The following is a 57671-nucleotide window of genomic DNA, read 5'->3' as shown; positions in this document are numbered from 1 at the left end:
AAATGACCAGTGGTCATATTTTTTAGAAAGGTGATTTTATGAATAATAAAGAGGACAAGTACAAAAAAATAATAGAGGCTGCAGAGAAGCTTTTTTTTGAAAATAATTATGAAGAAGTTTCTATGTCAAAAATTGCAAAAAATGCTGGAATTGCAAAAGGTACTTTATATCTTTATTTTTCGAGTAAAAAAGATTTATATTTTTCAGTAGTTTTAAAAGCGTTGGATATTTCAGTAGTTTTAAAAGCGTTGGATATTATTGAAGATATTATAAAAAATAATGTTTCTAAAGCCAAAAACGGGTTAGAAAAAGTAGTTTCTATGGGGAAAGCTTATATTGAATTTTCTAACAATTACCCTGATTATTATTCTCTTATTGCCAATTACGAAGGGCAAAAAGCAAAGTTAAGTACTGAAGACCCACTGGTTAAACTTTCATACAGTAAAAGCGAACAACTCTTTGATCACCTTAAAAAACTAATTCAATTGGGAATCAAAGATAAAAGCATAAGAGAAGACATTGATCCAGAAAAATTTGCTATGGTTTTGTGGAGTCAAACAACAGGATTGGTTCAACAGGTAAAATTGAGAGAAGTTCTATTTAAAAATTGGAGTGGTGCTAAACCATTAGACATTCTTAATTACTATATAGAAATAACTCAAAAAACTCTACAAAAAACAAATTAAACTTAGAGTATTTTTTATGAGATTAAATGACCAGTGGTCATTATTTAGAATTTAGGAGGTCATTAAATGAAAAAAGTAGTAGTGACAGGTATTGGTACTATCAATGCGATAGCTAAAAATAAAGATGAAATGGTAAATTCTTTAAAAGAAATGAAAATTGGCATAGACAAAATAACACAGTTTGATACTTCTGAACATAAAGTATCCATAGCTGCAGAAGTAAAAGATTTTGACCCTAAACAGTATATGGATAAAAAGAAAGCAAGAAGATATGATAGAGTTTTACAATTTGCAATGGTTTCTTCCCAACAGGCTTTAGAAGATTCAAAATTACCAGAAGAAGGAGACTGGAAAGAGAACGCTGCAGTTTTAATCGCTTCTGGAATTGGTGGTTTTAAAACGCTAAATGTTGAATTTGAAAAATTACATAGTAGAGGACCAAAATCAGTTTCTCCTTTTTTAATACCTATGATGATTGCAGATATGGCAAGTGGTGTTGTTTCAATTGAAAATGGTATTAAAGGTCCAAATTACTCTACGATGAGTGCTTGCGCTTCAGCAGTACACGCAATAATAAACGCAACTATGATGATTAAACATGGTTATATCGATGTTGCTTTAGCTGGAGGGACAGAAGCTTGTATAGATCCTATGCCAATTGCGGCATTTGCAAACATGACCGCATTATCTCAAAGGAATGACGACCCAAAAACAGCCTCACGCCCATTTGATAAAAATAGAGATGGATTTGTAATGGGAGAGGGTTCTTCAACACTGATATTAGAATCAGAAGAACATGCTTTAGCAAGAGGCGCAAAAATCTACGGTTACATTGAAGGATTTGGTATGTCAGGAGACGCTTATCATATAAGCAAATCTGATCCAGAAGGAAAAGGCGCAGCAAAAGCTATGAAGCAAGCAATAGAAATGGCAGGAATTACCCCAGAACAAATTGATTTGATAAACGCACATGCAACAAGCACTCCTGTGGGAGACCAGTCAGAAATAAAAGCATTAAGGGACGTTATGGGAGATTCTATAAACAACTCAATTATTCAATCTAACAAAACACTTTTTGGACATTCTTTGGGAGCTGCAGGAGCGAACGAATTAGTGGCTTCAATAATAGAATCAGAAAATGGGTTTGCTCATGGAATGCCTAATTTATTTGAAAGAGATGATGAGTTTATTGGGCTAAATATTCCAAATAAAACAATTAATGCAGATATAAAATATATTCTTAAAAACTCTTTTGGTTTTGGCGGTCATAATGCATGTTTAGTATATAGGAAAAAATAAATTTTTGGGGTTAACTTATAATGAGGTGATTATATGAAAATAGGAATCGTTACTGATAATACAGCAAATTTAGATAAAAAATATATTGAAGAAAATGATATAGGGTTGGTTTCACTATATGTAAATAATGGAGATAATTTTTATAAGGCTTCTGAAAAAGACGTTGAAGAATTTTATGAAGAAATAAAGAATATAGAATATATCCCAAAAACTTCTCAGCCATCTGTTAAAGATTTTGAAAAAATTTATACAGAAATGCTTGATAATTATGACAAAATAATATCTCTTCATATTTCATCCGAGTTATCTGGGACTTATAACTCGGCTAAAATAGCTTCAAACATGGTTGATGATGGTGAAGTAATAGTTGTTGAATCAAAACTAACTACCTTTGGCCTTAGATTTTTAGTTATGGATGTTAAAAAAATGATCGATGAAGGCAAGGATATCAATGAAATAGTTAAGTTTGCAGAAAATTATCATAAAAAAGTTGATACCTATTTTAGTGTTGGAGATTTAAATTATCTATATAAAGGTGGAAGAATAGGTAAAGCCAAAACTATGATGGGTAATATTTTAAATATGAGCCCACTCTTGAGATTATACGAAGGGAAATTAGAACCAGTTAAAAGTATTAGAGGGCAAAAAAAACTTTATAAAGAAATGGTTAAAATGGCTATGAGAGATAGTTTAAATAAGCTAGAACATTTAATGGTAGCTCATACAGACAGTTTAAAAATAGCAGATAAAATAAAAGAAGAATTGATTAATTATGGAGTTGATGAAAAATTAATTGAATCATCATATATTGATATTATCATTGGAAATCATTTAGGACCGAATTCTGGTGGAATAATAGCAGTTTGGAGGAATTAAAATGGTTATGAATATAGATCAAATAATGGAAATACTTCCCCATAGATCTCCTTTTTTATTAGTTGAAAGTGTGTCTGAAATGGGAGAAGATTACATAGTAGCAGAGAAAAACGTTAGCATTAACGAACCTTATTTTCAAGGACATTTTCCGATGTACCCTATCATGCCTGGAGTACTTATAGTAGAGGGTATGGCGCAAGCAGCTGGAATATTACTTATGAAAGATATGAAGGACCAAAATGTATTACCAATTTTCATGGGAATAGACCATGCGAGATTTAAAAGAGAAATTAGACCGGGAGATAGAATTATATATAAAGTTAAATTATTACAATCAAAAAAGGAAGTATATAAACTCGAAGCAAAAGTTTATGTTAGAGAAAAATTAGCTGCTAAGGCAGAAATAATGGCAGGAATTAAAAGGTAGGGAATCAAATGAATTATGAAAATAATAGAATAACAAAATTATTTGGAATTAAATATCCATTAATTGAAGGCGGAATGGCTTGGGTAGGAACTGCAAAATTAGCTGCAGCAGTTTCAAATGCTGGAGGCCTTGGTACAATTGGTTCAGGAAGCATGACTCCTGAAATATTAGAAAAAGAAATCAAAAGAATAAAAACACTTACAGACAAACCATTTGCTGTAAATGTTATAATGCTCAATCCATTTGTTGAAGAAATTATAGATCTTTTAATAAAAGAAAAAGTACCTGTGGCAATTTTAGCAGCTGGAAATCCTGGAAAATACATAGATAAATTAAAAAAAGCGGGGATAAAAGTTGCTGCAGTTGTTTCGTCAGAAAATTTGGCTTTAAGACTTGAAAAAAAAGGTATTGATGCAATAATAGGTGAAGGTATGGAATGTGGTGGACATATTGGAGATGTAACTACAATGGTACTTATACCTAAATTGACTGAAATGTTATCAGTACCCGTCATAGCAGCAGGAGGAATTGCTGATTATAGGGGAGCTTTGGCTTCTTTCATGCTTGGAGCAGAAGGAATTCAAATGGGAACAAGGTTTATTGCAACAGTAGAGAGCGAAGCAGATGAAAATTATAAAAATAAAGTTGTTAAATCAGGAATAAGAGATACTTTAATAGCAGGGGCTAAATTAGGACATCCTGCAAGAAGTCTTAAAAATAAATTTATGAAAAACGTTATAAAAGCAGAAGTTGGATCAGCTGAAGAAGCTGAAGAAATGATGCTTGGTAGTTTAAAAAGAGCTTTCCTTGAGGGCGATAATGATAATGCTGCTTTCATGGCTGGCCAATCAACAGGTCTTGTTGGTGACATAAAAACTGTTGAAGAAGTTATAACTGACATGTTTACAAAAATAGATGAAAAGTTGAAAACATTTTTGGAGGTGAACTTACAATGAAAGCATTAGTTTTTCCTGGACAAGGTTCTCAAAAATTGAACATGGGGAAAGAGCTTATTGAAGAAAATCCAGAATATGAAAAATATTTAAATATAGCTAATGAAACATTGGGATATGATTTAAAATCTATAATATTTGGTGATGACTTAGAAACTTTAACTTTATCTGAAAATGCACAGCCAGCTATATTAGCTATAAGTTATATGAAATACAAAAAATATATGGAAGAAAACGAAGAAAACATTGAAGTTCTAGCAGGTCATTCGTTAGGAGAATGGACGGCATTAGTGGTTGCTGGAGTTATTAGTTACGAGGAGGCTTTAAAAGCCGTACATATACGAGGGAAATATATGAGTGAATCTTGTAAACCTGGCGAAGGAACAATGGCCGCAGTTTTAGGTTTAGATGCTGATTCAATAAGAAGTGCTTTAGAAAATTTACCTAATGTCGTAGTTGCAAATCATAATTCTCTTAACCAAATTGTAATAAGCGGAAAAACTTCTGAAATAGAACAAAGCATTCAACTTTTAAAAGATAAAGGTGCTAAAAGAGTCATACCGCTTAATGTTAGTGGTCCTTTTCACTCTCCCCTTATTCAAAATGCAAAAATAAGAATGAGAGAATATTTGGAAAATGTTGAATTTAGTCAGCCAAAAATACCTATAATTCAAAATTATACTGCAAAAGTTGAAACAAATCCAAGAGAAATAAAAGAAAATATAATACAACAAATAACATCATCTGTTAGATGGGTTGAAACAATTGAGCTTATGGACAGAATGAATATAAAAACAATAGTAGAAATAGGACCTACAAAAGTATTGACAAAATTGAACAAAAGCATCATTAAAGATCTCGAATTATTAAGTGTTTAGGAGTGAAAAGATTGTTAAATAATAAAATAGCTTTAATAACTGGAGCTTCAAGAGGTATAGGATACATTATATCAAAAATATTTATAAAAAATGGAGCTAAAGTTGTTGGGATATCAAGAAATGAAGAAGAATTATCCAAAGCAAAAAATGAACTGGGTGAAAACTTTTTTGCATATAAATGTGATGTAGCAAACGAACAAGAAGTCGCTGAAACCATAAAATCTATAAAAAATGATATAGGAAGAATTGATGTTTTGGTTAACAATGCTGGAATCACTTCAGATAATTTTCTAATTAGGATGAAAGAAGAACAATTTATGAAAGTTATAGAAGTTAATTTAAAAGGAACATTTTTGGTTTCAAAAGAAGTCGCCAAATTAATGAGAAAGCAAAAACAGGGAAGTATTATAAATATTTCAAGTGTGGTTGGAATAGAAGGCAATATAGCTCAAGCAAATTATTCCGCTTCAAAAGCTGGAATAATTGGACTTACAAAAAGCATGGCAAAAGAGCTAACTTTAAAAGGTGAACAAATAAGAGTAAACGCTATTGCTCCTGGATTTATTAAAACAACAATGACAGAAAATTTAGATGAAAAAGTTAAAAATCATGTTGTTGAAAATTCTTGTCTCAAAAAAATGGGTGAAGCCGAAGATGTCGCGAATGTCGCTTTATTTTTAGCAAGTAATTTATCTTCTTACGTAACAGGGCAAGTAATAAGAGTAGATGGTGGATTAAAATTATAATGAGGTTGAAAATATGAAAAAATTAAAAATAGGAAACTTAATTCCAAAAATACCACTTGTTCAAGGTGGAATGGCTGTAGGGATTTCACTTGACAACCTTGCTTCATCTGTTGCCAACGAAGGTGGAATCGGAGTAATAGGAACAGCAGGTATAGGATTGGTAAAAAATGACGACAATAGTTTAAAATCAAATATTGAAGCACTAAAATATTATATTCAAAAAACTAAAGAAAAAACAAAGGGAATATTTGGAGTAAATATAATGGTTGCTCTAAATAATTATGAAAAATATGTACAAACAGCCATTGAAGAAGGGGCAAAGATAATTTTTTCAGGTGCTGGGTTACCGTTAAGCTTACCTGAATTAAACAAAGAAAAAAAAGCAAAATTAGTACCTATTGTTTCTTCTGTAAAAGCGGCACAAGTTATTTTAAAAAGATGGATGAAGAAATATAATTATATTCCAGATGCTTATGTTGTTGAAAGTTCTGAAGCAGGAGGTCATTTAGGATTTAAAAAAGATAAATTAAACGATTCAAAGAATTCAACACTAAATCTTGCAAAAGAATTAGTTGGTTTTAGAGATGAACTATACGCAGAAAAACAAATTTATATTCCTATTATTGCTGCAGGTGGTATAAACAATAAAAAAATAGCAAAACAGCTATTTGATCAAGGCGTAGATGGAATCCAAGTTGGTTCTGCTTTTATACCAACAGAAGAATGTGATGCAGATATTAAATTTAAAAATAAGTTTATCGAAGCTACAACAGATGATATAGGAATATTAAATTCTCCAGTTGGTTTACCTGGTAGGGCCATAAAAACAAAATTCTTTGATTTAATAAAATCAGGGAAAGCAAAACCTAAAACATGTAACTACCAATGTATTAAAACTTGTAATTTTAAAAATGTAGAATTTTGTATTGCTCAGGCTTTATATAATTCTGTCAGAGGAGATGTGGATAACGGTGTTGTCTTCTCAGGGAAAAAAGGTCCAGATACTAATTCAATAAAAAGTGTAAAACAAATTATAAAAAACATTATGGATTTTTAGGAGGTAGAGTAAAATGGAATTAAAAGAAATTGAAAGCAAGGTAAAAGATGTATTGGTAGAAAGTCTTGATGTCGAAGAAGAAAAAATAACTATGGATTCTAATTTAATCGATGATTTAGACATAGATTCATTAGAATTGGTAGATTTAACAATGGAATTTGAAAATGAATTTGATATCGAAATCGAAGATGATCAAGTAGAAAAAATAAAAACTGTTGGAGACATAGTAAATCTAATCAAAGAAAAATTGGGATAAAAAATAAAAATTAAGTACCTAATTCTTTATAAAATTAAATTACTTTTTATAGAAAAAAGTAAAAATTTTGAAAATCATATCACCCCCAGCATTTTAAAATGCTGGGGATTTTATTTTTACAAAAAATTAGGTTGAGAGAGTTTAATCCCCTTTATTTGAGAATATTATCGCATAATAAAACTATATACCATGAAAAATATTTCACACAAACGTGTATAATAGATGTATATAGCAAAAATTTTTTGAAAGGGGTTAGTAATATGAAAAAATTATTAACTGGTAATGAAGCTACAGCAAGAGGTGCTTGGGAAGCAGGCGTTCATTTTGCTTCTGCTTATCCAGGAACACCAAGTACAGAAATACTCGAAACGATGGCTAATTATAAAGAAGTCTATTCTGAATGGGCTCCAAACGAAAAAGTAGCAGTAGAAGCATCTGTAGGGGCTTCAATAGCAGGAGCGAGAAGTTTAGCAGCAATGAAACACGTTGGAATGAACGTAGCTGCTGACCCAATATTTACTTACGCTTATTTAGGGGTAAACGGAGGATACGTTGTTGTAACTGCTGACGACCCGGGACTTCATTCTTCACAAAATGAACAAGACAATAGATATTACGCACGACATGCAAAAATGCCTTTAATAGAACCTTCTGATTCACAAGAAGCAAAAGATTTTATCAAAGAAGCCTACGAAGTATCAGAAAGATTCGATGTGCCTGTTTTATTTAGATTGACAACAAGAATTTGTCACTCTTATTCTTTAGTAGAATTGGAAGATAGAAAAGAAGTTGAAGTTAAAAAATACAAAAGAAACATCCAAAAATTTGTTGCCACACCAGCAGCAAACAGAGTACATCATGTTGAGTTAGAAGAAAAACTCAAAAAATTAGAAGAATATGCAAACAATGAAACAAAATTAAATAGAGAGGAAATAAATTCAGATGAAATAGGGATCATCACTTCTGGTATTTCTTATCAATATGCAAAAGAAGTATTCGGTGAAGACGCTTCATATTTAAAATTAGGTTTTACATTTCCCATTCCAAAAGAAAAAATAAGAAATTTTGCAAAAAAAGTAAAAAAAATATATGTCATTGAAGAAAACGAACCCTTCTTAGAAACAGAGATCAAAGCCTTGGGAATAGAAGTCACTGGAAAAGACAAGATCCCACTTACAGGAGAGTTAAACCCAGATATCATAAGAGAAGCTTTATTGGGAGAAAAAAGAGAAACTGTTCAACCTAACCCAGAAAAAATAGTTGCAAGGCCACCTACACTTTGCTCAGGATGTCCTCATCGAGGAATGTTCTTTGAACTCTCAAAGAAAAAAGGTGCAGTTATAACTGGAGACATAGGTTGTTATACTCTTGGATCCGCAGATCCATTAAACGCCATGGACACAGTAATTTGTATGGGAGCTGGAGTTAGTGCTGCTCACGGTTTTGCAAAAGTTTTCGAAAGAACAAATCAAAAAAGAAAAGTTTTTGGTGTTGTTGGAGATTCAACTTTCTTCCATTCTGGGATTACAAGTCTTTTAGACATTGTTTACAATAAAAGCAATGCAACTATAATCATTTTAGATAACAGAATAACTGCAATGACTGGTCACCAAGAAAATCCAGGTACAGGTTATTCACTAATGCGTGAAAAAACTGATGAAGTGGATTTTGAAAAATTAGTTAGAGCTATTGGGATCAAACATGTTAGAACAATCAATCCAAATAATCTTGATGAAGTGAAAGAATCCATAGACGAAACAATGGAATTAGAAGAACCAAGTGTTATAATAACAAGATACCCTTGTGTCCTAAAAAAATTACACGAAGAAGAAAAAGAAGAATTCGCACCAGTCCAACACATTTATAAAGTAAACACCGAGAAATGTAGTAAATGTAAAATGTGTCTAAAAATTGGTTGCCCTTCAATTTCATTTGATAAAGAGACAGGTGCTTACATAGATCCAAACTCTTGTGTTGGATGTTCTGTTTGTGCTCAAGTTTGTACTTTTGATGCAATAGAAAAGGTAGGTGTGTAATATGAAAGAAACTAAAAATATATTATTGGTTGGTGTTGGTGGTCAAGGTATTATTCTTATTTCTAAAATACTAAGTGCTGCTCTCATAAAAGCTGGTTATGATATAAAAATGTCAGAAGTTCACGGAATGGCACAAAGAGGTGGAGCAGTTACCACTCAAATTAGATTTGGTGAAAAAGTTTACTCACCAATTATAGGAAAAGGTAGCGCTGACTTTGTTGTGGCTTTTGAAAAAATGGAAGCAATGAGGTGGTTAGATTATCTAAAACCTGACGGGAAATTGATATTAAACGATTTTGAATTAGGCTCAGCACCTATATTAGCTGGAAAAGCAGAGTACCCTGAAAAGATTGTTGAAGAATTAAAAGAAAGAACTAATTTGATTTCTTTAAAAGCGTCTGATTTAGCGTCTGAAATCGGAAATATAAAAACTATGAATATAATAATGCTGGCTCAATTAACAAAAGAACTGGGACTTGAAGATATAGAATGGGAGGATATTTTGAAAGAAAATATCAAGCCAAAATTCCATGAAATAAATTTAAAGGCTTTTGAAAAAAGTTTATCATTAAATTAATAAAAGCCCCTTTCGGGGCTTTTATTTTATTCTACGGCTATCTCTTTTGATGTATAAGTTATTTCTATATGGTTTAAGTTATTGTCTCTGTATAATTCAGTTTTTATAGTAGCATAATCATTTTCCCAAATAGTTTCTATTCTGGCTTGATTATTTTTGTAAGCGTATTCCAATCTACCAATCAAAAAAACATTGTCGTAATAAACATAATGTTCAACTGGGTCTCCATAAATACTGGTCAACTCTCCTTTGAGCTTTTCGTATTCGTTTAGTGCAGTTTCTGGTGACCAACCAGGATAAAAATAATTATTGACTTTGTAAAATTGGTCATTATAAAAATACATTGTCGCTTCAACATTTCTGTTCAAATACTTGTCTTGAAAAACTATTTTTGTTGCTGTTTGAGTTTCTGGAATTATGAATTTAGAAACATTCTCCATAGAAGCTCCATATTTTATTCCGCGATACGTTCCTTCTATAGATTCTCTAAAATCGTAGTATTCCCATTCATTTTTATCATTTAAAAAAACTTCATTTTTATAAACCTCTGAAAAACTAAAAATACCCACTAACAATATTAAAATAATAAATAATTTTTTAATGATAATCTCCTCCCAAAATTCTTTATATATTATTAAATCGTACCAATATAGATTATACTTGAGAAAACTTATTTTTAATAATAGTATAATCAAGTTGAAACAAAACACTACTAATTAGTTAAAAGAAAGCTTTTTGATTCTAATCGTGAATATTTTATCAAAATTAAGGCTCATCGTCCTTTATTATTATTTGTTTTTACGTTATAATATAAATGAGATTTGATTCACTTTGAAATTTTTTTAACAATTAAAAATAAAGCTTTTTAAAATATTGTATATATAGTGATATATATCACTTGTATCGAAGGAGGTATTCTCGTGGATTTCAAAGAAACAAAACAACAGGAAATGGTTAGAAAAATGGTGAGAGAGTTCACTGAAAAAGAAGTTAAACCTATCGCTGCAGAAACAGATGAAACAGAAAAATTCCCTATGGAGAATGTGAAAAAAATGGCACGTTATGGAATTTTGGGGATGACCGTACCAAAAGAGTACGGTGGAGCAGGAGCAGATGAAATAGCTTACGCAATTACCGTAGAAGAACTATCCAGATATTGTGCTACAACAGGAGTTATTGCATCAGCTCATAATTCATTAGCTTGTTGGCCAATTTTAAATTTTGGAACTGAAGAACAAAAGCAAAAATATTTAAAACCTCTTGCAAATGGTTCTAAATTGGGTGCTTTTGCATTAACTGAGCCAAATGCTGGTACAGACGCTGCAGGGCAACAAACACACGCAGTTCTTGAAAATAACGAATGGGTTATTAATGGATCAAAAGTTTTCATTACTAACGGAAAATATGCAGATACTTATGTTGTCTTTGCTATGACAGATCCTTCTCTGGGAACAAGAGGTATTTCTGCATTTATTATAGAAAAAGGTACTCCAGGTTTTTCAATAGGTAAAATTGAAGACAAAATGGGTATCCGAGGTTCAGCTACAGCAGAATTGATTTTTGAAGATGTGAGATTGCCCAAAGAAAATCTTTTGGGTAAAGAAGGAAAAGGGTTCAAGATAGCAATGCAAACTTTAGATGGTGGAAGAATCGGTATTGCTGCTCAAGCATTGGGTATTGCTCAAGGCGCTCTCGACGAAACAATTAACTACATTAAAGAAAGAGAACAATTTGGTAGACCTATAAGTAAGTTCCAGGCTTTACAATTCAATATTGCTGACATGAAAACACAAGTTGAGGCAGCCAGATTATTGGTATATAAAGCTGCAGCTGCCAAAAAAAATGGAGAACCATATTCCAATTTAGCTGCAATGGCAAAATTATTTGCATCTGAAACAGCAATGTTCGTTACTACAAAAGCTGTTCAGTTACATGGTGGATATGGTTACACAAAAGATTATCCAGTAGAAAGAATGATGAGAGACGCTAAGATCACAGAGATTTACGAAGGTACTTCAGAAGTTCAAAGAATGGTTATCGCAGCAAACACATTGAAATAATAGCTAATAAGGAGGAATTTTTATGAATATAGTTGTATGTTTAAAACAGGTTCCTGATACAACAGAGCTTAAAATAGATCCAATAAAAGGGACTCTTATAAGAAAAGGTGTGCCAAGTATTATTAATCCAGATGATAAAAATGCTTTAGAGCAAGCGTTATTGATAAAAGATCAAAATGAAAACACAAAAATAACAGTAATTTCAATGGGCCCTTCTCAAGCTAAAGAAGCATTAAACGAAGCTTTAGCTATGGGAGCAGATGAAGCTATTTTATTGAGCGATAGATTCTTCGGTGGTTCAGACACATGGGCAACATCAGAAACTTTGGCTGCTGGAATTAAAAAAATTGCAGATTATGATATTATTTTCACTGGCAGACAGGCTATAGACGGAGACACGGCTCAAGTTGGGCCACAGATAGCCGAAAGACTTAATATACCGCAAGTTACCTACGTTCAAAACTTTGAATTTGAAGATGAAAAAACAGTAATTGTTGAAAGAGCTTTGGAAGATGGATATGAAAAAATTAGAGTTAAAACCCCTGTGCTTTTAACAGCAATAAAAGAATTGAACGAACCAAGATACATGTCCATTTCAGGAATTTGGGAATCTTTTGGAGATGAAAACAAAGTTACTGTATGGGGAGTGGATGATTTAGATGTTGACAGAAAAAACATAGGTCTAAAAGGCTCTCCAACACAAGTTAGAAAATCATTCACACCAGAACAAAAAGGAAAAGGTATAATGCTCGAAGGTACATCAGATGAAGTTGCAGAAAAAATGCTCGTTGAATTAAAAAGGAAACACGTGCTTTAATCCATATTAGGAGGTTTAATATAATGGCTTATATAGATTCAAATACTAACAAATTTGAAGATTTCAAAGGTGTATGGGTATTTGCAGAACAAAGAGAAGGTAAGATCATGCCAGTAGTTTATGAATTACTGGGTGAAGCGAGAAAAATAGCTGACAAATTAAATGAAAAAGTTGCTGCAGTATTATTGGGCAACAATGTCGATAGACTAACAGAAGATTTGATAAAACATGGTGCAGACAAAGTATATATTGCGGAAGATGAAAACTTAGAAAGTTTTACAACAGATGGCTATTCAAAAGTTATTTCAAACCTGATCTCAGAATACAAACCAGAAATTGTTTTAATAGGTGCAACACATATTGGAAGAGATTTAGCACCAAGAATTGCAGCTAAATCAGGCACAGGTTTAACAGCTGATTGTACAAATTTAGAAATAGATGATGAAGACGGTAAACTCTTGATGACAAGACCTGCTTTTGGTGGAAATATTATGGCTACAATAATTTGTCCAAATCATAGACCTCAAATGTCAACAGTTAGACCAGGAGTTATGAAAAAAGCAGAAAAAGATGATACCAGAACTGGAGAGGTTATAAAATACGAACCAAATATAAAAGAAGAAGACATAAGAACACAAATCATCAATGTAATAAAAAAAGCAAAAAATGATGTGGCTATAGAAGATGCTGATATAATAGTAACCGGTGGTAGAGGTTTGGGAAATAAAGAAGGGTTTGAATTATTAGAAAAGTTTGCCAAAAAAATTGGTGGAGTAGTTGGTGCTTCTAGGGCAGCCGTAGATAATGGCTGGATAGATCATTCTCATCAAGTTGGTCAAACTGGTACAACAGTAAGGCCTAAACTCTACATCGCTTGTGGAGTTTCTGGGGCTATACAACACGTTACTGGTATGAAAGATTCGGATTTCATAGTAGCTATTAATAAAAATAAAGATGCTCCAATTTTCAAAGTAGCTGACATAGGAATTGTAGGAGATTTATACAATATAGTTCCAAAAATAATTGAAAAATTGGACAAAATGGATGAAATAGAAAAGAAAGCTATGGCGTAATTTTTAAATAAAAGAGGTGTTTTTTAATGACATATGATGAAATAAAAGTGGGTCAAGTGTATGAAAAAAAAGTATCCACAACATCTAAAGATGTTGAAACATTTGCAGAAATTACTGGGGACAAAAACCCCCTTCATTTAGACGACGAATTTGCAAAAGAGACTATTTTTGGTGGAAGAATTGTTCATGGAATGTTGGGACTTGGAAAAATTTCCGCTGTTTTAGGCATGGAATTTCCTGGCCCAGGAACAATCTATATGTCTCAAACATCAAAATTTTTAGCACCTATATATTTAGATGAAGAAGTAACTATAAAAATAACTGTAAAAGAAAAAATTGAAGAAAAGAAAAGGCTCATACTTAATACACAAATCCTAAAAGAAAACGGAAAAGCTGCAATTGATGGAGAAGCAATGGTAAAATACGACAAATAATCCATCATTACTAAAAATAGGTCTTATGAAATTTATAAGACCTATTTTTATTTATATTTTACAAAAATGATATAATCATAATAGAAAATAGTTTGTGATTTATGAATAATCTGTATTATTTTCATGGGGGTGGAAATATGGAAATCATAGATATTTACGATGGGTTTAAAATCAGATATGAAAAACTAGACAACAAAAGTATTGAAAATACTTTTAAAATCTGGAATGAATATATTTCTGAATATCCAGAAATAAAAGAAATGATTGTTGAATCATACAGAGAGGATAAAGTTTATGAGATATTTGATATTTTTGAAAAACATATTTACCCAATTTTTCAAAATAAATGGGATAAATTCGAAATAGCTCATGAAAATTTAATCCATTACCTAAAAAATTCAAAAAATAAAATAGAAGAAGTTGTTGATGAAACATTTTATGCCATTAGCTTTATCGGACTTGGAACAGGTGCAGGGCATGTAGACACTTATAAAAATAAACCAGCTGTTTTTTTTGGTTTAGAAAAAATAGTAGATCTTGGCTGGTATCAAAACTCTGAACTACAAGACCTTATATATCATGAAATTGGACATATTTTACACATGATTTTAAGGGGAAAAGACTGGTTAACAAAGAGAATGTTTAAATATCAATCTGATTATCTATACTGGATACTTTATGAGGAAGGTTTTGCCCAGAGATTTTCTCAAAAAATCATGGGTAAAGATTATTACCATCAAGGTAATCACGGGGATTGGGTAGAATGGTGTGAGATAAACCTTCCAAAACTATGCGCTGAATATATTAGATATGCTGAAGAAGGAAAAGATGAGTTCGACTTTTATGGTGATTGGTTTGATATAGATGGTTATAGTGAAACTGGATACTATATTGGCACACAGTTAATAAAAAAACTTGAAAAAAATATGGGCTTAAGAGAAATCGCAAAAATGAATTTAACAGAAATCAAAAATGAGGTTCATGATTTTCTATTCGATAACTCTTTCGGACTTAAGAATGGTTATGTAGTTGTAAGCCCATATACAGAAGTTTGGAAAAAAGCATATCAAATCGAAAAATCAAGATTAAAGGAAAATATTCCAGAAATAAATAACATTGAGCATATAGGAAGTACTGCTGTAGAAGGATTATCGGCAAAACCCATCATAGATATTATGATTGGGTATGAAGATGATTTTAATAAAAATCAAATAATTGAAAGATTAAAAAATTTAGATTACACTTTCTTTGGTGAAAACGGAATAACTGACAGATTTTTCTTTAAATATACTACAGAAGATAAAGTGACAAAATTTCACATTCATTTGGCAAAATTTGACAGTGATTTTTGGAGAAGACATATTAAATTTAGAGATCATTTGAGAAAAAATAAAAAAGATAGAGATTTTTACGCTGAAATTAAAGAAAAATTATCTAGAACAACTTTTAGCAATAGAGAAAAGTATGTTCAAGACAAAGATGAATTTATCAAAAAAATTGTTGAAAAAATAAAGTAAAAATTTTTTATAAGTTTTCTTTAAGTTATCGGGGGTAATATAATGGTGAGTGTAACTCCGCCCGTAATAATCACCCTTAGAACATCCCTCATATTTGAAATATTGAAAAAATAGCCTTCTGAAATTTCAGGAGGCTATTTTTTATATTTCTACCATTGGCATGGTAATATATTCAAAAGGGTTCCTTTCAAATATCAACCTTCTATCGTACATATCACCAATTCTATCAAAACCATCTATTATTTGTGGCGATAAAACTAACATCTTTAATGTTTGTTTGTACGATATATTCTGCTTGGATAATATATCTAAATATCTTATCCATATTGGTTCTTCTACTGGTGCATCTGATGATAGAAAGAGATCTATATTTTTGTCAAGTATATCTTTAAACCTATAAGTAATGTTAACTCTGTCACCAAGTCTACTTTTTAAAATTGGTTCGTCAGATGGGATAAAAGATGGTTGCATGTCTAAAATAAAACGGTGTTTTTTTATCAAATCAAGTTGATAATCGTGTAAGACTGCTGAATGAATAATTCTATGCTGTGATTTTGGATTAATCTTTTCTGCAATTTGAAGTATCTGGTCAACGGCTCCGTCTCCTATCGCATGCATGGCAAGATGCAAATGTTTTTTCTCACAAAATTCCATAACTTTTTTTAGTTCTTCATCTTTCCAAACCTTTTTACCCTTTGTATTTTTATCTGAATAGTTTTCTTTCATTAAAGCAGTCCATCCACCAAAAGAACCATCTGTATACACTTTTACAGAATTAAATTCTTCAAAATATTTTTTCTCATCAAATAAATACAATTCTTTTAAATTATTTACAGCTATCTTTTCGTAGACTTTTATCTTAGAATTTTCAAACGGAAGTTCATCTTTTGTTATACCGTGAATATCCTCAGAATGGATAAACCCAAAGCCTTCGTTAAGTAAACTTTCTTGTGCTTTTTCAAAAGATTTTTCTATATTCTGATAATACCCTATTTCAGCATAAACTACTTCAAGGGCTTGTTCATATATAAAACCATCTTTTTCATCAACGTATTGTTCATATCCAGAAAAATCTATTTTTTCAAGCATTTTACTATTAATAGTAGCAACATGGCCACATCGGCGAACCATCATCATGGGAATATTTTTGTTAATTGAGTCTAAAAAATCTTTTTTGGGAACTCCAGGCTCTGACCAACCTCTTAAAATTAGTTTTTCTGGGTTATCTTTCAACTTAGCTTCAATTATATTTTTAATTTCCAAAATACTTTTAAATTCCAAATCTGGATTTGATAACTTTTCACCATAGGCAATAACATGTAAATGTGAGTCGGTTAGCAAAGGGGTTACGTATTTGTTGTTATTCACTTTGGTATTTATAAAATCAAATTCACCATCTTTATTCATCCTGTACATCTAATTCATCCCCTTTAAAAATTTTTTCGAATGGAGAAATCTTTTCGTCTCTAACTCTGTACATATAGAAGAAATGAATCAAAATAGGAAAAGATATTATTAAAAGCAAAAATAAAATAACCGCTATAAATTCAGGTATCTGAAGTGAATCCATTTTCGAAGCGTCAAAAGTTTTAAAAAGAGTGAACGCAAATAAATTGTTCAAAACATGAAAGATTATAGGTATTTTTAAACTTTTAGTCTTTACGTATATAATTGAAAAAGCATACCCTTTTATAAAGCTACTTATTATATCTCCATGGCCTATTGTGAATAGGAGTGTAGAAATAAAAACTCCCCAACCAAGACCAAATTTTAAAGAAAGCCTATTTATCAAAAAACCTCTGTATAAAAATTCTTCCATAATCGGAGCAAGCACTACGATTGTTAGAAACTGAAGTGTTGATATTAAAAATGTAGCGTCTTGAGAAAACACTACGGCATTTTCATAGTTCGTCATTAGATTATTTAGATATTCTTGGATAAAATCAGGCATTAATTGCAAAATAGACGAAGATATTATCACACTGAATATCAAAGAAATGAATAGAAAAATCAAGTATATTATAGAAAACCCGTTTGATTTTTGATCATCTTGAAAAAAATGTTTGATTTTAAAATCAACTCTCTTGTTAACCTGAAGCATTTCGTAAAACATCCAAAATATAATTACCAGCTGAAATCCTATTTGAGTTAATAAAGCTTCTAAAACATTATTTTCTACATCAAACCATATATCAAAAACTATATTTACTGCCAAATAAGTTATCATCAATAAGAAAACATATCTTGTTTTTATGATTTTAAATGGATTCATTATTTTCTCCTATCTCCTTTTTAATTAAAACAAAACACCCTTTATATGGGTGCTTTGTTATTAACCTCTAAAATATCGTGGCTTTAATTTAGATCCTTTTTTTATTCTTCTATTTCTCTCTGCAAATAATTCAAAAGTATCTTTTTTTATTACGTGTTTTTTCTTATTTTTTGAAAGCTCTGTATACAAAACCTTACTATAATCTATATCATCCCTTATCAAAGTGTCTGGATAAAAAAGCATAGATTTCTTCTTTTTCTTATTTTTTCCCTTTTCCGTCATTTCTCTGTGGAGATGCTCTTGAAATTGCTTATAATTATCTTTTACTCCTTCAACTCTGTCATTTGTAACTGGCTGAGTTCTTTCAGAATATTTTCTTTCAATTTCATTTATCCTGTTTATTCTCATAACTTTCACCTCCATGTATTAATATTATCGGATGAAAGTTAAAATATAATTAATCAAAAAATCACATGTAACATTCTTTCATAGCTTCAATAATTGCACTTCTAAATCCTTTTTCTTCCAATTTTGCAACGGATTTTATCGTTGTTCCCCCTGGTGAACACACTGCATCTTTAAGCTCTCCTGGGTGTTTACCCGTTTCAATAACCATTTTTGCAGCACCCATAACAGATTGTGCTGCAAATTTATAAGCTTTATCCCTTGGAATTCCAGCTTTAACTGCTCCATCTGCCATAGCTTCTATCATAATGTAAACATATGCTGGGGATGACCCGGAAACAGCTGGAATATGATCCATTAAGCCTTCATTTATTACTTCCACCTCTCCAAAACTCTCCAATAAGGAAATCACATCAAGTTTTTCAGAATCTTCGATTAATTCATCAAAGCTCACTGCTGTCATACCCATTCTTACTAATGCTGGTGTGTTTGGCATTGTTCTAACAACCTTAGCTTTATTTTCTATTATATTTTTTACTTCTTTTATAGATATTCCAGGAGCTATAGTTATAACTATTTTTTCTTTGTTCAACTTATCTTTTATATCTTCTAAAATAGTCTTATACATATATGGTTTAACTGCGATAAAAATAATTTCACTTTTATCAACAACGTCGATGTTGCTTTTTAGAAAATTCACCTGACCATACGAATTATGGATTTTTTCTATATTATCATCATTTGGTTCATAAATAAATATGTCGTCTTCTACTACAATTTTTGATTCGATTAAACCTCCAAGTATTGCAGACCCCATGTTTCCACAACCACAAAATCCTATTTTCACGATAAAACCTCCTAATTTTAATATACACATATATTATAACAAAAAAATGAAAAACTAATAGTATTTTTTTAGAAAATAAGTCTTAATTTTTTAATTATCATTTTATATTAAATTTATTTACATTTTTTGATTTTCATGTTATCATTGTAATGATAGTGAATTTTAGGCTTCGCAAAAATGCGAAGTCTTTTTTTGTATTTTGGAGGTCGAAAATGGAATATTATAAGAATTTTGATGAACTAACAAAAAAAGAATTATACGAGATAATTAAATTAAGAATAGATATCTTTGTTGTGGAACAAAATTGCCCTTATCCAGAACTTGACAGAAAAGATTATAAAGCTATTCATCATTTTATAAAAGAAAAAGATGAAATAATTGCATATTTAAGAATATTACCAAAAGGTGTCTCTTATGACGAGGTTTCAATAGGTCGAGTCATAGTAAATAAAAATTATAGAGGTAACGGTTATGCCAAGAAGATCTTAAAAAATGCTATAAATTTTGTTGAACAAAAGTGGGGAGAAACATCAATAAGGTTATCTGGCCAAAAGTATCTGGAAAAGTTTTATAACAGTTTTGGTTTTGATACAGTTTCAGACGTTTACCTTGAGGATAACATCCCTCATGTAGAAATGTTGTATAATAAGAGAGGACGTTAATTTAATAACGCCCTCTCTTAAAAATTATGTAGCATACATAGTGGGTGAGACTATTTTCATATATATTATATTACGCTAAGCAAACTAAATGTCAAGCTGTTTTTTTATTTATTTTTGTTAAATATTTGTAAATTTAAGAGTTAACCCTTAAATTTACATTTTATTCACAAGGGGTGAAAAAATGAAAATTAGAACATGGTCTTTATTAGAACTTTTGGGAATAATATCAATTTTATATCTTTCAAACTTCAACGGGTATTACTTTTTATTGTTTTTTATTATTTTGTTTATGGAATATAAAAAATACAACAAACTTGATGATCAAGGAAAAATAGTTTTTAACAAATCTGCTATGCACTCACTCTTCATAATAATTTCCATAGCAATTGTAAGTGTATCGTTACAATTGGAAATTAAACCCATATTTTTGGAAATCTTTATATTAATCCCTTTAATATATACCAATCTTTTTAGAACACTTTTTTTAAGAGGTCGAGACATACTTATAAAAAGAGCTGGATATATTATCACTCTATTATTATTTTTATACACATTTGTTTCACATGGATTTTCTATACCTCAAGAATTTATTTTACCAGCATTTATTTTGTTGGCAACTGTTATTGCTACAAAATCTAAAATAGGTGGATTTTTTGGATATTTTATAATTTCAATGGGGTTATTTTACGTTTATCTACTCGATGGAGAATTGAATTATCAAAAGGTTTATATGTTATCATTACTCACAACACCCTTATTGTTTCTGGCTATTAGTTCCTTAAAAGACTAAATATAGTTTGTAATACAAATCATTTTAATGTATAATAACAAAGTAAATATATTATAAGAGGTGAATTATGAATTCAAGGACAAGAAAAATGATCACAGCTGCAATAATGATAGCACTTGGTGTGTTATTGCCTCAGATTTTTCATTTGATTGGGGGGCCTAATTTGGGAAGCATTTTGTTACCTATGCACATCCCAGTTCTATTAACTGGGTTCATAGCAGGCCCTTTATATGGGTTATTAGCAGGCTTTTTAACTCCAGCTTTGAGTTCTCTTTTGACTGGAATGCCTCCTATTTCTCCAGTGCCAATACTTTTTTTAATGATGTTTGAATTGCCCGTATACGGACTAATTTCAGGATATCTTTTTGAAAAGAAAAGGATGAATATGTTCCTTTCTTTGATAACCGCAATGTTATTTGGTAGATTAACTTATGGATTAGGGATTATAGTTCTTTCCAATATATTTATGATGAATATTCCTAATGGAATAACTGTTTGGGGAGCTGTTGTATCAGGATTACCGGGCATAATCCTACAGATTGTTTTAATTCCTCTAATAGTTCAAATTTTAGAAAAAAGGGGTTCACTAAATGAAGGATATAGAAAAAGCTAAAGATTTTTTAGAAAAAGGGAATTATAGTTTTGTGGCAGTTAAAGACGGTCACATCATTGCCGCTTCTCAAGAAGATGGAATAAAACCTTTGATTAAAATCATAAGAGAAAATAAATCCATGCTGAAGGAATCTTCTATAGCAGATAAAGTTATTGGTAAAGCAGCAGCTTTATTGATGTTATATGCCAAAGCAAAAGAAGTTCATGGCTATATAATGAGCGAAACTGCAATGGAAGTTTTTAATGACAAAGATTTCCCATACACTTATGATGAAGAAGTGAAATATATTTTGAACAAAACAGGTGACGATATGTGCCCAATGGAAAAGGTCACAATGAATATTTCGAAACCAAACAAAGCTTATAAAGCCCTTGAAGAAAAAATAAAAGAATCGATGTCAAAAAAATAAATCCTGCTAAGCAGGATTTATTTTTTTAATAGTTATTATCTCCACCTAAAAAACCACCAAAAATATTTCCACCTATTCCAGAAAATCCTTTTTGCTCACCTTTTGTAGTTCCGGTTTTTCTTGCACCAGCCATAATTCTATCTGCAAGTCTTGAAAAAGGTAATGATTGTAAATAAACAACTCCTGGTCCTCTTAAAGTTGCCAAAAATAAACCTTCTCCTCCAAACAATGCGTTGGTAAAACCGCCAACAAAATTAATATCATAATCAACTGTTTTTTCAAATCCAACAATACAACCAGTGTCTACTTTTAAAATTTCTCCAGGTTGTAAATGTCTTTTAATTAAAGCTCCACCAGCATGGATAAAAGCCATCCCATGACCTTCTAACCTCTGAAGAATGAATCCTTCACCACCGAATAACCCAGTTCCTAATTTTTTAGTTAATTCAATTTCAATTTCAATTCCATTAGCAGCACACAGGAAACTATCTTTTTGACAAATGAAAGTTCCATTAAAAGCAACAAGATCAATAGGTACTACTTTTCCAGGATAAGGAGCTCCAAAAGCCACATGACCTTTTCCAGAACCTCTATGTACAAAATTTGTTATAAAGAAACTTTCTCCAGTGAACATTCTTTTCAAACCTTTAAAAACTCCACCGCCAGTGTTTGTTTGCATTTCTATATCATTTTCCATATACATCATAGCTCCAGCTTCAGCCCTGACGCCTTCACCAGGGTCTAATTCAATTTCTACAAGTTGCATATCATCCCCATGAATTATGTAATCAATAAAATCAGCCATACTTTATATGCCTCCCTTTTTAGTTATTCACGTTTATTATACTTCAAAATAAAAAAATAATCACATAATAGATTTATTACGGCAATATTTGTAATATTTGTTTAAATTAAAGAACTAATAACATATAACCTTAATTACTATATTAATATTTTGTTTAATCAACTAACTAATTTCTGTTATAATAATCAGGAGGAGGTTGTTAAAAAATGAAAATAAGAGTTTACCGATTATCATCATTTACTGATAGTATAAATGGCGGAAATCCTGCTGGAGTTGTGTTAAACGCAGACAATTTAAAAGAAGGAGAAATGAAGTACATTGCAAAAGAAGTAGGCTATTCAGAAACAGCCTTTGTTTCAAAATCAGATAAAGCTGACTTTAAAGTAAGATTTTTTACACCTGTTGATGAAGTTGATCTATGCGGACATGCAACAATAGCTACTTTTTCACTATTGAATAAAAAGGGAATCATATCCCCCGGCAAATACAACCAAGAAACTAAAGCTGGTTTATTGGGTATAGATGTTAGCATAAACGAAGAAATCATGATGGACCAGAATATCCCTTATTTTGGAGAATACTTAGACAAAAAAATAATTGCAGAAGCTTTGAATATTTCTGTAGAAGATTTTTATTCCGAATACCCTGTCCAAATAGTTTCCACAGGGTTGAAAGATATAATTGTTCCAATAAAATCTTTTGACAAAATGAACTTCTTAATTCCAAATTTCGATAAAATTGCTAAAATATGTGTTGAAAACGATTCTGCGGGTTTTCATATTTTTAACTTGGAGAGAAAAAATTTTCATGCCTCTTGCAGAAATTTTGCACCCAATTTGGGGATTAAAGAAGAATCAGCCACAGGTACAGCAAGTGGTGCTCTAGCGAGTTATTTTGTTGAACAGGGGATTTACAAACCTAACAAAAAAATGGTTTTTGAACAAGGATATAAAATGAAAAAGCCATCAAAAATAAAAGCAATTGTAGAATCAAAAGAAGGAATATATGAAAAAGTCAAAGTTGGCGGAAAAGCTGTAATAATAGATGAAATAACTATAGAATTATAATTTATGAAAGAAGAATATCCTCTAAAACTTCTATATTCTTTAGTTCAATTTTACGATTATCTATTATTTTGATGATTTTATTTTTTTCGAATGATGAAAAATTTCTTGATATATTTTCTCTTGTAGAACCGAAAATTCTGGCTATTTCTGCTTTAGATTTATCTATGTATATATGTTTGCTTTTTTGAAATTCATAAAGGTTTATCAAATAATAAGCCAATTTTTTCTTCGTATTTTCAAAAGAGAGAAACTCTATTTTATCGGTTAGAACTTTTATTTTATCAGAAATAGATTTTATATATTCGGTTGTAAACTTGATATCTGATAAATGTTCCAAAATCTTTTCTTTACTTATTTCTACAATTTTTGAGTCGATATCTGCTATTATATATGCAGGATAATTGGATACAGAAAATAGCAATGTTTCAGCAAAAGTATTGTTTTTATTAATGTGTCTTATTATTAGCTCTTTTCCAGATGGGAGGTATTTTACAATTTTCAACTTCCCTGAAATCAAATAAGTTATGTTGTTGATTTCATCTGTTGGTTTCTTATATATACTTCCTTTCTTTAGAAAAATTTTGTTCATCTTTTTGATATCAAATTCTTTCTTGATTAAATCAACCAAATTCAATATAATCACCTCAATATATTATACCGTGATATAGATCACGGTATTTTTTTATTTTTTTTCTTATAATAAAATTACGGAGGTGGACAATTTGACAACTATTTTACTAATATTCGGAGCAGGCGGGTTTCTTGCATGGTCTTTCAAAAAAGATGTCCCAAAAACTAAAGATACTTTGAAAAATGCTTTGGTTATGATGAAAGAAATGTTGATAGAGATAGTAGGAATAATGGCGATAATAGGTTGGGTTTTGGCAATCATTCCAGAGAGTTATATTCGTAACCTTTTGGGAAGCGCCAACGAATTTGTAAGTACTTTATGGGGTGCTCTTATAGGTACTGTAACTATCATTCCAGCTTTTATAGCTTTCCCATTATCTAAATCTTTGTATACAAGCGGAGCTAACTTAACAGCTATAGCTGCTTTTATAACAACATTGACGATGGTAGGTTTTGCAACATTTCCAATTGAAAAAAAGTATTTCAAGAAAAAATTCAGTATAGTTAGAAATATAACCGCATTTTTCATGGCGATAATAATAGCTATTCTCATGGGGGTCATACTATGATTGAAAAAATAAAAAAATACAAATTTATAATAATAGCTGGTTTGTTGATATTTACAACCCCTATTTATAACCCAAACGCTTTTTTTGAAGCTTTGAATATTACAAAAGGGTTTTTCTTAGAAATGCTCCAAATCATGCCAGCAATAATGATAATATCCGCTTTAATTAACCAATGGGTACCAAGAGAAGTGATAATTAAACATTTTGGCGATGGCTCTGGAATAAAAGGCAAAATCTATTCTTTTATAATAGGATCCTTTTCAGCTGGTCCAATTTATGCAGCCTTTCCAGTAACTCATTCGTTATTAAAAAAGGGTGCTTCTGTTGCCAACACTGTTATCATAATAAGCTCTTGGGCTGTAATTAAAATAGTGATGTTCATGGTTGAATCTAGTTTTCTTGGAATTAGCTTCGCACTAACAAGATATCTATTGACTATCCCCGCAATATTGGTAATGTCATTTTTTGTAAGCAAGATTGTTAGCAGAGAAGAAATATTGGATGAAACAGAAGAAAATTATAACCCTGTCCTGGAAAAATTACCTGGTATGAATTGTGGAGCTTGCGGTTCTAAAAATTGCGAGGCTTTTGCAAATGATGTTCAAAAAGGTGATAAGGTCCTAACAGATTGTGTGTATATAAATGAATCATAACTTACCCATATAAGTTGTGTTGCCATCGTGAATGTTCCTCTGCACGATGGTTTTATAATATAATTTTATAAAATGGTTATTATCCCAGTCATTCTTCCCGCATTTTGACCTTCACGTCTATATGAGTAGAAAAGTTCGCTAAATTCATAGGTACAAAATCCAGAGATCGTTATATTTTCAGTAGGTATACCTTCTTTTTCAATCAACATCTTGTTCGCTTGCCATAAATCTATAAGGTATTTTTCTCCTTGCTTTATTGCTATTTTTTCTGTATCAGTCACATTTTTTATTGCTTGGAATACTTTTCCATCTACCTCGTAATTTTTCTGAGATATTGAAGGGCCTATCAAGCATTTTATATCTTCTGGCTTACATCCATAATTGGTCTTCATTTTATCTATAGTTTCTTTTGCTATGTTTTTTTCTGTTCCTTTCCAGCCTGAATGAGAACTGGCGATTACTTTTTTCGTTTTATCATAAAAAAAGAGAGGGACACAATCTGCGTAAACTGTGCAAAGAGATGTTTTAGAAAGATTTGTTACCATTCCATCTGTATCTTTGAGCTTCAATACTTCTTTTTCGATTTTTTTAATTGTTTCAACGTGGTTTTCATGAACTTGGTCTGAAAGAATCAAAACGTTATCTTCAAGATTAATTTCTTGAAGTAATTCTTTATATCCCTTTGCATCATTAGTTGAAAATGAACCAAAATCTTTTGTTGTAAATAATATTTTCATATCTTCATCTTTGTATTCCAATAGTTTTTTGTTATTTATAAAAGTTATTTTAAAATTATTCTCCATTTGATCTCACTATATTTATAAAATCATTTATATCAAAAGGTTTATTCATATAGCCAACTGCCCCAAGGTTGAAAGAATCTATCCTATTTTTGTCTTCTTCTTTTTTTGTTAAAACTATAACTTTAATCCCCTCTAAAAGTTTTTCTTTTTTAACAGCTTTTAAAAAGTCTATACCATTCATTTCTGGAAGCATTATGTCCAACAATATGATCGAAGGTTTTTCTTTTTTTTCTAATTCTTTAATAGCATCTTCTGCATTTTTGAATCTTTTGATTTCATTAATAATTCCATTTTCTTCCATTTCTTTTTTTATTATTTCGTAATCTATATCATAATCTTCTATAACAAATATTGATTTATTGTTCATAAAAATATCCCCCTTATACTTTTAATTTTAATTCAACTTGTTTTTTGAAAATTGCCCTATACACTTTGCTCAAATCTTTATCTTTCATTTCTAAATATTCAAAAAAATATATTATATTACTGGTTTCATGTATTTTGCTTTTTATTATTCCAGGAATCAGTATTCTTTCACCTTTATATTCAAAATTAATAATTCTTTTTTCACCAGTTATTATCTCCTCTTCACTTTGAAAAACTAATTCTTCCCCACCCAATTTTCTTATTAATATTTTTTGATCAAAGTTTTTTTCTAAATTGATATTTTCTAAAGATTTAAATTCAATAGGAAGTTTGTGTAAAGATGCTTCTTCGTTCCAATATATTTTTAATGTTTTATTTTTGTTTTTTTCTTTAACCCAAATCAGTAGAGTATAATCATTTTTTGTTTTTGATATAATCTTCGCGTTAAATTTTTCTATCAAACCTCCAACATCACACATAAAAATAAGATTTCTACCCAAAGAGAACTCAGGGTTTTTTTCAAAATTAATGATGATTAAATTCCCAAGGGAATTAATTATTTCCGCTTTATGCATTTCCTCTTTCTTGACTGGGTCTTGTATATGTATATTTTTTGAAACTCCTATTGATGTTGTAGGAGAAAAATGTAAAAAGCCTCCATAAAAAGAAGAAATAACTTCTTTAGAATTTTGAAAAATATCTTTATCTATTTCTCTTCTATCAGCCATTAATTCCATTTTTTCCAGTACTTGCTTTACAGTTTTTGTGTCATTTTCTTTATGAAAAAGATTGTCAAAAACATTACTAATAATGAGTATATTATCTAATATCCCTAAATCTTCCTCTCCCAGCCCATAATATCCTTTTTTATTTGGTTTTTCATGGTGTTTGTAAGATATATTTAGAACTTCTTTCATATAAGGATTGTTTTTAAAAAGTTCAAATAATTTATCTGTATGAGAATAGTATATTTGATTTTCTATAGATTTTAAATCTTGATTATAACTTTGGTCAGATTTTGATAAAAATACTTTTCCAAAATCGTGAATAATAGAAGCATTTCTCAATTTCTCAACCTCATCTGTTTTTAAATGTAGAGTTTGGGCTATTAATGTTGTAAGATCAGATGTCCTTAAAGAATGTTCATATATTTTAGGATGATCTTGTTTTAACATTTTCACCATACTATTTATAAAAACACGGATTATGTTATTTTTTTCATATTTTTTATACAAATTGTATGAAGCCTCATTTATCAACATGTATTCTCTATCCAATATATCATTAATTTCAACCGTTAAATTGTTTAATGAAATAAAAATTATAACACCTATTTCCTCTAAATTGTTAATAAGAGGCTTATAAAGAGGCTTTATAAAAAGGTTTACTTCTTTTTGTCTCAACTCTGAGAGAACCCACCAAAACTGCTCCCTAAAGTCGTCTACATTAATTTCTCTTGAAAAGAAACTATTTTGATTTATAATATCATTTAACCTGTTATTTAATAAAAAAGTGATCCCTTTTTGGTCATCTCTCAAACTATTTTTTAATCCATCATATGTGCTTATTTGAACATATTCTTCTCCATTTTTTAACGCAATTATCCCTTTTAGAAGGGATGGTTTTAATTCTTGACCAATTCCATAGAGTAGTTCGTCTAGAGTGTTGTTCACATAAATCACTCCTTATTTTCTTTTATAAAATCTTCGATTTTTTCTTTAAATTCAGGGTATAATACTTTTATTTCATTTTTATCATTGTTCTTTGCAACTTTTTCTAATTCTTTTGCTACTTCATACATTTCTTCATATTTTAAATACTTAAAAGGATTTTTAATTTGATGAAAAATTTCAGACATTTTTCCATAATTCATCTCATCATAGTAATTCTCTATTAAAGGGATTTTTTCTTCTAAATCTTTTATAAATAGATCTAATATATCTTTATTTTTAGTTATATTTTCAATTTTATTTTGATTCTGTTTTTCGTCCTTCAAAAATTTTTTCAATATTCTTAAAAGTTCATTTTCTTCAATTGGTTTTGGTATAAAATCATCAAAACCAAAATCAAAAACTTTTTTTCTATCAATGCTAGAAGTAAAAGCTGTTAAAGCTATTATTTTGAATTTATTTTCTGATACTTCGTTCCTTAAATAACTTATAGCTTCAAAACCATTCATAACAGGCATTGATATATCCATAAAAATTATTTCATATTTATTCGGGTTATTTTCTATTATTTCTACCGCTTCTTGTCCATTGTCTACTACGTCTACATTTAAATCATAATTTTGTAATATTCTTTTTTGAATTTCTTGATTTACTTTATTATCTTCTACCAACAAAACTTTGTTATTATTAAAAAGTATTTTTGCAAAACCAGTTTTTTTCTCATTATGTAATTGACCTTTTTCAACAAAAAATGAAAAATTAATTTTTGTCCCTTTATCAATTAAACTTTCTACATTAATTTCTCCATCCATCATTTCTATTAACTTTTTTGATATAGGTAACCCTAAACCAACTCCAGAATAATTTCTTTGATTTTCGCTATAAACCTGATAAAATTCTTTGAAAATTTTCTCTAAATTTTCTTCACTAATTCCCTTTCCTGTATCCTCAATTGTAAAACACAATTTATATTCATCATTTAAATGTTTTTCTGATTTGAATTTAAGTGAAATATATCCACTTTCAGTGTGATTATAAGCGTTTCCAAAAATATTATTTATTATTTGATATATCTTTACTTTATCAGCATAAAAAACATCTATTTCTGAATTATAATCAAAGTTTATATCAACGTTATTTTCGTTTTTCATCTTATAGTTTTCTATAATCTCATCCAGTAAATTTTTTAAGTTAAAGTTTGTTTTGTTTAGTTCTATTTTCCCCTGTTCTATTTTTGAAAAATCAAGGATATTTTCTATTAAATCCTGTAAATTTTTTGATGCTTCATAGGACATGTTTAAAAGTTTTTTTGAATCAGAATCTAAACCTTTTTTTTGTAATAACAAAGAATTTACCCCAAAAATTGTGTTTATAGGAGTTCTAATCTCATGATTCATATTTGCAAGAAATTTGGTTTTAGCTTCATTAGATATTTCTGCTTTTATTTTAGCTTGTTTTAACTTTTCATTACTTATTTTTCTTTCGAGTTCGTGACTTATAAGAGTTGAAATTATTCTCAACAACTCAATTTTGTCTTTCCCCCAATTTTTATAGGATTCACAATCATCAAATCCAATAAATCCAAATATTTCATCTTCCAAGAATATCGGTAGGACAAGTATAGAATTTATATTTTGTGGCTCTAAATAGTTTTTTATGCTTTCTGGCAATTCTTCTATATTAGATGATTTTATCATTCCTTCTTCTTTCAACATTTCCATCCATTCAGAAATATCGTTTAAAGGGATTCCCTGTAAGTTATTTATTTCTGGTTCTACTTTATAGTCAGTCCACTCATAAGTGTTCGATGTTGTTTTATTTTTATAATCATTTTCAAATATGTAAACCCTGCTTACATTTGTAAACTCTCCAAGTAACTTCAATGCGTATTCAATTTTTTCTGAACTTGAATCAGAGGAACTAAACTTCATAGATATCCTAAAAAGAAGGTAGTGTTCTTCTGATTTTTTGTTTAAATCTGAATAAGAGCTTTTCAATTCCTCCATAGTTTTTTTTAATTTTTCATTTGTTTTAGATGTTTCTTCGTAAAGCTTTTCAATCGCAGAAGTTTTATTTTGTATCTCTAATCTAACCTCCTCTTTGATTTCATCAATGACTTTATCTTTTTGATTTATCAAAATCTCACTTTCATAATTTTTATAGAGTAAATCGAAAAAATTGTTGTTCAACAAATTAGAAAATATAAAAGCAAAAAATATAATTGAGTTATAAAAAATAAGTTGAGGTATTTGAAATCCTTCAATAAATAATGCAATAGAAAAACTCAATGTAGCTATAAAAGTGCTAATTAAATGTATTTTCTTATTCTGGTTAAATAAAAACGCAACAATTAAAATCATCATGTTGAACATCCAAAGACTCATAGCTATACTTCCATTAAAAAAGTAGTCTTTAAAGGCCCACAAATACACTGTAAAAATATAAGAACTAAAAAGTGTATTCAATTTTTTCATTGATTTAATATCTTTATTTGAAAGTATTTTCAAACTAAATGAAATGAATATACTAAATATTGAATAACCCAAATTAACTAATCCAGCATCTAAATTAGAGTTAAAAAAATTAATAGCAGATATCATTAAACTGATCAAACCGATCGCTAAAGAAAAATATATCAATTTTTTGATATTTAATATATTCGATTTAATTTTAAATTCTTGTTTATAAGAGCCTTTTTTATCGTACATATAATCACCTCAACTTATTATTAATCATCAACTAAAGGAACAAATCTTACCCCGATTAATTCTTCTTTTTCTATGTTGTTTTCATCTTTTTTTGTAATTTTGTACAAATTTTGAAAAAAAGTTTCTCCAATAGGAATTATCATAACCCCATCAATTTTTAGTTGTTCAAATAACTTGTCAGGAAAGTGCCTTGCTGCTGCTGAAACTATTATATTGCTAAAACTTTTACCCTTCCAACCATTTATTCCATTACCAGTTTTATAAATAATATTTTTATAACCCAAACTTTCCAAAACATTTTTTGCTTTTATTTGTAATTTTTCAATTTTCTCAATCGTATAAACTTCTTCAAATATTTCTGCCAAAAGGGCTGTTTGATAGCCTGACCCAGTGCCAATCTCTAACACATCTTTACTATCCAAATTCAATTTTTCTATCATATAAGACACAATATACGGCTGAGAAATAGTTTGACCATTTCCAATTGGTATAGGGTGATCTTCGTAAGCATGTAATTTTTCTTCTTCAGGGATAAAATTTTCTCTTGGTACTTTTTTAAAGGCATTTAAAACTCTTTCATTTTTTATACCTCTTGAAAATAGATTTTCATTCACCATTCTCTCTCTTAGATAATCGAAGTTCATAGTTTTTTCACCTCGTGTTAATTATAACTAAAAAAACCATAAAAATAAAATGGCTTGTCATCAACTTAAATATATATTATAATCAAATTATAATTAAAAAGGGGGGATTGAGATGATTTCTGTAGATTTAGTAGAAAAACTGGGTAAATGGACGTATTTCATAGGTATTCTTTCACTAATTGGAGGAATAATTGGCGTAATTGGGGGGCTTTTTGCATATGGAGTTGGGGCTATTCCAGGCATTATAACTATTTTTATGGCTATTAAACTAATGAAAATCAGAAACTCCGCTATGGCTTATAAATATGATGAAGGAAAAAATGAAAAGCATATTGAAGAAATTTTAGATAATTTAAGAGTTTATTTTACCATTCAAGGCGTTTTGATCATTGTTTCTTTGGTTATGGCAATAATAGGTGTGATCATAGCTTTGAGTACTGGACAAGAACTTTATTAAGATGTAAAAATAGGTTGGAACTATTAAAAAAATACTTGCACAAGCAAGTATTTTTTTAATGAAATTTATTCTGTTGATATTATTTTAATTCTGGAAGTTTTCTAACATCGTGCATCTTTTCAAATAATTCAGCTAAAGATATTATTTCCGTTTCTCTACCAGCTTTGTGGCTAAACGTAAATCCAAAAGGACCTTCATCCGTGTATCCCGCAGGAACTGTGATTGAAGGATAACCTGCTTTTGCAGGAACCATGGCTCCAAAATTGGCTGGAGAAATAATGGCATCTAATCCCAATTCTTCAATTTTTTTATCAATACCTTCTTCTCTTGAATATTTTCTATCGTCTAATAAGCTTTCCAAATACTCTTTTTCTTTTAAATATCCTGAGGTTGAGTTTGCTTTTAGCAATATAGATTGACCGTATGGAATAGCTTTTCTGTTTCTTTGGTTGAATTTTATTACATCTGTAAGACTCTTAACTTCCAATTTTTTATCTTTCAAATAATTGTTTATTCCGTATTTAAATTCATAGAGCAATGTGTTTATATTAGATATTCTATTCATATCCTCATATTCAAAAGGTATTACCTCTGCACCATTTGCTTCCAACATTTTTATAGATTCTTCCCAAACTATTTTTTGAGATTCACTAAGATAGTTTATTATAGTTTTATGATATCCAAACTTTTTGTTTTTAAAAGATTTTTTTTCTTTTCTTTTTAAATTATAATCTTTAGCAATAATTGTTTTAACATCTTTTTTGTCGTATCCAACTACTTCTTTGAAAACCAAGTAAGCATCTTCAACTGTTCTAGTGATGGGCCCTGCAGTATCTTGACTGTGTGATATAGGGATTATCCCTGTTCTACTAATACTTCCTGTTGTTGGTTTTAGTCCAACGCAAGAATTTGAACTTGCAGGAGAAAGAATAGAGCCTGATGTTTCAGTCCCTATTGCAAAAGTACAAAAATCTGCTGCTACAGCTACTCCAGAACCAGAACTCGAACCACCTGTATCGTAATCTCCATATGGGTTCTTCGTTTGCCCTCCAACAGCAGAAAATCCGTTTGGAAGGTTAAAAGAAATGAAATTTGCAAATTCGCTTAAATTGGCCTTTCCCAACAATACAGCCCCAGCTTTTCTCAAAAGTTTCACAATATGAGCATCTTTTTCAGCATAATTGTCTTTTAATGCAATGGCTCCTGCACTTGTCCTCATTTTATCTCCAGTGTCAATATTGGCTTTAATAACAAAAGGTATTCCATGAAGTGGGCTTCTTACTTTCCCATTTTTTCTCTCTTGATCCATTTTAAAGGCGATATCTAAAGCATCTGGATTTATTTCTATTATTGCATTCAATCTTCCGTTGTAATTAGCAATTCTACCTAAGTAAAATTCCGTTAATTCTACTGATGTAAGCTCATTTCCCTCAAACATTTTTTGTATTTTTTTAATGGTTAAATTTTTCAAATTCATAGTTCATCCTCCTAACTAATTTTATCTAATTATACAACATTTTTTTAATTTTTTAAAAAATGTATAATAGTTATGATATAAACGAGAGGTGATTTTATGAGAATAGCTGTTATGTCGGATATTCATGGAAATTTTGAAGCTCTTAGTGCTGTTATGTCCGCTATTGAAACAGAAGATATTGATGAAATAGTGTTTTTGGGGGATTTGGTTTTAAAAGGGCCAGAACCTAAAGATTGTTTTCAATTTATGAAACAAATAAAGCCATATATTTGGCTTAAAGGTAATACAGATGAATGGTTTAATTTAAAAGAAATCAATCAAATAGAAAACAAACTAAAAAAAGAATCCTATGAATATTTTCTTTTTGCAAAAAATGAACTTAGCAATAATAACCTTAGATTTTTAAGTAGATTACCTGAGAAAGATTCTTTTGAAATATTTGATAAAAGTTTCTTATGCGTACACGGATCTCCAATATCAAATAATGATGTTATTGATTCAAAAAGAACAGATAAAGAAATTGAAGAAATGCTGAAGAATGTTGAAGAAGATGTCTTATTGTGTGGTAATTCTCATCAATACTTTTACAAGGAAATAAACGGTAAAAAGATAATTAACGTTGGAAGTGTAGGGCTTCCTTTTGACGAGATTCCTAAGGCAAGTTTCATAGTTCTCGATATCAGAAAGGATAAAGATATGGAAACTGAATTTAAAAGGGTAGATTATGATATTGAAAATCATCTGCAAATCGCTGAAGAAAAAGGATTTCCTTCTTATAAAAAATATAAAAATGAAATAATAGAAGCAAAAAAATATTAAACACTATATAAAAAAGCTGGCTAAAAAGCCAGCTTTATTCTTATAAATCATAAAATATTTTTCTAATACTAAAACCATCATAATTCAATGGTTGCTAATGCTTTATTTGTAATATTTGTAATAGCTTTTTTCAAGTTTGACTTCTTTTGCTTTCACAAGATAATCCAAAACTTTTTTAACTGGATTTGGACTTGATTCATCAAAAACATATTTTGAAACTATTGGAAGTGAATTTTCATGTATATCTTCATCTTTTAAAATTCTTTTTACATAAAAAGTATCTAAAGAAATTTTGAACTCGTCAAAGCTACCGTTAAGTTTTACAGGTGTTTTCAAACTAACATAATCAGACCCATCAGGCCCTAAGAACATCCCTGAAAACTTTAATGCTATCCCAAAAGAACCTATAACTTTATTTGTTAAATTTAGATCATCTTTTGCTCTGTGAAGAGCATCTGATATAGTAGACACTTTACCCTTTGTGAATAGGTCATAAACATGTTTTGTAAATTTTTCTCTCAATTCTGGATAAGGAAGAATCTTATCGTATTTTATCTCCCATCTTCTTGGAGCAGGAACATATAAAAACCCCTTCTTGTTTTGTCTAAGCCTTCCATTGCTTATCATCTGCATTATGAAATGATTAAGCGTTTCACTGCTGGAGTTTTTAGCTATCCATTGATGTTTTTGTTTTGCTGATTTTGCAAGTTTTTCTACATCCATAGCTAAATCACTTGTAGCAACCAACCTTTCAAGGAATCTCATGTAGTTTTCTTCATATTCAGAATATTCTACTTCTTTTAAAATTATTTTCTTAACTTCTTTTTGAATATCTTTTATAAAAGAAGCCATTGTCTTGTAACCAAAAGTGCCGTAATAAATCCCCATACCCGTAATTATTCTTTTTATAACTATTTCATCTGGTTGTAAATTCTTTTCTTCCATTATTTTGATGATTTCTTCAACAATATCATCAAAAGAATCTGTAGAATTTATCTTTTCAGACTTAACAATTTCTTCGTAAGGTATGTAAGTGTCCGCAGACAATTGCATATCGGGAGAAGTATTTTTACTTCTACCTATTACAATTACTGACTTTCCATAAGTCCTTAATTTTTTTACAAGAGGTACAAAGTCAGCATCTCCTGTAACTAACACGAAATCCCCTACATGTGGTAATGAAAACATAGTTTCCATTGCGTCTACCGCTAATTTAATGTCATTACCCTTCTTGTTTCCGAAACCATCTTCGGGCATTTCAATCAATTCAATACCGTGCCTTGAAAAAGAAAACATTGTTGCAGGAAATTTCGACCAGTGCCCATACGCCTTTCCTCCAACCAATTTTCCATAATCGTTAAGCTTTTGTGTTACTAATTCTGGATCAACAGGCTGATTCTGATAATCCATGAACACAAATAAGTTATTCATTTTTACACCTTCTTATATTCTTCATCTCCTTTATGAAATGATGTTTTTGGATGGTAAATTGTTTACCATCCACGATAAATTATATCATATACAATATATTAAAAAAAGAGTCTGCAAAAGCAGACTCTTTTTCTTGGCTCCGGCTGAGAGATTTGAACTCCCGACCTAGTGGTTAACAGCCACCCGCTCTACCGCTGAGCTAAGCCGGAATCTATATCCGAAAAAAATTATATCAAAACAAAAAGGAGATTTCAACAACTAAAGGTAAAATAAACATTAATTAACAGTTAATATTCTGAAGATTAATTATTTGATGGATTTAGGTTTATAGTAAAATTTCTTATTATATTATCTTTATAGAGTTACAACTTGTTTTTACCTATACAACTCACAATGTGATTTCTACAAAGAATAGCTCACAGTTTCATAAACATTTTTAAATTCTTTATAATAATCGATAATTTCTCTTGTTTCTTTTTCTTTTAAAGAGTTCAATATTTCTGTGTTTATTTCATAACTATTTACAAAGTTATTTGATTTAAAAATGCTTTGCAGCTCAACCATGTTGCTATAGACGCTATCTTCAGAAGTGGATTTAACGATGTTTTCAAGAGTATTGCTTATTATGTTTAAAACCCTTTTTAAATCATTTTGTTCTATAATTTTCTGCGCATTTTTTATGTCTTCTAAAGGGTCTATATTACTTATCTTTTGTTTGTTTATACCCTTAGGGAAAGAAACTTTTACCAAAGTCCCCTCATCTAAAGGCTCTAAAAATACTTGCCCCCCCAACATAGTAACATAGCTTTTCACGATACTCAAGCCGATCCCTAAACCATCTTTTTTTCTGCTCAAATAGTTTTCCGTTTGGAAAAAACTATCATAGAGTAAATCCATGTTTTCTGTCTTTACACCTATTCCAGTATCTCTTACAGAAACTTCTATTTCATCGCCCTCGTCTTCAACACTTATTGTTATCTCGCCCTCATCGGTAAACTTGTATGCATTATCTATTACTTCTTCAAAAATCCTTTTAACTTTTTTATAATCCAAAAGAGAATCTCCTATTTGTTCAAGGTTTTCTTCAGATATTTTCAATTTAATCCCCTTTTTTCTACACATAGATTCGTATTTTGAGGATATTTCAAATATCACATCTAAAATATTGAATTTAGAAAGTTTTAATTTTATCTCATCTGACTCTGACTCAATTTTAGACCTTTCAAACAACCTGTCAAATTTATTCAATATATCTTCAGATGATTTTTTAATTGTTCTCAAATTTTCTTTGTCTTCTTCACTATCTATTTTCATTTGTAAAATATCTGAAAACCCCATGATTGTATGTATAGGAGTCCTGATTTCATGAGACAAAATTTTCAATATATTGCTTTTAAATTCAGAGTTCTTTTTTAAATTATTTTCTGAAATCTCCAGCTCTTTAATCGTTTTTGATAAACTTTTGTATAAAGAGTTAAACTCATCTTTTATAAGTCTGAATTCGTCATCTTCAGAATAAATTATTTCTTTGCTTCTGTTATTTTTTACATTTTTTATCCCATTTACAATAGAGGTTATCGGTTCGGAAATCTGTGATTTAATGTACTGTATGTTTGTCCTCGATATTAAAAATCCCAAAACTAAAAATATAGCAGCTATTATAATTAAAGTATTCCTTAATTGTAATAAAACTGTTGAATTATATAGAAGAAAAAAATCAAAACTTCTAATATTTCCATATAAAACTTCATAGGAATTATTTTCGAGAGAGATCTTTGAAGGATACTCACTTAGAATATTTTCTAACTTTGATTTGAAAACAACCGAATTGGGAATTATATAGCGATCATTGTATTTGATAACAGAAATAAAATCACCAGTTTGGCCTTCAGAATTTAAAGCTTTGTTCAAATTTTCGAGACTAACCCCGTATATATACCTTTTAGTATCAAAATATTGCCAATTTATAAGGTATAATTGATTTGAATCATTTACGTATATTTGTTTAGATAAATCTTCATATGAAAAACTAAAAGAACTTTGGGTCTCGGGAGTCTTAACAAAAGATAGGTTATCCAGGTTATAGACGAAATCAATGTTTTCAATTTCTTGATTAGTTCCTAACATGTAAGAAAAAAATTCGTCTGTCATATCAAGATAATAATTATTTATGAAATCTTCTTTATTTTTAAAAAGAATATTTAGATTGTTTTGAACATTTTGTTTTATAATTCCATAGGTGGCTATAAAAATTATCAAAACCATCACAATGGAAAAAATAATATAATTAAAATATAATGATTTTGATACTTTATCAGCAAAACTTTTCATGTAAACACATCCTTATGGGGGGATTACCTTGCATTTAGAAAGAATTGTGGATACTTTTATGGATTTAGCAAGAGAACTTTATTACTATGGTTCTAATGCAACTGAAATTGAAAATTATATAACACAAATAGGAAAAACTTATGAATTAGATGTTCAAATTGCTTCAATAGGAACTGTATTATATATAACTGTTATTGACAGAACTGGTAAATCTTTAACGAGGATAGAAAGAATAAACTATACATCTATTGATTTTGAAAAGCTTTCTATTTGGGAATCATTTATAAAAAAAATTCTAAAAGAAAAGCCACCTTTTACATTCATAAGAGACGAAATAAAAAGAATTAAATATGAAAATAAAAATCTGGTACATTCTTTTTCACTTTTAATTATAGCAGTTTTTATCGCTTCTTTTTCATTTTCTTTTGTTTTCAAGGGAAATCTTTTAGAATCTTTCATATCTGGTATTGTAGGTACAACTGTTTATTATGTTACCATTAATTTGAAAAATAAAATTTTAAGAGATTTTATAGCAGGATTCTCAATTTATTCTATAATAGAAGTTTTCAATTTATTTACTGAAATTAGAACATATCCAATATTGGCTGGAGCTATTATGGTTTTTGTCCCTGGTCTTTTATTAACTAATGCTATAATGGAAATAGGAGATAGAAATTTAGTTTCTGGTGTATCAAAATTAGTTGAATCAGTTTTTATATTAGGTGCTTTGGTTTTGGGAGCAGGTATTGCTACAGCAATATGGAGGTAATTTTATGCTTTTAAGAATCTTTTTTTCTTTTTTTGCAACGGGTGGATTTGCCGTAATATTTAAAACCCCCAAAAAAAGTATCTTTTTTGCAGCGCTCACCGGTGCAATAGGTTGGACATTGTATGAATTGGTGAATTTAAAATTTGGTTATGAAAGTGCGATTATAATATCTTCATTAAGCATAGGACTTTTGTCTTATTTTTTTTCATATATTTTGAACACAAATGTTCATCCTTTCATCGCCGCTGGAATTATACCTTTGGTACCTGGAGCTCCTGCTTTTTTCACGTTTCAGAGTTTTATAGAAGGAAACCTTGATACAGCGTCACGTTATGCTTACGAAACATTTGTTGGAGCATTTGGTATAGTAATAGGGATAGCAATATCCACAGCTTTTACAAATTTATGGGAAAGAAAAAAATTATTAGATTAATATAAAAACACTTAGAGGAGGCAATTTAATGGACATAGGTAAGAGATATACTCCACATGAGTTAGAGAAAAAATGGTACTCAGAATGGATGGAAAAAGGTGCTTTTAAACCTCAAAATAAAGGCAAAGATTCATTCACAATAGTCATTCCGCCACCTAATATAACTGGTAAATTACATATAGGTCATGCTTTAAATTTAACTTTACAGGATATACTAACAAGATATTACAGAATGAAAGGCAAGGATACTTTATGGATCCCTGGTGAAGACCATGCTGGCATAGCAACTCAGCATGTTGTTGAAAAACATCTTAAAAAAACAGAAGGCAAAAGAAAAGAAGAATATGATAGAGACGTATTTGTTTCAAAAGTGTGGGATTGGGCGAACGAATACAGAGATTACATTAGAAAACAGCTAAAAGCTATGGGGGCTTCTGTAGATTGGTCAAGAGAAAGATTCACTCTTGATGAGGGTCTAAACAAAGCTGTTAGAAAGGTTTTTGTAGATCTTTATGAAGAAGGGCTTATATACAAAGGAAAGTACATCGTTAATTGGTGTCCAAGTTGTGGGACAGTTCTTGCAGACGATGAAGTAGAACATAAAGATGATAACGGACACTTTTGGTATATAAAATATCCTTTAAAAGGTGAAGATGATTTTATAATTATAGCAACCACAAGGCCTGAAACAATGTTGGGTGATGTTGCAATAGCCGTACATCCATCAGATGAAAAACACAAGCATATGATAGGAAAGAAAGTTATACTTCCTTTGGTTAATAGAGAGCTTGAAGTCATTGGAGATCCATATGTTGATCCAGAATTTGGAACTGGATTTGTAAAAATTACCCCAGCTCATGATCCTAACGATTACCAAATCGGTTTAAGACATAATTTAGAAAGAATTCAAATAATGGACGAAAAAGCTAAGATAAACGAAAACGGCGGAAAATATGCAGGACTGGATAGATTTGAGGCCAGAAAACAAATTGTAGCTGATCTTGAAGAACAAGGTTATTTAGAAAAAGTAGAAGAACACAAACATTCAGTTGGCCATTGTTATAGATGTGATACTATAGTTGAACCATTCTTGATGGATCAATGGTTTGTAAAAATGAAACCTCTTGCCAAAAAAGCTATAGAAGCAGTAGAAGAAGATGAAATTCAATTTTTTCCTGAAAGATGGAAAAAAGTATATCTTAACTGGATGAACGAAATCAGAGATTGGTGTATTTCAAGGCAACTTTGGTGGGGACATAGAATCCCTGTTTGGTATTGTGATGAATGCGGTGAAACTATCGTTTCTGAAGAAGACCCAACATCATGTCCAAAATGTGGATCAAACAATTTAACTCAAGATCCAGATGTTTTAGATACTTGGTTTTCATCAGCTCTTTGGCCTTTTTCAACACTCGGCTGGCCTGAAAAAACAGAAGATGTTGAGAGATTCTATCCAACCGGAACATTAGTCACAGCTTTTGACATAATTTTCTTCTGGGTGGCAAGAATGATAATGATGGGTGAAAAATTCATGGGGGAAAAACCATTTTCACACGTATTCATAACTCCTCTTGTAAGAGATAAAAAGGGAAGAAAAATGTCTAAATCTCTGGGTAACGGAGTGGACCCTTTGGATATTATAGATAAATATGGAACAGATCCTATGAGATTTACATTATCAATTTTAGCAGCTCAAGGCAGAGATATTAAATTAGACGAAAAATCTTTTGAACCGTATTCAAAATTTGCAAACAAAATATGGAATGCAACAAGATTTGCACTTTTAAACCTAAACGATTTTGAACCTATAGAATATGATTATGATGAACTTCACCTTGAAGATAAATGGATTTTGACAAGGATGAATAGAGCTATAAAAAGTGTTTCAGAAGGTATAGAAACATATAATTTCAACCATGCCGCAAAAGCTATTTATGATTTTGTTTGGAGTGAGCTTTGCGATTGGTATATAGAATCTATAAAAGAGAGATTGAATTCTGAAGGCAGAAGCAAAAAATTAGCCCAAAATGTTCTTGTAAAAGTATTTGATAATGCCTTGAGATTGTTGCATCCATTTATGCCCTATTTATCAGAAGAATTGTGGCAAGCTATTCCATCTATAAAAGAAGATGAATTATTAATTATATCTAAATGGCCAAAAGAAACAAAAGAAGAAATATTTGAAAAAGAAGAAAACAGATTCAACGATATAATGTCGGTTATTAGAGGGATAAGAAACGTTAAAGCGGATATGAATATCCCCCAATCACAAAAGATAAAGGCAGAATACAAAATATTATCAGATAACGATTGGATTGAAGGGGCACAGGATCAAATATTAAAATTGGCTAACCTCGAAAATTTAGATAAAACAGATGCTAAAAAAGAAAGATCAGCAACAGCATACGTAGATGAAAACGTTGAAACGTACGTTCTTTTGGGAGATATGATAGATGTAGATGCTGAAAAAGACAGGTTAAACAAAAAAATCCAAAAATTAGAAAAAGAAGTTAATAAATTTGAGAAAAAATTAAATAACAAAAATTTCTTGGAAAAAGCTGACCCAGAAGTAGTAGAAGAGGCAAAAATAAAATATGAAGATGCGAAATATCAAGTGAAAAAACTCGAAACATTAATTAAGGAGATTGATTAAATGAACTTTGATCAACTGGTCAATACTTTGTATGGTAGAAGAGCGGGAAATGTAAAAATAAAATTGGGACTCGAAAGAATCCAAAAATTAATTGAAGCTATAGGAAATCCTCATAAGAACTTCAAAGTAATACACGTTGCAGGGACGAATGGAAAAGGAAGTATAACAAAGGCTTTGGCAACTATTTTTTCCGGGCAGGGTTTGAAAACTGGTTCTTTTATATCTCCACATTTGGTTTCAATTACCGAAAGGATAAACATAAACAACTCACAAATATCAAAAGAAGAGTTTGTAAAAGTTTACCAAGAAATAGAACCAGCCATCTATAGTTTGAAAGAAACCGATCCTGAAATGGAACCTTCTTTCTTTGAGATCATAACTGCCATGGCTCTGAAGTATTTTGCAGATAATAAAGTAGAACTTGCAATAATGGAGGTGGGGCTTGGAGGGCGTCTGGATTCTACAAATGTTGTTGATTCTGATGTTTCTGTCATTTCAACAATTCAAAAAGACCATATAAAAATTTTAGGTGACACTCTTGAAGCCATAGCCGGAGAAAAAGCGGGTATTATAAAAAAAGGTAACATAGTCGTTTTGGGAGATATCCCGGAATCTCCTAAAAAAGTAATAAAAGAAAAGGCAAAATCTGTTGATGCTCTTAAATTATATGAGTATGATAAAGACTTTAAATTCAGTAAAACAAGATATTCTATGAACTGGAATATGATCAATTATTCTGGAATATCGAAAACTTACGATGACTTGGTTTTCAAGAGTAACGGTTCTTATCAACCACATAATCTCTCTGTAGCTATAGCTGCTGCCGAATCTTTTTGTGAAAAAAACCAAATGAATTTAGACGAAACAAAACTCAGAGAATCTTTAAAAACTTATTCTTGGGAAGGCAGATTTGAACTAATAGAGTATAATAACAAAAGAATTATTTTAGAAGGAGCCCATAATGTAGACGGGATAAAAATGCTGAAAAAAACTGTTTCTCTATACACTCCTTTTTCAAGAAAAATTGCCTTAATAGGTATTTTAGACGATAAAGATATTTCAGAAATGGTAGAAGAAATTCCATCTATTTTTGAAAAAATAATAGTGACATCGGTTCCTTCTCATAGAAGTGTTAATCCTAAAAATGTTAGAGAAGAACTTCAAAAACACTCAAAAACAGTTATTGAATATATTGAAAATACTGAAAAAGCATTTGAACATTTTCTAAAAGAAAGTTACGACTATTATTTTGTAACTGGTTCTTTGTATCTTGTGGGTTATATTAAAGGCCTTTTATTGAATAAAAGAGATGATAAAAATGCTTAAAAAAATTAAGGGAAAAGTTATAAGCGTTGAAAAAGATTCAATATTGATAGAAGTAGGGGCACTAACTTTAGAGGCCTTCCCTTCTTTTAGAATAACCAAAGATGTTGAAACAGGCGAGACTTACAATTTTTATGCTTCTTTTGAGATGAGTGAATATAACATGGCTTTATATACTTTCAAAGATCAAATAGAAGAAAAAGTCTTCCAATCTTTAAAAAAAGTTTCGAAAATAGGTCCTAAAACAGCCGCAAAAATAACCTTTACAAATGACGCAGAAAATATAGCCATGATGATAGAAAACAGTGATATAAAAGGTTTATCCAGCTTACCTGGTATAGGTAAAAAAACTTCTGAAAGAATTATATCTGAGCTGAATGGTGAATTTGAAGGATATGAAATTAAGCAGGTAAACGATAAAACAACTGATGTCATAGAAGCTTTGGAAGCTCTTGGGTTTGATAGAGGAAAAATATTGAAAGTTCTCAAAAAAGTAGACACAGAAAATAAACCAGTAGAAGAGTTAATTAAAATTTGTTTGGCTGAAATTAAATAGGCTATAAAACATATTAACTTATCGCTACTATATGGTAACTTTAAATACAGATAAAAATGTTAATATGGGGGTGTATTGATGAAAATTTTGATACTGGCAGCTGGGATGGGCAAAAGAATGAAGTCCAAAATGCCAAAAGTTATGCATTCAATATTGGAAAAACCAATGTTAAATTGGGTTATAGATACTTCTAAAAAACTTACTTCTGAAATTGCAGTTGTTTTAGGACACGGCATAGAAAACGTGAAAACCATTGTAGATAAGGACATAGAGATTTTTGAACAAAAAGAAATGCTGGGTACTGGACATGCAGTCATGTCTGCAGAAGATTTTTTAGTAGGAGAAGAACTTTTAGTATTATACGGAGATGTTCCACTCATCTCAGAAGGAACTTTGAAAGAGCTTATATCTAAACACAGAAATAACAAAAACTCTGCAACGATATTAACCGTTGATTTAGATGATCCAACAGGTTATGGGAGAATAGTCAGAGATAGTGACGGAAACTTTAAAAAGATTGTTGAACACAAAGATTGTAGCGATGAAGAATTAAACATTAAAGAAATTAACAGTGGAATAGCTGTTTACAATATTGATGAGTTGAAAAAAGCTCTTAAAAAGATTAACAACAACAACGTTCAAAAAGAGTACTATTTACCTGATACATTTTTACATTTTAAAAAAGTCCAAACCCACAAAATAAAGGATATTACAGAGGTAACTGGTGTTAACAACAGAATTCAACTATCTCAATTAGAACGAAAAGCCAGAGAAAACAAGCTAAAAGAATTAATGCTTAATGGAGTTACAATAATAGATCCTGAGTCAACTTATATTTCACCCGACGTACAAATTGGAATTGACACGATAATTTATCCTCAAACTTATATTTACGGTGCTACCCAAATAGGTGAAGATTGTATCATCGGTCCTATGACAAGAATAAAAAATTCTAAAATTGGAAATAATTCAAATATAATTAGGTCAGAATGTGAAGAAGCTATTGTGAAAGACAATGTTTCTGTTGGACCATTTGCCAGACTTAGAACTGGTACTATATTAGAAGATAAAGTGAAGATTGGAAACTATGTTGAAACTAAAAAAGCAAATGTTCACGAAGGTTCAAAAGCACAACATTTAACCTATCTTGGAGATGCTGAGATTGGAGAAGGGGTTAATATTGGTGCTGGAACCATCACCTGTAACTATGATGGAATTAATAAACATAAAACAAAAATAGAAAATGGAACTTTTATAGGAAGCAATTCTTCTTTAGTTGCACCAGTTACAATTGGAGAAAATGTGACTGTAGCTGCTGGTTCTGTTATCACTAAAAATATACCTAAAAATTCTTTGGCGTTTGGACGTGCAAAGCAAGTAATAAAAGAAGGGAAGTCTAAATTCAAAAAGTGAGAAGGGAGAGTTTAGCCGTGTCATTAGTCGGGCGTTCAGAAATGAAAGTTTTTGCTGGTAATTCAAACCCTGCATTAGCTAATAAGATCGTTGAATATATGGGTACAAGATTAGGTGATTGTGAGGTAACTACCTTTTCTGATGGAGAAATTAATGTCAAAATCAACGAAACTGTTAGGGGATATGATGTTTATTTAATTCAGTCTATTTCACAACCTGTAAATGAAAACTTGATGGAATTGTTGATTATGATAGATGCTTTAAAAAGAGCTTCTGCAGCATCTATTTCAGTTATAATGCCATATTATGGTTATGCGAGACAAGATAGAAAAGCAAGAGGAAGAGACCCTATAACTGCAAAGTTAATGGCGAATTTGTTGACAACAGCGGGTGCAAGCAGAGTTGTCACAATTGATTTACATGCTGAACAAATCCAAGGTTTTTTTGATATCCCGTTAGACAATCTATGGAGTTTCCCAGTATTTGCAGATTATTTTACAGAAGATTTAGAAATGGACCCTGAAGAATATATAGTTGTTTCTCCAGATGTTGGAGGGGTAAAAAGAGCAAGAAAATTTGCTGAAAAGATTTCCACTCCTTTAGCTATTTTGGATAAAAGAAGACCAAAAGACAACGTTGCTGAAATAGTGAATGTTATTGGGGAAGTTCAAGGCAAAAAATGTATTCTTTTTGATGATTTAATAGATACAGGCGGTTCTATTATAGGTGCAACTGAAGCCCTTTTAAATGCAGGAGCTAAAGAAGTCACTGCATGTGCCACTCATGGCATATTATCAAAAGATGCTGTAAGCAAAATGCAAAATTCACAGTTAAGTAATATCATAGTAACTGATACAATATATCATGATAAATTGCCTGACAAATTTAAAATTCTATCCGTAGCTCCATTATTTGGAGAAGCCGTGGTAAGAATCAGAAAAAATCTTTCAGTAAGTATACTGTTTAGATAAATAAAATATTTTTAGGAGGTATAAGACGATGGCAAGAAGATTTAATCTTGAAGTAGTCGAAAGAGACACAAAGAAAAAAGCAAACGTTTGGAGAAGAGAAGGATACATCCCTGCAGAAGTTTACGGACCTGGGCTTGAAAAAAATAGACATGTTGCAATTCCTTTTGGAGAATTCGAATCTTTATTAGATCACGTTAGTGAAACAACGATAATCGAAATAGATATCGAAGGAAAAGAAAAAATTACAACATTCTTAAAAACTATTCAAAGACATAAAGTTTCCGATAAACCTATTCATGGTGACTTCTATGTTCCATCAGAAGGACATGTAATGACATTGCATATTCCTTTTGAAGTAGAAGGTACTCCTATTGGTGTAGAAAGAGACGGTGGAGTGTTAGACGTATTAGTTCACGATATCCCAGTTGAAATCTTACCAAGTGACGTTATAGAAAAAATTGTTGTTGATATTTCTGACTTAGAAATCAACGATCATATTTTCGCTAAAGACATAAAAGATAAATTACCCGAAAGCGCCCACTACTTATTAGAAGACGATGAACTATTAGTAACTATAACAAAACCAGGAGTATCAATCGAAGAATTAGAAGCTGAAGCCGAAGCTGAAGAAGAATTGTTAGAACCTGAAGTAATCGAAGAATCTTCAGAAGAAGAAACAGAAGAATAATTATAAATGAAAAAAATAATTGTTGGATTAGGTAATCCCGGTCCACGTTATGTCTTTACAAGACATAACGTGGGCTTTTTAGGTATTGATCAATATGTTGAGAACAACAAATTTATAGATTTTAAAAAAACTTCTGGTAGAACTTTTGAGGCTTTAGAAACTAACGACTTTATCCTGGTTAAACCTATGACTTATATGAACCTTAGTGGACAAATTTTCCCTGAACTGTTTAAGAAATATGGAATGACAGATCCTGAAAACATTGTCGTTATATATGATGATGTGGCTTTAGACTTTGGAAAAATTAGAATCCGACCAACTGGCTCAGATGGCGGGCACAATGGTATGAAAAGTATAATTAAGGTTTTAGGCACCAAGAATTTCCCAAGAATAAGAATAGGTGTAGGAAAGAAGCCAGATTATATTGATTTGGCTGATTTCGTTTTGTCAAAATTTTCAAAAGAAGAAATTTACGATTTGTATAAAATTTTAGATGAAGTATCAAATGCGATTGGCATGATTTTAGAAGGTAATTTAGAAAAAAGCATGAATAAATATAATGGTGATTTTTTAATATAAGAGGTGTAGCATTTTGGCTTGTAATTTGTGTAACTCTAAAGATTCTGATATACAACAGACAATAATAGAGGACGGTATAGTTAAGCATATTGAATATTGTAAAAACTGTTTCAAAGAAGTCCAAAAAAACCATCTAAATAAGCTCTCAAGTACTTCTTCAAAAAAAATGAAAATAATCAATTCTTTTGGAGATAGAATCGTTAGTAAAGAAGCTTATAACAAAATAATTTTTGATCCTTATCATGAAAGAATCGTTACTGAATTACCTTTAAATATTTTAAAATCTACATTTATTTCAGATGAATTCAGCATGAAAAGAAATGAAAAAACTTCCATAGATAGAAATATAAAATATTTAGAATTTTCATTAGACAAGGCCCAAAATTTTGAAGATAATTTAAGAATAAAAAGGCTTAAAAAATTAATAGATTTTTTTAAATCTATCAAGTGATATGTTATAATAAAATTGTGTGAAATAATTTTCATTATCAATTTTTCTTGGGAGAGTATAATATGAAGTTTAAACAAATTTTTAAAAGAACTGTAAGAAATATATCCTTACAGAATTATTTTTTAGTTGCTGCCATAATAATTTTTTGGGGTTTAGTGCTTGCCATATTTTCTACTACTTTGAGTACAGTTTCTTCAAATAATTTAGAAAATTTTGAAAAAACTGTAGAAGATTACAGGCAAAAGTTATCAAGCGCTAAGAAATATTCAGAATATAAAAGCCTTGAATCATTTTTCTCAGAAGTATATTTTTATGATCTAAACATGAATATAATTAAAACAATACCAAATAATTTAGAAGAGAAAAAGATTGATCCATTCACTTTTAATGGAAATGATTATTATCTATATTCAAATAAAGATGAAATTTATTTGGCATCGCGTTTTAGTGATGGTTATTCTCTAAGTAAAATTAAAATGGAATCATTGAAATTAAATAATGAAAGCGTTCTATTTTCTTCATTTGATAAAAATGGGAGAATTCTTACAAACGGAATTTTTAAAAAGAATATGAAATATAATGACATTAATCATTTAACCTTCTCTGATTTTAATTTTTATTTGAATGACAAAAATAGTTATGGCGGTATAAAAGTAGTAACTTCTTTGAATATTACTTTACAAGTATATTTTCTTTTTATAGCTTCAATTATAACCTTGGCTATGATTATATGGAATCTAAATTCTAAGAAAAAAACTGTGAAACTTTTACAAAATTTTGAGGACGAATACGAAGACATGATAGAATCCATTGAAATTTTACTTAATGAATTAAGATTGTTAGATGACCAAAGCATGAAAATCATACCCGAAGTTCAATTTGATTCAATTTTAGAAAAAATTAAAAACAAAAATTATGAATTTCAAGAACTTAAGGAATTGAGAGAAGTAGAGGAACTGGCTGTCAGAGAATTTATTGAATTAATTGAAAATTTAAGCGCTTCATATGAAGAAATTTCGTCTTCTAACGACGAACTGGAAAATTTGTACAAAGAGTTAGAACTTACATACAACAAATTAGAAGGTTCTTATATTGCTTTTTCTAAAAAATTGTCTAAAATAGCTGAAAAATACGACGATATCACAGGGAAACATATAGAAAGAGTAGCAGATTATTCAAAATTAATAGCTGAAAAATTGGGTAAAGACAGCTTTTTTACAAATAATATATTTTATTATTCTCCTCTTCACGACCTCGGAAAATTGATGATCGACAAAAAAATATTGAACAAAGAAGGACGTTTGACTATTGATGAGTACGAAGAGATGAAAAAACACACTCTTTATGCTGCAGAAATCTTGGATGAAGATGACGAATTTTCTTTTGCTAAAAATATAGCTTTATACCATCATGAGAAATTCGATGGTTCTGGTTATCCTTATGGTTTATCTGGTGAAAATATACCGCTTGAAGCAAGAATTGTTGCTTTAGCTGATGTATATGATTCTCTCAGAAGCAAAAGAACTTACAAACCTGCTTTATCACACGAAGAAGCTTATAAAATAATAGTGGAAGGAGATATAAAAACTCAGCCAACACATTTTGACCCTAAAATACTAAAAATATTTAAAGAAAATCACCTTGAATTTAAAAGTATATATGAAATATATGAAAAAAATTAGAATGTAGACGTAAAAACGTCTACATTTTTTTAATTTTTCCTTAAACACGTAAATAATTGTGGTAGAATTATCATTGAAAAGATTACAAAGGGGATAAAATATGCAGCAAGAAAAAATACAAAGAACCCTTGTTTTTTCTGATTCTGATCAGGAAGTTAGGGTTGCATTATTAGAAGGAGACGAATTATCTGAGATATTTTTTGAAGATATGGAAGCAGATAGAAATTCAGGAAAAATATTTTCAGGTAGAATAGAAAATGAAGTGAAAAGTCTTGAGGCCTTTTTTGTTAATATAGGCATGAAAAAAAACGGATTTTTAAGGTTTAAAGATCTTGTTGGACTACCTAATGAGTACAGAAAAGGAGACATGCTCTTAGTTCAAGTCAGAAAAGATGGAACAAATAGAAAAGGTCCTCAACTATCTATGCAAATAAACCTTCCCGGTAGATATGTAGTATACATGCCATATGGAGAGGGTAGTATTGGTATATCAAGAAGAATAACAGACCAAGACGAAAGAGATAGAATAAGAGAAATTGCAGAAGACGTTATTTACGAAACAGAAGGTTTGATATTTCGAACGAATTGTCAGGGAGTTGACAGAGAAACAATTGAAGAAGAAGTCCTTCAGCTGAGAAATTTGATGAGGGATATTGTAATTAAATTCAACAAAACAAGCAAACCAGATATACTCTATTCTGAAGAAGATTTTGTTGAATACATTGTAAGAGAAAGAATGGACAATAAAACAGTAAAAATAGTCGTCGATTCGAGGAATCTATACAATAAAATACAAAATATCTTGACAGAATTCGAACAAAAACCTGCACTTGAGTTATACGATAGAGATTCGTTTAACTACAAAAATATATATGAACAATTAGAAGACATTTTTGCAAGAAAAATACCTCTAAAATCTGGGGGTACTATAACTATAGATAAAGCAGAAGCATTGACAGTCATAGATGTTGATTCAGCAAGTAACGTAAAAGGGAAAAATGTTGAAGAAACTTCTTTTTCAACTAATAAAGAAGCAGCTTACGAAATAGCAAGGCAGATGAGATTAAGAAACCTTGCTGGAATGATAATAATAGACTTTATTGATATGAACGTTCCTAAACACAGAGAAAAGATAATAAATATAATTACTGAAGAAAGTAAAAAAGACAAAGCAAGGGTTACCATTGTTGGGTTCACACATTTAGGTCTTTTAGAGGTTACGAGAAAAAGAACAAGTGCAGCTATAGAATCATTGGTTTTTTCTCCTTGCCCTATTTGCCATGGAACTGGAAGAGTTGCAGCCCCAGCAGTTATATACAATAGAATGATAAAAGATATAGAGGATTCATTAAGTGATCTAAAAGATCATGAAATAAAAGAACTGATAATTAGCGTTTACCATAATCTGTCTGGATATGTAACTCCAGAGGTGAGAAAAGAATTAGAAACTAAAAATAACATAAAAATAAATTTTGAATTCAATTGGAATGATCCAAACTCTTACAATATCAGATTTAAAAAATAGGTGATAAAATGAAAAAAATAGTGAAATACATATTTTTATCAAGTGGGTTGATAGTAGTTTTTGTATTTATTTTGAATATTATCTTGGCACTGACAGGGCCAGATTCGAATTTAGAATATTTGGTAACCAGTGGAAATGCAAATGGTACATCTTTTAATGAGTATATAAACCAAGAAGGAACTGTCCCAATAAAAAGTAAATACTCTTACTTTACAGAGATAGACGAACCAGGAGTAGTTTTCACAAAAATAATTAAATTTAAAGATGATAAATATTTCATATTGGGTTACAATGCAGGAGAAAACATTTTGTTTGAAACAGATATTTCTGGAAATGTTTTATCAAAAAGAGTGATAGAAAAAGGTAATGTAAGATTTTATGATCTTACTTATTTTAACAATGTCATCAACTTTGTAGGCGAAAAGGAAAATAAACCTTATATACTTTCAATAAACGAATCAGGGTCAAAGCTATGGTCAGAAGTATACAATTTTGGTGGTTCTTTTAGCTTTATTAAACCATTATCTACTGGATACCTAATAGGTGGTTATAAATATACTGAGAATAATAAACAATCATATATACTGGAAATAAATGAGGTTGGTACTAAAATATGGGAAGACACCTATGGAAGATCTGATGATGAAGAACTTTTAGATGCATTTTTGTTTGGAAGTCAAATTTACACTGTGGGAAATACAAATTCCAACCCAAGAAAACAAAAAGATTTATTGTTTTTGAGATATAGCACTGACGGTATAAGAAATTTCCAAGGAGAATACGGAGATCAATATTATGATGAATATCCTGCCTCTATCATAATAGATAAAGAGGGATACGTATATGTGGGGGGCTATTCAATCCCTTCCGGAAAAACAACTTGGCAAAACTTTTTTTTCAAATCTATAAAAAATTTGGAAGAAAATGGAGAAATAAAAACGCTTAAATTTGACAGTCACAGCATTCAAAATCTATCGAGAATTACTTCTATGGTTTTAGACAATGATAATTTATATATGGGTGGTTTTTCTGTAGAAAAATGGCCTGATTACAATGGTTTTATAAGAATAAATAATAAAAACGGAGTATTAATCGAACAAAAAATATACGGCAAATCAGATGAAGAACGATTTTATGATTTTATTATAGCAAATGATAAAAGTGTAATAGCCGTTGGATACATCAAAAGAAATGATATTGTCTATCCTTTATTGATGAAAACTGATAGCGATTTAAGAATCCCTGAATATGAAAGATAGTCAATTATTGATTAAATTAGAATTTTAAGAAAGTCGTTACAACTTGTAACTTGACAAAATCTTGGAGAGCAGTTATAATTATTTACGGTTATCGAATGAATACAGATACCAAATCACATTCATGTGACCCGCTAGCTCAGATGGCAGAGCATTTGACTTTTAATCAAAGGGCCCTGGGTTCGAATCCCAGGCGGGTCACCATTTTTTTATGAATTTCGGATTGCGCGAGTGGCGGAATTGGCAGACGCGCTGGACTTAGAATCCAGTGGAGTGATCCGTGTGGGTTCAACTCCCACCTCGCGCACCATGAATTTGCGAATGTAGCTCAGTGGTAGAGCACTTGCTTGCCAAGCAAGGGGTCGCGGGTTCGAATCCCGTCTTTCGCTCCATAAACTCCAGACTTATTAAAGTCTGGAGTTTTTTTTGTTAATTTACAATATTTATCACACAATTTCCCACAAATTTTTGATTATTCTTTTATACTTAAAAACTACAATATTAGTGTAATCAAAAATAAGAGGAGGTAGTAAAAATGAAAAAGATTTTATTAGTAGCAGTTATTGGATTATTGTCATTGAGTATTTTTGCTTTTGGAGGAAATGGGTACAACACAAAGGCTAACCCAGATACAAGAGGTGGTTATTACCAAGAAGATAACTTCAACCAACTACAGAATGGATATAACAAAAGAATGCCTGAAAACAGAAATCAGATGCCTATGAACAGACGGATGCCAATTCAAAGAAATATGGGAAGTTTTGACAATGGTTTCAGAAACGCAGGAGAAAATACTATGGTTACTTTAGAACTATTAATTGATAAATATTCTCCAGAGTTAGCAAAGGATTTTAATTCTCTTCAAGAAGAAATACTACAATTAAGAGAAGAACAACAAACTCAACTAAGAACAAGAGATTTTTCAAATGATGATCCTATACAAATTAGAGATAGAATAAATAACAGTTTAGAGCTTAGAGGAATGTATTCTGAATTGATGTCTGAATATCAACAAAATGATGAAGAAGAAATAAAAGAAATTTTAGAAAGAATTGTTAATACAATGAGAGAAACTATAGATAATTTTGAAACTGAAGAAATTGAATAAAAATGTTATATAATAAACATATAAGCCACTTGAAAAAGTGGCTTTTTTTGCAAAATGAATAATTAGAAATCGGAGATTTCTGTTGGAGAAACTGGTGAAAAATTGTTTCACAAATTCAGTTGGAAGTTAAATTGCATAGCATTTTAACTAAGAGGAGGTTTTTATGGATATAAAAGTTTTTTTAGTAGAAGACGAAGAAGATTTAAACAAAGTTCTAACTTCATATTTAAAAAAAGAAAATTGGATAGTCAAAAGTTTTTATGATGGAGACTCTGCTATATCTTCTATAGATGAACAACCAGACCTCTGGATCTTGGATATTATGCTACCAGATATAGATGGATATGAAATAATAAAAGAGATTAAACAGAAAACGCCTAACACACCAGTTATCTTTATTTCTGCAAGAGATGCACAAATCGATAGAGTTGTTGGTCTGGATATGGGAAGTGATGATTATTTAGCAAAACCTTTTTTACCAAGAGAACTTGTTATAAGGGCTAAAAGAATCCTTCAAAGAACACATAATCTTACTGAAAATGATGAAAACATAAATATATCAAGCTATACGATAGATTTTACAAAAAGAAAGGTGTTAGATAAAAAAAATAATGAAATTGATCTAACATCCAAAGAGTTTGATATGATTGCTTTTTTTGCAAATAATGCTAATAATGCATTTTCAAGAGAAAAACTTCTGGAAAAAATTTGGGGTTATGATTATTACGGTTCTGAAAGGGTTGTCGACGATTTGATTCGACGGCTAAGAAAAAAAATGCCAGATATTGGGATAGAAACAATTTATGGATATGGTTATAGGATGGTTAAAAAATGAAGATAAAAAAGAGATCTCTTTTTTGGGAGATAATTTTCTATTTCACTGTAGCTATTTTAATAACTTTGATTTCTATTTGGACTATAAATAGAATAGCTTTAAGAAACTTTTTTACCAACGAAACTTACAATAACATTGAAGCTGCTCAAAAATATGTGGTGGAAACTGGTAGAATTGGTATTATGAACATGATGAATTCAAGACAAGATACATCAGAGAGTCAGCTTTTACGTGAAATAAGAAGCGTAGAACACATCATAATGGATAAAAATATGAATATAGTTAATATGCGGGGTATGAATCGAATAAATCAAGATACAAGATTTATTGAAAATATAGTTGAAAATATTAAATCAGATAAAGTTAAAGGCGAATACAAAGTCCCGTCCAACAATGAAGTTATATACTATAAAATCAGAGAAGTTGACTTAAACAATAGCAGTTTTTATTTGGTTTCTTACCTACCAAATGAATATAAAGTTGAACTCGAAAACACTCTTTTTAAACAATTATTAATTGGTTCTTTGATTCCATTGATAGTATCAATGTTTTTTGCAGCTCTATTTTCAAAAAGGCTTTCCACCCCTTTAATAAAATTACAGAAAGTTGTGAACAAAATAGCAAAGAGACAATGGGAAGAAAAGGTTGAAATCGATAGAAAAGACGAAATAGGGTCTTTAGCTGAATCTATAGAAAAAATGAGAAAAAAGTTAATTGAAAATGACAAATCACAAGAAGCCTCACTACAATATATTTCTCATGAGCTCAAAACACCTATAATGATCATGAGAAGCTATACACAGTCTATCAAAGATGGAATTTTTCCAAAAGACGATTTAGAAAGTTCATTAGACGTAATAGAAAAAGAAAGTCTTCTTTTAGAAAAAAGGATAAAAGACATGATTTTATTTTCAAAGCTAAAATATATATCTGGTTATCAGAAAGATCAAAACAAACTAAATTTAAAAAATATCATAACTGACGTTTACGACAGATTCAAAGATTTTAACGAAAATATCAAATGGAATATTGATTTAGAAGATGTTGAAATTAAAGCCAATGAAGAGCAATGGACTATTATTTTTGAAAATATATTAGAAAATTTTGTAAGATATGCTAATAATATAATAGAAATAAATTTGGAAGAAACAGACAATTCAATAGTGATAAGATTGTTTAACGACGGCCCCAAAATCGAAAAAAATATTTTCGAAAATATTTTCTTCGCTTATGAAAAAGGTAAAAAGGGTGAAAATGGACTTGGTTTGGCAATTGTGAAAAGAATTGTAAATCTTTATGGGGGTAAAATTTATGCTAAAAATGAGAAAAATGGTGTTGCATTCTACATAGAAATTGAAAGATAATCTATTTCTTGGGGGGATTTCATGACAGAAAAAGAAATAAAGAAAAATGTAAATTTATGTGATGAAAAAGGGAATTTAAACGAAAAAAGTGTAGGATGGTCTAGAAGTCCTATATTTAATTTAAATCTAAAGAAACATATTTTCAGAAAGAAAAGATGGAACTATTGGGCATTTATTAATGACGATTGCCTTTTTTCTGTTACTATAACCGATCTTGACTATGCTGGTATGGCTTTTATATATTTTTATGATTTTAATACTGGATATTTTGCTGAAAAAACAATTACAACATTATTTGGTAAAGACGTAAAAATTAGCAATGAAGTGTATTCTGATACAATCTTTGATAACGATAAAATGAAAATAAAGATGATTTACGAAAATGAAAAAACAAAAATAGAAGTACAAACAAATGATTTTGATTCAAAACATTTTAAGGCAGAATTGACAGTTTATCAACCAAAAGATTACGACACTCTCAATGTTGTAATACCTTGGGATAAAAAACATTTTCAATTTACTTCAAAACAAGAAGGGTTAGCTTGCGAAGGATTTATCAGATTAGATGATAAGAAGCATATACTAAAAAAAGATTTTTCATTTGCTACGCTTGATTTTGGTAGAGGTGTTTGGCCTTATAAAATCAGTTGGAACTGGGCAAATGCTGGAGGACATTCAGAAGATAAAAGAATAGGCTTAAACTTAGGAGCAAAGTGGACAGACAACACTGGTATGACAGAAAACGCCGTAGTAATAGATGGAAACTTGATTAAAATTAGTGAAGAGGTTATTTTTTCTTATGATAAAAACGATTTGATAAAACCTTGGAAGCTAAAAACAAAAGAAACCGACAAAGTGGATTTGACTTTTACTCCTGTATATAAGAGACATGCTCAAACAAACTTTGTAATTATAAAATCCAACATCTACCAAATGATTGGCTATTTTTCTGGATATATCAAAGATGAATATAACAACAAAATCTATATAAATAAATTACCCGGGTGTTCAGAAGAACATTTCGCAAAATGGTAAAACAAAAGGCATCTTAAGATGCCTTTTGTTTATTCTTCTAATTCAGTGAACCCTATCCCTATAGCACCTGGGCCAGAATGTGCACCAATCACCGCCCCCAACATACCAGAATAAATTTCACCTTCATAATTCAATTTTTCTCTCAATTTCTCCACCATATAATTTTCGTCTTCTTCAAACATAGCACTCCTTGTACAGAGAATTACTTTTTTAGGGTCTTTTATTCTATCTACTATTATATCAACCATTTTATCTAAGGATTTTTTCCTTGTTCTAACCGCTTTTATAGGTTTAACAACGCCATCCACAAATTCACTTATTGGTTTTATATTCAAAAGAGTGCCGACAAACTCTGTAGCTCCACCTATTCTTCCACCGGCTTTCATATATTTCAATGTTTTCACACTGAATATTGTGGTAGTCTTTTTGACAGATTCTTTAGCTATTTTGGATATTTCTTCAAAAGATTTTACCCCTTTTTTAATCAATTCTGCAATTTTTATTTCCAATGCCGCTTGTCCACACGTACAAGTTCGAGTATCTATTAAAGTTATTTTTGAATCTTCATATTTTTTGGTGAAATCGTTTTTTGCTATATAAGCGTTTTGGTAACTCGCAGATAATTCGTTTGATATTGTTGTAACTATAAACTCTTTAAATCCTTTATCATACTTTTCTTTAAATGCTTTGAACCAATCTTCAGAATTAGGTGCCGCTGTTTTGGGAACTTTGTTAGGGTTTTCTGCCATTTTGTTATAGAATTCTTCATCTGATATATCCTTTCCTTGAACAAGATAATCTTCGCCATCAAACGTAATGTAAAAAGGAATTTTAACAATGTTATATTTCTCAGAAATTTCTTTTGGTAAATTGCTTGCAAAATCAACGATCTGTGCTATTTTATTCATAA

The 57671-nt window shown here is 30.2% G+C and carries 58 protein-coding genes and 4 tRNA genes; 45 read left to right on the top strand and 17 right to left on the bottom strand.

Going from position 1 to position 57671, the window contains the following annotated elements:
• Positions 1–38 precede the first annotated feature (38 nt).
• From BLS00_RS04745 to BLS00_RS04695, 11 genes are all read left to right on the top strand, one after another.
• A complete protein-coding gene (locus tag BLS00_RS04745) occupies positions 39–686 on the top strand; it encodes a TetR/AcrR family transcriptional regulator (protein WP_091403237.1) in 648 nt (215 codons plus the stop codon).
• Between the two features lie 66 nt (positions 687–752).
• Positions 753–1985, top strand: a complete 1233-nt coding sequence (fabF, locus tag BLS00_RS04740; protein WP_091403236.1) for a beta-ketoacyl-ACP synthase II — start codon at positions 753–755, stop codon at positions 1983–1985.
• 33 nt (positions 1986–2018) lie between these two features.
• Positions 2019–2861 carry a DegV family protein gene (locus BLS00_RS04735; RefSeq protein WP_091403234.1) on the top strand — a complete coding sequence of 281 codons (843 nt, stop codon included), beginning with the start codon at positions 2019–2021 and terminating at the stop codon, positions 2859–2861.
• Positions 2862–2868: 7 nt separating this feature from the next.
• A complete protein-coding gene (gene fabZ / locus BLS00_RS04730; protein ID WP_091403362.1) occupies positions 2869–3288 on the top strand; it encodes a 3-hydroxyacyl-ACP dehydratase FabZ in 420 nt (139 codons plus the stop codon).
• An 8-nt stretch (positions 3289–3296) separates the two neighbouring features.
• Positions 3297–4244 carry a nitronate monooxygenase gene (locus tag BLS00_RS04725; RefSeq protein ID WP_091403232.1) on the top strand — a complete coding sequence of 316 codons (948 nt, stop codon included), beginning with the start codon at positions 3297–3299 and terminating at the stop codon, positions 4242–4244.
• Positions 4241–5119: an ACP S-malonyltransferase gene (gene fabD / locus BLS00_RS04720; RefSeq protein WP_091403230.1), complete on the top strand. Its 879-nt coding sequence runs from the start codon at positions 4241–4243 to the stop codon at positions 5117–5119. Before BLS00_RS04725 ends, fabD begins: the two co-directional genes overlap by 4 nt.
• Before the next feature lie 11 nt (positions 5120–5130).
• On the top strand, positions 5131–5865 hold the full coding sequence (gene fabG, locus BLS00_RS04715; RefSeq protein WP_091403229.1) for a 3-oxoacyl-[acyl-carrier-protein] reductase: 735 nt from the start codon (positions 5131–5133) through the stop codon (positions 5863–5865).
• Positions 5866–5878: 13 nt separating this feature from the next.
• Positions 5879–6922 carry an NAD(P)H-dependent flavin oxidoreductase gene (locus BLS00_RS04710; RefSeq protein ID WP_091403227.1) on the top strand — a complete coding sequence of 348 codons (1044 nt, stop codon included), beginning with the start codon at positions 5879–5881 and terminating at the stop codon, positions 6920–6922.
• A gap of 13 nt (positions 6923–6935) precedes the next feature.
• Positions 6936–7178, top strand: coding sequence for an acyl carrier protein (gene acpP / locus BLS00_RS04705; RefSeq protein ID WP_091403226.1), 243 nt, complete (start codon positions 6936–6938; stop codon positions 7176–7178).
• Between the two features lie 260 nt (positions 7179–7438).
• On the top strand, positions 7439–9214 hold the full coding sequence (gene iorA / locus BLS00_RS04700) for an indolepyruvate ferredoxin oxidoreductase subunit alpha (RefSeq protein WP_091403224.1): 1776 nt from the start codon (positions 7439–7441) through the stop codon (positions 9212–9214).
• A 1-nt stretch (position 9215) separates the two neighbouring features.
• On the top strand, positions 9216–9791 hold the full coding sequence (locus tag BLS00_RS04695; RefSeq protein ID WP_091403222.1) for an indolepyruvate oxidoreductase subunit beta: 576 nt from the start codon (positions 9216–9218) through the stop codon (positions 9789–9791).
• 26 nt (positions 9792–9817) lie between these two features.
• Here the strand turns inward: BLS00_RS04695 and BLS00_RS04690 are convergent, their stop codons facing one another.
• Positions 9818–10366, bottom strand: a complete 549-nt coding sequence (locus BLS00_RS04690; protein WP_091403221.1) for a hypothetical protein — start codon at positions 10364–10366, stop codon at positions 9818–9820.
• A gap of 345 nt (positions 10367–10711) precedes the next feature.
• Between BLS00_RS04690 and BLS00_RS04685 the strand changes: the two genes are divergently transcribed.
• From BLS00_RS04685 to BLS00_RS04665, 5 genes are all read left to right on the top strand, one after another.
• The gene (locus BLS00_RS04685) at positions 10712–11851 is read left to right on the top strand and encodes an acyl-CoA dehydrogenase (protein WP_176759843.1); all 1140 of its coding nucleotides are present in this window, start codon (positions 10712–10714) and stop codon (positions 11849–11851) included.
• Positions 11852–11873: 22 nt separating this feature from the next.
• A complete protein-coding gene (locus tag BLS00_RS04680) occupies positions 11874–12668 on the top strand; it encodes an electron transfer flavoprotein subunit beta/FixA family protein (RefSeq protein ID WP_091403219.1) in 795 nt (264 codons plus the stop codon).
• Positions 12669–12691: 23 nt separating this feature from the next.
• Complete coding sequence (locus BLS00_RS04675) at positions 12692–13741, top strand: electron transfer flavoprotein subunit alpha/FixB family protein (protein ID WP_091403218.1); 1050 nt, start codon at positions 12692–12694, stop codon at positions 13739–13741.
• A 26-nt stretch (positions 13742–13767) separates the two neighbouring features.
• Positions 13768–14175 (top strand): MaoC family dehydratase, encoded by a 408-nt coding sequence (locus BLS00_RS04670; RefSeq protein WP_091403216.1) that lies wholly within the window; start codon positions 13768–13770, stop codon positions 14173–14175.
• 137 nt (positions 14176–14312) lie between these two features.
• Entirely contained in the window at positions 14313–15692 is a 1380-nt protein-coding gene (locus BLS00_RS04665) for a GrpB family protein (protein WP_176759842.1), read from the top strand.
• Between the two features lie 141 nt (positions 15693–15833).
• Here the strand turns inward: BLS00_RS04665 and BLS00_RS04660 are convergent, their stop codons facing one another.
• The 4 genes from BLS00_RS04660 to proC form a co-directional block, all read right to left on the bottom strand.
• The gene (locus BLS00_RS04660; RefSeq protein WP_091403213.1) at positions 15834–17108 is read right to left on the bottom strand and encodes an amidohydrolase family protein; all 1275 of its coding nucleotides are present in this window, start codon (positions 17106–17108) and stop codon (positions 15834–15836) included.
• Positions 17092–17964 (bottom strand): CPBP family intramembrane glutamic endopeptidase, encoded by an 873-nt coding sequence (locus tag BLS00_RS04655; RefSeq protein WP_091403212.1) that lies wholly within the window; start codon positions 17962–17964, stop codon positions 17092–17094. The genes BLS00_RS04660 and BLS00_RS04655 overlap by 17 nt, the downstream gene beginning before the upstream one ends.
• Before the next feature lie 60 nt (positions 17965–18024).
• On the bottom strand, positions 18025–18372 hold the full coding sequence (locus BLS00_RS04650) for a hypothetical protein (RefSeq protein WP_091403210.1): 348 nt from the start codon (positions 18370–18372) through the stop codon (positions 18025–18027).
• A 61-nt stretch (positions 18373–18433) separates the two neighbouring features.
• Positions 18434–19216, bottom strand: coding sequence for a pyrroline-5-carboxylate reductase (gene proC / locus BLS00_RS04645; RefSeq protein WP_205742381.1), 783 nt, complete (start codon positions 19214–19216; stop codon positions 18434–18436).
• Positions 19217–19428: 212 nt separating this feature from the next.
• On the opposite strand from proC, the gene BLS00_RS04640 reads away from it, so the two are divergent.
• From BLS00_RS04640 to BLS00_RS04625, 4 genes are all read left to right on the top strand, one after another.
• Positions 19429–19878 (top strand): GNAT family N-acetyltransferase, encoded by a 450-nt coding sequence (locus BLS00_RS04640; protein WP_091403207.1) that lies wholly within the window; start codon positions 19429–19431, stop codon positions 19876–19878.
• A 181-nt stretch (positions 19879–20059) separates the two neighbouring features.
• Positions 20060–20668, top strand: coding sequence for a hypothetical protein (locus BLS00_RS04635; protein WP_091403206.1), 609 nt, complete (start codon positions 20060–20062; stop codon positions 20666–20668).
• Positions 20669–20735: 67 nt separating this feature from the next.
• Entirely contained in the window at positions 20736–21281 is a 546-nt protein-coding gene (locus BLS00_RS04630; protein WP_091403204.1) for an ECF transporter S component, read from the top strand.
• The gene (locus BLS00_RS04625) at positions 21259–21690 is read left to right on the top strand and encodes a DUF1893 domain-containing protein (RefSeq protein ID WP_091403203.1); all 432 of its coding nucleotides are present in this window, start codon (positions 21259–21261) and stop codon (positions 21688–21690) included. Before BLS00_RS04630 ends, BLS00_RS04625 begins: the two co-directional genes overlap by 23 nt.
• A 25-nt stretch (positions 21691–21715) precedes the next feature.
• Here BLS00_RS04625 and BLS00_RS04620 read toward each other — a convergent pair whose 3' ends face one another.
• Positions 21716–22495, bottom strand: coding sequence for a TIGR00266 family protein (locus BLS00_RS04620; RefSeq protein ID WP_091403201.1), 780 nt, complete (start codon positions 22493–22495; stop codon positions 21716–21718).
• 206 nt (positions 22496–22701) lie between these two features.
• On the opposite strand from BLS00_RS04620, the gene BLS00_RS04615 reads away from it, so the two are divergent.
• On the top strand, positions 22702–23562 hold the full coding sequence (locus BLS00_RS04615) for a PhzF family phenazine biosynthesis protein (RefSeq protein WP_091403200.1): 861 nt from the start codon (positions 22702–22704) through the stop codon (positions 23560–23562).
• 1 nt (position 23563) lies between these two features.
• Here the strand turns inward: BLS00_RS04615 and BLS00_RS04610 are convergent, their stop codons facing one another.
• A complete protein-coding gene (locus BLS00_RS04610; protein ID WP_091403198.1) occupies positions 23564–24196 on the bottom strand; it encodes a Crp/Fnr family transcriptional regulator in 633 nt (210 codons plus the stop codon).
• A gap of 88 nt (positions 24197–24284) precedes the next feature.
• Here BLS00_RS04610 and BLS00_RS04605 point away from each other — a divergent pair, with 88 nt between their 5' ends.
• On the top strand, positions 24285–24761 hold the full coding sequence (locus BLS00_RS04605; RefSeq protein ID WP_244885734.1) for a permease: 477 nt from the start codon (positions 24285–24287) through the stop codon (positions 24759–24761).
• Positions 24758–25414 (top strand): permease, encoded by a 657-nt coding sequence (locus BLS00_RS04600; protein ID WP_091403196.1) that lies wholly within the window; start codon positions 24758–24760, stop codon positions 25412–25414. Before BLS00_RS04605 ends, BLS00_RS04600 begins: the two co-directional genes overlap by 4 nt.
• Before the next feature lie 65 nt (positions 25415–25479).
• On the opposite strand, the gene pgeF is transcribed toward BLS00_RS04600, so the two are convergent.
• From pgeF to BLS00_RS04575, 5 genes are read right to left on the bottom strand one after another with little or no spacing between them, the layout of a single operon-like run.
• Positions 25480–26217, bottom strand: a complete 738-nt coding sequence (gene pgeF / locus BLS00_RS04595) for a peptidoglycan editing factor PgeF (protein ID WP_091403195.1) — start codon at positions 26215–26217, stop codon at positions 25480–25482.
• On the bottom strand, positions 26207–26584 hold the full coding sequence (locus BLS00_RS04590) for a response regulator (protein WP_091403193.1): 378 nt from the start codon (positions 26582–26584) through the stop codon (positions 26207–26209). The genes pgeF and BLS00_RS04590 overlap by 11 nt, the downstream gene beginning before the upstream one ends.
• Before the next feature lie 13 nt (positions 26585–26597).
• The gene (locus BLS00_RS04585) at positions 26598–28256 is read right to left on the bottom strand and encodes an HD-GYP domain-containing protein (RefSeq protein WP_091403192.1); all 1659 of its coding nucleotides are present in this window, start codon (positions 28254–28256) and stop codon (positions 26598–26600) included.
• 5 nt (positions 28257–28261) lie between these two features.
• Positions 28262–30961, bottom strand: coding sequence for an ATP-binding protein (locus tag BLS00_RS04580; RefSeq protein ID WP_091403190.1), 2700 nt, complete (start codon positions 30959–30961; stop codon positions 28262–28264).
• Between the two features lie 20 nt (positions 30962–30981).
• Complete coding sequence (locus BLS00_RS04575) at positions 30982–31605, bottom strand: protein-L-isoaspartate(D-aspartate) O-methyltransferase (RefSeq protein WP_091403188.1); 624 nt, start codon at positions 31603–31605, stop codon at positions 30982–30984.
• Between the two features lie 112 nt (positions 31606–31717).
• Between BLS00_RS04575 and BLS00_RS04570 the strand changes: the two genes are divergently transcribed.
• Positions 31718–32062, top strand: coding sequence for a DUF5362 family protein (locus BLS00_RS04570; RefSeq protein WP_091403187.1), 345 nt, complete (start codon positions 31718–31720; stop codon positions 32060–32062).
• A gap of 79 nt (positions 32063–32141) precedes the next feature.
• Here the strand turns inward: BLS00_RS04570 and BLS00_RS04565 are convergent, their stop codons facing one another.
• Positions 32142–33539, bottom strand: a complete 1398-nt coding sequence (locus BLS00_RS04565) for an amidase family protein (RefSeq protein WP_176759841.1) — start codon at positions 33537–33539, stop codon at positions 32142–32144.
• A gap of 96 nt (positions 33540–33635) precedes the next feature.
• Between BLS00_RS04565 and BLS00_RS04560 the strand changes: the two genes are divergently transcribed.
• Positions 33636–34358: a metallophosphoesterase family protein gene (locus BLS00_RS04560; RefSeq protein WP_091403185.1), complete on the top strand. Its 723-nt coding sequence runs from the start codon at positions 33636–33638 to the stop codon at positions 34356–34358.
• Positions 34359–34460: 102 nt separating this feature from the next.
• Here BLS00_RS04560 and BLS00_RS04555 read toward each other — a convergent pair whose 3' ends face one another.
• From BLS00_RS04555 to BLS00_RS04545, 3 genes are all read right to left on the bottom strand, one after another.
• On the bottom strand, positions 34461–35789 hold the full coding sequence (locus tag BLS00_RS04555) for an NYN domain-containing protein (RefSeq protein WP_091403184.1): 1329 nt from the start codon (positions 35787–35789) through the stop codon (positions 34461–34463).
• 134 nt (positions 35790–35923) lie between these two features.
• A tRNA-Asn gene (locus BLS00_RS04550) sits at positions 35924–35998 on the bottom strand.
• Positions 35999–36191: 193 nt separating this feature from the next.
• Complete coding sequence (locus BLS00_RS04545) at positions 36192–38120, bottom strand: HAMP domain-containing sensor histidine kinase (protein ID WP_091403182.1); 1929 nt, start codon at positions 38118–38120, stop codon at positions 36192–36194.
• A 28-nt stretch (positions 38121–38148) separates the two neighbouring features.
• Between BLS00_RS04545 and BLS00_RS04540 the strand changes: the two genes are divergently transcribed.
• The 20 genes from BLS00_RS04540 (at position 38149) to BLS00_RS04445 (ending at position 56761) form a co-directional block, all read left to right on the top strand.
• Complete coding sequence (locus BLS00_RS04540; RefSeq protein WP_091403181.1) at positions 38149–38889, top strand: threonine/serine exporter family protein; 741 nt, start codon at positions 38149–38151, stop codon at positions 38887–38889.
• Positions 38890–38893: 4 nt separating this feature from the next.
• Complete coding sequence (locus tag BLS00_RS04535; protein WP_091403179.1) at positions 38894–39322, top strand: threonine/serine exporter family protein; 429 nt, start codon at positions 38894–38896, stop codon at positions 39320–39322.
• A gap of 28 nt (positions 39323–39350) precedes the next feature.
• Positions 39351–41975: a valine--tRNA ligase gene (locus tag BLS00_RS04530; protein WP_091403178.1), complete on the top strand. Its 2625-nt coding sequence runs from the start codon at positions 39351–39353 to the stop codon at positions 41973–41975.
• The gene (locus BLS00_RS04525; RefSeq protein ID WP_091403176.1) at positions 41976–43301 is read left to right on the top strand and encodes a bifunctional folylpolyglutamate synthase/dihydrofolate synthase; all 1326 of its coding nucleotides are present in this window, start codon (positions 41976–41978) and stop codon (positions 43299–43301) included.
• Positions 43294–43854: a Holliday junction branch migration protein RuvA gene (gene ruvA / locus BLS00_RS04520; RefSeq protein WP_176759840.1), complete on the top strand. Its 561-nt coding sequence runs from the start codon at positions 43294–43296 to the stop codon at positions 43852–43854. The genes BLS00_RS04525 and ruvA overlap by 8 nt, the downstream gene beginning before the upstream one ends.
• Before the next feature lie 78 nt (positions 43855–43932).
• On the top strand, positions 43933–45267 hold the full coding sequence (glmU, locus tag BLS00_RS04515) for a bifunctional UDP-N-acetylglucosamine diphosphorylase/glucosamine-1-phosphate N-acetyltransferase GlmU (protein ID WP_091403174.1): 1335 nt from the start codon (positions 43933–43935) through the stop codon (positions 45265–45267).
• Between the two features lie 41 nt (positions 45268–45308).
• Positions 45309–46238, top strand: a complete 930-nt coding sequence (locus BLS00_RS04510) for a ribose-phosphate pyrophosphokinase (RefSeq protein WP_091403356.1) — start codon at positions 45309–45311, stop codon at positions 46236–46238.
• A 28-nt stretch (positions 46239–46266) separates the two neighbouring features.
• A complete protein-coding gene (locus BLS00_RS04505) occupies positions 46267–46926 on the top strand; it encodes a 50S ribosomal protein L25 (protein ID WP_091403172.1) in 660 nt (219 codons plus the stop codon).
• Between the two features lie 6 nt (positions 46927–46932).
• A complete protein-coding gene (gene pth / locus BLS00_RS04500) occupies positions 46933–47505 on the top strand; it encodes an aminoacyl-tRNA hydrolase (protein ID WP_091403171.1) in 573 nt (190 codons plus the stop codon).
• Positions 47506–47518: 13 nt separating this feature from the next.
• Positions 47519–47956 carry a hypothetical protein gene (locus tag BLS00_RS04495; RefSeq protein ID WP_091403169.1) on the top strand — a complete coding sequence of 146 codons (438 nt, stop codon included), beginning with the start codon at positions 47519–47521 and terminating at the stop codon, positions 47954–47956.
• A gap of 62 nt (positions 47957–48018) precedes the next feature.
• Positions 48019–49638 carry an HD-GYP domain-containing protein gene (locus BLS00_RS10720; protein ID WP_218119792.1) on the top strand — a complete coding sequence of 540 codons (1620 nt, stop codon included), beginning with the start codon at positions 48019–48021 and terminating at the stop codon, positions 49636–49638.
• Positions 49639–49738: 100 nt separating this feature from the next.
• Entirely contained in the window at positions 49739–51163 is a 1425-nt protein-coding gene (locus tag BLS00_RS04485; protein ID WP_091403167.1) for an Rne/Rng family ribonuclease, read from the top strand.
• Between the two features lie 8 nt (positions 51164–51171).
• Entirely contained in the window at positions 51172–52422 is a 1251-nt protein-coding gene (locus tag BLS00_RS04480; protein WP_091403166.1) for an NYN domain-containing protein, read from the top strand.
• A gap of 125 nt (positions 52423–52547) precedes the next feature.
• A tRNA-Lys gene (locus BLS00_RS04475) sits at positions 52548–52623 on the top strand.
• 21 nt (positions 52624–52644) lie between these two features.
• Positions 52645–52729: transfer RNA gene (locus tag BLS00_RS04470), tRNA-Leu, on the top strand.
• 7 nt (positions 52730–52736) lie between these two features.
• Positions 52737–52811 (top strand) — tRNA-Gly (locus BLS00_RS04465).
• 143 nt (positions 52812–52954) lie between these two features.
• On the top strand, positions 52955–53527 hold the full coding sequence (locus tag BLS00_RS04460) for a hypothetical protein (RefSeq protein ID WP_091403164.1): 573 nt from the start codon (positions 52955–52957) through the stop codon (positions 53525–53527).
• Positions 53528–53690: 163 nt separating this feature from the next.
• A complete protein-coding gene (locus tag BLS00_RS04455) occupies positions 53691–54362 on the top strand; it encodes a response regulator transcription factor (protein ID WP_091403163.1) in 672 nt (223 codons plus the stop codon).
• Positions 54359–55726: a sensor histidine kinase gene (locus BLS00_RS04450; protein ID WP_091403161.1), complete on the top strand. Its 1368-nt coding sequence runs from the start codon at positions 54359–54361 to the stop codon at positions 55724–55726. The genes BLS00_RS04455 and BLS00_RS04450 overlap by 4 nt, the downstream gene beginning before the upstream one ends.
• A gap of 21 nt (positions 55727–55747) precedes the next feature.
• The gene (locus tag BLS00_RS04445; RefSeq protein WP_091403160.1) at positions 55748–56761 is read left to right on the top strand and encodes a DUF2804 domain-containing protein; all 1014 of its coding nucleotides are present in this window, start codon (positions 55748–55750) and stop codon (positions 56759–56761) included.
• A 29-nt stretch (positions 56762–56790) separates the two neighbouring features.
• Here BLS00_RS04445 and BLS00_RS04440 read toward each other — a convergent pair whose 3' ends face one another.
• Entirely contained in the window at positions 56791–57669 is an 879-nt protein-coding gene (locus BLS00_RS04440; protein ID WP_091403158.1) for a DegV family protein, read from the bottom strand.
• Positions 57670–57671 lie beyond the last annotated feature (2 nt).

The organism is Geotoga petraea, assembly GCF_900102615.1.
Taxonomy (GTDB): domain Bacteria; phylum Thermotogota; class Thermotogae; order Petrotogales; family Petrotogaceae; genus Geotoga; species Geotoga petraea.
The sequence above is the reverse complement of the archived record's forward strand: the minus strand, read 5'-3'. Positions and strand labels throughout refer to the sequence as shown.

Excerpts from the sequence above, each read along its gene's own strand:
- BLS00_RS04745 (WP_091403237.1), top strand. The coding sequence starts at position 39 with ATGAATAATAAAGAGGACAAGTACAAAAAAATAATAGAGGCTGCAGAG.
- fabF (WP_091403236.1), top strand. The coding sequence starts at position 753 with ATGAAAAAAGTAGTAGTGACAGGTATTGGTACTATCAATGCGATAGCT.
- BLS00_RS04735 (WP_091403234.1), top strand. The coding sequence starts at position 2,019 with ATGAAAATAGGAATCGTTACTGATAATACAGCAAATTTAGATAAAAAA.
- fabZ (WP_091403362.1), top strand. The coding sequence starts at position 2,869 with ATGAATATAGATCAAATAATGGAAATACTTCCCCATAGATCTCCTTTT.
- BLS00_RS04725 (WP_091403232.1), top strand. The coding sequence starts at position 3,297 with ATGAATTATGAAAATAATAGAATAACAAAATTATTTGGAATTAAATAT.
- fabD (WP_091403230.1), top strand. The coding sequence starts at position 4,241 with ATGAAAGCATTAGTTTTTCCTGGACAAGGTTCTCAAAAATTGAACATG.
- BLS00_RS04710 (WP_091403227.1), top strand. The coding sequence starts at position 5,879 with ATGAAAAAATTAAAAATAGGAAACTTAATTCCAAAAATACCACTTGTT.
- acpP (WP_091403226.1), top strand. The coding sequence starts at position 6,936 with ATGGAATTAAAAGAAATTGAAAGCAAGGTAAAAGATGTATTGGTAGAA.
- iorA (WP_091403224.1), top strand. The coding sequence starts at position 7,439 with ATGAAAAAATTATTAACTGGTAATGAAGCTACAGCAAGAGGTGCTTGG.
- BLS00_RS04695 (WP_091403222.1), top strand. The coding sequence starts at position 9,216 with ATGAAAGAAACTAAAAATATATTATTGGTTGGTGTTGGTGGTCAAGGT.
- BLS00_RS04680 (WP_091403219.1), top strand. The coding sequence starts at position 11,874 with ATGAATATAGTTGTATGTTTAAAACAGGTTCCTGATACAACAGAGCTT.
- BLS00_RS04675 (WP_091403218.1), top strand. The coding sequence starts at position 12,692 with ATGGCTTATATAGATTCAAATACTAACAAATTTGAAGATTTCAAAGGT.
- BLS00_RS04670 (WP_091403216.1), top strand. The coding sequence starts at position 13,768 with ATGACATATGATGAAATAAAAGTGGGTCAAGTGTATGAAAAAAAAGTA.
- BLS00_RS04665 (WP_176759842.1), top strand. The coding sequence starts at position 14,313 with ATGGAAATCATAGATATTTACGATGGGTTTAAAATCAGATATGAAAAA.
- BLS00_RS04660 (WP_091403213.1), bottom strand. The coding sequence starts at position 17,108 with ATGTACAGGATGAATAAAGATGGTGAATTTGATTTTATAAATACCAAA.
- BLS00_RS04655 (WP_091403212.1), bottom strand. The coding sequence starts at position 17,964 with ATGAATCCATTTAAAATCATAAAAACAAGATATGTTTTCTTATTGATG.
- BLS00_RS04650 (WP_091403210.1), bottom strand. The coding sequence starts at position 18,372 with ATGAGAATAAACAGGATAAATGAAATTGAAAGAAAATATTCTGAAAGA.
- BLS00_RS04640 (WP_091403207.1), top strand. The coding sequence starts at position 19,429 with ATGGAATATTATAAGAATTTTGATGAACTAACAAAAAAAGAATTATAC.
- BLS00_RS04635 (WP_091403206.1), top strand. The coding sequence starts at position 20,060 with ATGAAAATTAGAACATGGTCTTTATTAGAACTTTTGGGAATAATATCA.
- BLS00_RS04630 (WP_091403204.1), top strand. The coding sequence starts at position 20,736 with ATGAATTCAAGGACAAGAAAAATGATCACAGCTGCAATAATGATAGCA.
- BLS00_RS04625 (WP_091403203.1), top strand. The coding sequence starts at position 21,259 with ATGAAGGATATAGAAAAAGCTAAAGATTTTTTAGAAAAAGGGAATTAT.
- BLS00_RS04620 (WP_091403201.1), bottom strand. The coding sequence starts at position 22,495 with ATGGCTGATTTTATTGATTACATAATTCATGGGGATGATATGCAACTT.
- BLS00_RS04615 (WP_091403200.1), top strand. The coding sequence starts at position 22,702 with ATGAAAATAAGAGTTTACCGATTATCATCATTTACTGATAGTATAAAT.
- BLS00_RS04600 (WP_091403196.1), top strand. The coding sequence starts at position 24,758 with ATGATTGAAAAAATAAAAAAATACAAATTTATAATAATAGCTGGTTTG.
- pgeF (WP_091403195.1), bottom strand. The coding sequence starts at position 26,217 with ATGGAGAATAATTTTAAAATAACTTTTATAAATAACAAAAAACTATTG.
- BLS00_RS04590 (WP_091403193.1), bottom strand. The coding sequence starts at position 26,584 with ATGAACAATAAATCAATATTTGTTATAGAAGATTATGATATAGATTAC.
- BLS00_RS04580 (WP_091403190.1), bottom strand. The coding sequence starts at position 30,961 with ATGTACGATAAAAAAGGCTCTTATAAACAAGAATTTAAAATTAAATCG.
- BLS00_RS04575 (WP_091403188.1), bottom strand. The coding sequence starts at position 31,605 with ATGAACTTCGATTATCTAAGAGAGAGAATGGTGAATGAAAATCTATTT.
- BLS00_RS04570 (WP_091403187.1), top strand. The coding sequence starts at position 31,718 with ATGATTTCTGTAGATTTAGTAGAAAAACTGGGTAAATGGACGTATTTC.
- BLS00_RS04565 (WP_176759841.1), bottom strand. The coding sequence starts at position 33,539 with ATGAATTTGAAAAATTTAACCATTAAAAAAATACAAAAAATGTTTGAG.
- BLS00_RS04560 (WP_091403185.1), top strand. The coding sequence starts at position 33,636 with ATGAGAATAGCTGTTATGTCGGATATTCATGGAAATTTTGAAGCTCTT.
- BLS00_RS04555 (WP_091403184.1), bottom strand. The coding sequence starts at position 35,789 with ATGAATAACTTATTTGTGTTCATGGATTATCAGAATCAGCCTGTTGAT.
- BLS00_RS04545 (WP_091403182.1), bottom strand. The coding sequence starts at position 38,120 with ATGAAAAGTTTTGCTGATAAAGTATCAAAATCATTATATTTTAATTAT.
- BLS00_RS04535 (WP_091403179.1), top strand. The coding sequence starts at position 38,894 with ATGCTTTTAAGAATCTTTTTTTCTTTTTTTGCAACGGGTGGATTTGCC.
- BLS00_RS04530 (WP_091403178.1), top strand. The coding sequence starts at position 39,351 with ATGGACATAGGTAAGAGATATACTCCACATGAGTTAGAGAAAAAATGG.
- BLS00_RS04525 (WP_091403176.1), top strand. The coding sequence starts at position 41,976 with ATGAACTTTGATCAACTGGTCAATACTTTGTATGGTAGAAGAGCGGGA.
- ruvA (WP_176759840.1), top strand. The coding sequence starts at position 43,294 with ATGCTTAAAAAAATTAAGGGAAAAGTTATAAGCGTTGAAAAAGATTCA.
- glmU (WP_091403174.1), top strand. The coding sequence starts at position 43,933 with ATGAAAATTTTGATACTGGCAGCTGGGATGGGCAAAAGAATGAAGTCC.
- BLS00_RS04510 (WP_091403356.1), top strand. The coding sequence starts at position 45,309 with ATGAAAGTTTTTGCTGGTAATTCAAACCCTGCATTAGCTAATAAGATC.
- BLS00_RS04505 (WP_091403172.1), top strand. The coding sequence starts at position 46,267 with ATGGCAAGAAGATTTAATCTTGAAGTAGTCGAAAGAGACACAAAGAAA.
- pth (WP_091403171.1), top strand. The coding sequence starts at position 46,933 with ATGAAAAAAATAATTGTTGGATTAGGTAATCCCGGTCCACGTTATGTC.
- BLS00_RS10720 (WP_218119792.1), top strand. The coding sequence starts at position 48,019 with ATGAAGTTTAAACAAATTTTTAAAAGAACTGTAAGAAATATATCCTTA.
- BLS00_RS04485 (WP_091403167.1), top strand. The coding sequence starts at position 49,739 with ATGCAGCAAGAAAAAATACAAAGAACCCTTGTTTTTTCTGATTCTGAT.
- BLS00_RS04480 (WP_091403166.1), top strand. The coding sequence starts at position 51,172 with ATGAAAAAAATAGTGAAATACATATTTTTATCAAGTGGGTTGATAGTA.
- BLS00_RS04460 (WP_091403164.1), top strand. The coding sequence starts at position 52,955 with ATGAAAAAGATTTTATTAGTAGCAGTTATTGGATTATTGTCATTGAGT.
- BLS00_RS04455 (WP_091403163.1), top strand. The coding sequence starts at position 53,691 with ATGGATATAAAAGTTTTTTTAGTAGAAGACGAAGAAGATTTAAACAAA.
- BLS00_RS04450 (WP_091403161.1), top strand. The coding sequence starts at position 54,359 with ATGAAGATAAAAAAGAGATCTCTTTTTTGGGAGATAATTTTCTATTTC.
- BLS00_RS04445 (WP_091403160.1), top strand. The coding sequence starts at position 55,748 with ATGACAGAAAAAGAAATAAAGAAAAATGTAAATTTATGTGATGAAAAA.
- BLS00_RS04440 (WP_091403158.1), bottom strand. The coding sequence starts at position 57,669 with ATGAATAAAATAGCACAGATCGTTGATTTTGCAAGCAATTTACCAAAA.